The sequence below is a fragment of the Amycolatopsis sp. MJM2582 genome, from assembly GCF_000754115.1.
GTDB lineage: Bacteria > Actinomycetota > Actinomycetes > Mycobacteriales > Pseudonocardiaceae > Amycolatopsis > Amycolatopsis japonica.
Map to the genome: position 1 here is coordinate 1 of NZ_JPLW01000011.1, position 57,153 is coordinate 57,153.

54 protein-coding genes (1 of these 54 only partly in view) are annotated in these 57,153 nt (G+C 69.9%); 32 read left to right on the forward strand and 22 right to left on the reverse strand.

What is annotated here, in order from left to right:
- Nucleotides 1–135 precede the first annotated feature (135 nt).
- From ED92_RS40380 to ED92_RS40415, 8 genes are all read left to right on the forward strand, one after another.
- Complete coding sequence (locus ED92_RS40380; protein WP_037348112.1) at nt 136–1,959, forward strand: hypothetical protein; 1,824 nt, start codon at nt 136–138, stop codon at nt 1,957–1,959.
- Nucleotides 1,952–2,941, forward strand: coding sequence for an HAD-IIA family hydrolase (locus tag ED92_RS40385; RefSeq protein ID WP_037348113.1), 990 nt, complete (start codon nt 1,952–1,954; stop codon nt 2,939–2,941). The genes ED92_RS40380 and ED92_RS40385 overlap by 8 nt, the downstream gene beginning before the upstream one ends.
- Before the next feature lie 76 nt (nt 2,942–3,017).
- Entirely contained in the window at nt 3,018–3,197 is a 180-nt protein-coding gene (locus ED92_RS40390; RefSeq protein ID WP_037348114.1) for a hypothetical protein, read from the forward strand.
- Between the two features lie 4 nt (nt 3,198–3,201).
- A complete protein-coding gene (locus ED92_RS40395; protein ID WP_037348115.1) occupies nt 3,202–4,017 on the forward strand; it encodes a TlyA family RNA methyltransferase in 816 nt (271 codons plus the stop codon).
- Nucleotides 4,014–4,925 (forward strand): NAD kinase, encoded by a 912-nt coding sequence (locus tag ED92_RS40400; protein WP_037303235.1) that lies wholly within the window; start codon nt 4,014–4,016, stop codon nt 4,923–4,925. Before ED92_RS40395 ends, ED92_RS40400 begins: the two co-directional genes overlap by 4 nt.
- A gap of 104 nt (nt 4,926–5,029) precedes the next feature.
- Nucleotides 5,030–6,826 carry a DNA repair protein RecN gene (gene recN / locus ED92_RS40405; RefSeq protein ID WP_037348283.1) on the forward strand — a complete coding sequence of 599 codons (1,797 nt, stop codon included), beginning with the start codon at nt 5,030–5,032 and terminating at the stop codon, nt 6,824–6,826.
- Between the two features lie 103 nt (nt 6,827–6,929).
- Nucleotides 6,930–8,114 carry a putative cytokinetic ring protein SteA gene (gene steA / locus ED92_RS40410; protein ID WP_037348117.1) on the forward strand — a complete coding sequence of 395 codons (1,185 nt, stop codon included), beginning with the start codon at nt 6,930–6,932 and terminating at the stop codon, nt 8,112–8,114.
- Nucleotides 8,111–9,058, forward strand: coding sequence for a copper transporter (locus ED92_RS40415; RefSeq protein ID WP_037348119.1), 948 nt, complete (start codon nt 8,111–8,113; stop codon nt 9,056–9,058). The genes steA and ED92_RS40415 overlap by 4 nt, the downstream gene beginning before the upstream one ends.
- A 63-nt stretch (nt 9,059–9,121) precedes the next feature.
- Here ED92_RS40415 and ED92_RS40420 read toward each other — a convergent pair whose 3' ends face one another.
- The gene (locus ED92_RS40420; RefSeq protein ID WP_037348121.1) at nt 9,122–9,832 is read right to left on the reverse strand and encodes an aspartate/glutamate racemase family protein; all 711 of its coding nucleotides are present in this window, start codon (nt 9,830–9,832) and stop codon (nt 9,122–9,124) included.
- A complete protein-coding gene (locus ED92_RS40425) occupies nt 9,832–11,274 on the reverse strand; it encodes an NCS1 family nucleobase:cation symporter-1 (RefSeq protein ID WP_037348122.1) in 1,443 nt (480 codons plus the stop codon). The genes ED92_RS40420 and ED92_RS40425 overlap by 1 nt, the downstream gene beginning before the upstream one ends.
- 147 nt (nt 11,275–11,421) lie before the next feature.
- Between ED92_RS40425 and ED92_RS40430 the strand changes: the two genes are divergently transcribed.
- Nucleotides 11,422–12,099 (forward strand): GntR family transcriptional regulator, encoded by a 678-nt coding sequence (locus ED92_RS40430; protein WP_037348125.1) that lies wholly within the window; start codon nt 11,422–11,424, stop codon nt 12,097–12,099.
- 24 nt (nt 12,100–12,123) lie between these two features.
- Complete coding sequence (locus ED92_RS40435) at nt 12,124–13,050, forward strand: aminoglycoside phosphotransferase family protein (RefSeq protein ID WP_037348126.1); 927 nt, start codon at nt 12,124–12,126, stop codon at nt 13,048–13,050.
- On the opposite strand, the gene aroA is transcribed toward ED92_RS40435, so the two are convergent.
- Complete coding sequence (gene aroA / locus ED92_RS40440; protein WP_037348127.1) at nt 13,047–14,333, reverse strand: 3-phosphoshikimate 1-carboxyvinyltransferase; 1,287 nt, start codon at nt 14,331–14,333, stop codon at nt 13,047–13,049. The two genes, ED92_RS40435 and aroA, sit on opposite strands and share 4 nt — an antisense overlap.
- An 88-nt stretch (nt 14,334–14,421) precedes the next feature.
- On the opposite strand from aroA, the gene ED92_RS40445 reads away from it, so the two are divergent.
- Entirely contained in the window at nt 14,422–16,122 is a 1,701-nt protein-coding gene (locus ED92_RS40445) for a CTP synthase (protein ID WP_081976085.1), read from the forward strand.
- Nucleotides 16,119–16,745, forward strand: a complete 627-nt coding sequence (locus tag ED92_RS40450) for an NUDIX hydrolase (protein WP_037348129.1) — start codon at nt 16,119–16,121, stop codon at nt 16,743–16,745. Before ED92_RS40445 ends, ED92_RS40450 begins: the two co-directional genes overlap by 4 nt.
- Before the next feature lie 251 nt (nt 16,746–16,996).
- Here ED92_RS40450 and ED92_RS40455 read toward each other — a convergent pair whose 3' ends face one another.
- The gene (locus tag ED92_RS40455; RefSeq protein WP_037348130.1) at nt 16,997–17,482 is read right to left on the reverse strand and encodes a DUF1707 domain-containing protein; all 486 of its coding nucleotides are present in this window, start codon (nt 17,480–17,482) and stop codon (nt 16,997–16,999) included.
- A 119-nt stretch (nt 17,483–17,601) separates the two neighbouring features.
- Between ED92_RS40455 and xerD the strand changes: the two genes are divergently transcribed.
- The 7 genes from xerD to ED92_RS40490 all read left to right on the forward strand — a co-directional run bounded on the left by xerD (nt 17,602) and on the right by ED92_RS40490 (nt 24,348).
- Entirely contained in the window at nt 17,602–18,504 is a 903-nt protein-coding gene (xerD, locus tag ED92_RS40460; protein ID WP_037348132.1) for a site-specific tyrosine recombinase XerD, read from the forward strand.
- Between the two features lie 92 nt (nt 18,505–18,596).
- The gene (locus tag ED92_RS40465; protein WP_037348134.1) at nt 18,597–19,622 is read left to right on the forward strand and encodes a ParA family protein; all 1,026 of its coding nucleotides are present in this window, start codon (nt 18,597–18,599) and stop codon (nt 19,620–19,622) included.
- Entirely contained in the window at nt 19,619–20,044 is a 426-nt protein-coding gene (locus ED92_RS40470; protein WP_037348136.1) for a hypothetical protein, read from the forward strand. Before ED92_RS40465 ends, ED92_RS40470 begins: the two co-directional genes overlap by 4 nt.
- Nucleotides 20,044–20,979 (forward strand): ScpA family protein, encoded by a 936-nt coding sequence (locus tag ED92_RS40475; RefSeq protein WP_037348138.1) that lies wholly within the window; start codon nt 20,044–20,046, stop codon nt 20,977–20,979. Before ED92_RS40470 ends, ED92_RS40475 begins: the two co-directional genes overlap by 1 nt.
- Nucleotides 20,976–21,644 (forward strand): SMC-Scp complex subunit ScpB, encoded by a 669-nt coding sequence (scpB, locus tag ED92_RS40480; protein WP_037348141.1) that lies wholly within the window; start codon nt 20,976–20,978, stop codon nt 21,642–21,644. The genes ED92_RS40475 and scpB overlap by 4 nt, the downstream gene beginning before the upstream one ends.
- On the forward strand, nt 21,634–22,386 hold the full coding sequence (locus ED92_RS40485) for a pseudouridine synthase (protein ID WP_007035528.1): 753 nt from the start codon (nt 21,634–21,636) through the stop codon (nt 22,384–22,386). The genes scpB and ED92_RS40485 overlap by 11 nt, the downstream gene beginning before the upstream one ends.
- Nucleotides 22,387–22,479: 93 nt before the next feature.
- Nucleotides 22,480–24,348 (forward strand): Xaa-Pro dipeptidyl-peptidase, encoded by a 1,869-nt coding sequence (locus ED92_RS40490; RefSeq protein WP_037348142.1) that lies wholly within the window; start codon nt 22,480–22,482, stop codon nt 24,346–24,348.
- A gap of 77 nt (nt 24,349–24,425) precedes the next feature.
- Here ED92_RS40490 and ED92_RS40495 read toward each other — a convergent pair whose 3' ends face one another.
- Genes ED92_RS40495 through ED92_RS40505 form a run of 3 tightly spaced genes read right to left on the reverse strand, consistent with a single transcriptional unit; the run spans nt 24,426 to nt 26,519 of the window.
- Nucleotides 24,426–25,622, reverse strand: a complete 1,197-nt coding sequence (locus ED92_RS40495) for a cation:proton antiporter (protein ID WP_037348144.1) — start codon at nt 25,620–25,622, stop codon at nt 24,426–24,428.
- Between the two features lie 6 nt (nt 25,623–25,628).
- The gene (locus ED92_RS40500; protein ID WP_037348145.1) at nt 25,629–26,111 is read right to left on the reverse strand and encodes a cation:proton antiporter regulatory subunit; all 483 of its coding nucleotides are present in this window, start codon (nt 26,109–26,111) and stop codon (nt 25,629–25,631) included.
- Nucleotides 26,112–26,126: 15 nt separating this feature from the next.
- Nucleotides 26,127–26,519 (reverse strand): DUF4267 domain-containing protein, encoded by a 393-nt coding sequence (locus ED92_RS40505; RefSeq protein WP_037348146.1) that lies wholly within the window; start codon nt 26,517–26,519, stop codon nt 26,127–26,129.
- A 92-nt stretch (nt 26,520–26,611) separates the two neighbouring features.
- Between ED92_RS40505 and ED92_RS40510 the strand changes: the two genes are divergently transcribed.
- From ED92_RS40510 to ED92_RS43615, 7 genes are all read left to right on the forward strand, one after another.
- A complete protein-coding gene (locus tag ED92_RS40510; RefSeq protein ID WP_037348147.1) occupies nt 26,612–27,190 on the forward strand; it encodes a TetR/AcrR family transcriptional regulator in 579 nt (192 codons plus the stop codon).
- A 92-nt stretch (nt 27,191–27,282) separates the two neighbouring features.
- Nucleotides 27,283–27,987 carry a (d)CMP kinase gene (gene cmk / locus ED92_RS40515; RefSeq protein WP_037348148.1) on the forward strand — a complete coding sequence of 235 codons (705 nt, stop codon included), beginning with the start codon at nt 27,283–27,285 and terminating at the stop codon, nt 27,985–27,987.
- A complete protein-coding gene (locus ED92_RS40520) occupies nt 27,984–28,652 on the forward strand; it encodes a 1-acyl-sn-glycerol-3-phosphate acyltransferase (RefSeq protein ID WP_037348151.1) in 669 nt (222 codons plus the stop codon). Before cmk ends, ED92_RS40520 begins: the two co-directional genes overlap by 4 nt.
- Before the next feature lie 4 nt (nt 28,653–28,656).
- Nucleotides 28,657–30,126, forward strand: a complete 1,470-nt coding sequence (gene der, locus ED92_RS40525; RefSeq protein WP_037348153.1) for a ribosome biogenesis GTPase Der — start codon at nt 28,657–28,659, stop codon at nt 30,124–30,126.
- A gap of 247 nt (nt 30,127–30,373) precedes the next feature.
- Nucleotides 30,374–34,276, forward strand: coding sequence for a Pls/PosA family non-ribosomal peptide synthetase (locus ED92_RS40530; RefSeq protein WP_037348156.1), 3,903 nt, complete (start codon nt 30,374–30,376; stop codon nt 34,274–34,276).
- Nucleotides 34,277–34,475: 199 nt separating this feature from the next.
- Complete coding sequence (locus tag ED92_RS40535) at nt 34,476–35,813, forward strand: M1 family metallopeptidase (protein ID WP_037348159.1); 1,338 nt, start codon at nt 34,476–34,478, stop codon at nt 35,811–35,813.
- A gap of 670 nt (nt 35,814–36,483) precedes the next feature.
- Entirely contained in the window at nt 36,484–36,903 is a 420-nt protein-coding gene (locus ED92_RS43615) for a hypothetical protein (protein WP_235213518.1), read from the forward strand.
- Here ED92_RS43615 and ED92_RS40545 read toward each other — a convergent pair.
- Genes ED92_RS40545 through ED92_RS40585 form a run of 9 tightly spaced genes read right to left on the reverse strand, consistent with a single transcriptional unit; the run spans nt 36,900 to nt 45,855 of the window.
- Entirely contained in the window at nt 36,900–38,087 is a 1,188-nt protein-coding gene (locus tag ED92_RS40545) for an acyltransferase domain-containing protein (protein ID WP_037348164.1), read from the reverse strand. The two genes, ED92_RS43615 and ED92_RS40545, sit on opposite strands and share 4 nt — an antisense overlap.
- Before the next feature lie 18 nt (nt 38,088–38,105).
- On the reverse strand, nt 38,106–39,731 hold the full coding sequence (locus ED92_RS40550; protein ID WP_052121322.1) for a (2,3-dihydroxybenzoyl)adenylate synthase: 1,626 nt from the start codon (nt 39,729–39,731) through the stop codon (nt 38,106–38,108).
- Between the two features lie 6 nt (nt 39,732–39,737).
- Nucleotides 39,738–39,995 (reverse strand): acyl carrier protein, encoded by a 258-nt coding sequence (locus ED92_RS40555; RefSeq protein WP_037348165.1) that lies wholly within the window; start codon nt 39,993–39,995, stop codon nt 39,738–39,740.
- A 40-nt stretch (nt 39,996–40,035) separates the two neighbouring features.
- On the reverse strand, nt 40,036–40,962 hold the full coding sequence (locus ED92_RS40560; protein WP_037348166.1) for a beta-ketoacyl synthase N-terminal-like domain-containing protein: 927 nt from the start codon (nt 40,960–40,962) through the stop codon (nt 40,036–40,038).
- Nucleotides 40,959–42,086 (reverse strand): beta-ketoacyl synthase, encoded by a 1,128-nt coding sequence (locus ED92_RS40565; protein WP_037348169.1) that lies wholly within the window; start codon nt 42,084–42,086, stop codon nt 40,959–40,961. Before ED92_RS40565 ends, ED92_RS40560 begins: the two co-directional genes overlap by 4 nt.
- Nucleotides 42,087–42,112: 26 nt before the next feature.
- Nucleotides 42,113–43,264: an N-methyl-L-tryptophan oxidase gene (gene solA / locus ED92_RS40570; protein WP_037348172.1), complete on the reverse strand. Its 1,152-nt coding sequence runs from the start codon at nt 43,262–43,264 to the stop codon at nt 42,113–42,115.
- Nucleotides 43,257–44,318 carry an LLM class flavin-dependent oxidoreductase gene (locus ED92_RS40575; protein WP_037348175.1) on the reverse strand — a complete coding sequence of 354 codons (1,062 nt, stop codon included), beginning with the start codon at nt 44,316–44,318 and terminating at the stop codon, nt 43,257–43,259. Before ED92_RS40575 ends, solA begins: the two co-directional genes overlap by 8 nt.
- 31 nt (nt 44,319–44,349) lie before the next feature.
- Nucleotides 44,350–44,547: a tautomerase family protein gene (locus ED92_RS40580; RefSeq protein ID WP_037348177.1), complete on the reverse strand. Its 198-nt coding sequence runs from the start codon at nt 44,545–44,547 to the stop codon at nt 44,350–44,352.
- Nucleotides 44,548–44,583: 36 nt separating this feature from the next.
- Complete coding sequence (locus ED92_RS40585) at nt 44,584–45,855, reverse strand: DegT/DnrJ/EryC1/StrS family aminotransferase (RefSeq protein WP_369797499.1); 1,272 nt, start codon at nt 45,853–45,855, stop codon at nt 44,584–44,586.
- A 273-nt stretch (nt 45,856–46,128) separates the two neighbouring features.
- Here ED92_RS40585 and ED92_RS40590 point away from each other — a divergent pair, with 273 nt between their 5' ends.
- Nucleotides 46,129–47,124: an iron-siderophore ABC transporter substrate-binding protein gene (locus ED92_RS40590; RefSeq protein ID WP_037348180.1), complete on the forward strand. Its 996-nt coding sequence runs from the start codon at nt 46,129–46,131 to the stop codon at nt 47,122–47,124.
- 8 nt (nt 47,125–47,132) lie between these two features.
- Here the strand turns inward: ED92_RS40590 and ED92_RS40595 are convergent, their stop codons facing one another.
- The 3 genes from ED92_RS40595 to ED92_RS40605 are packed head-to-tail and all read right to left on the reverse strand — an operon-like array spanning nt 47,133 to nt 50,397.
- Nucleotides 47,133–48,797 carry an MFS transporter gene (locus ED92_RS40595; protein WP_063777656.1) on the reverse strand — a complete coding sequence of 555 codons (1,665 nt, stop codon included), beginning with the start codon at nt 48,795–48,797 and terminating at the stop codon, nt 47,133–47,135.
- The gene (locus ED92_RS40600) at nt 48,794–49,000 is read right to left on the reverse strand and encodes a hypothetical protein (RefSeq protein WP_037348181.1); all 207 of its coding nucleotides are present in this window, start codon (nt 48,998–49,000) and stop codon (nt 48,794–48,796) included. The genes ED92_RS40595 and ED92_RS40600 overlap by 4 nt, the downstream gene beginning before the upstream one ends.
- Nucleotides 48,997–50,397 (reverse strand): amidase, encoded by a 1,401-nt coding sequence (locus ED92_RS40605; protein ID WP_037348183.1) that lies wholly within the window; start codon nt 50,395–50,397, stop codon nt 48,997–48,999. Before ED92_RS40605 ends, ED92_RS40600 begins: the two co-directional genes overlap by 4 nt.
- A gap of 330 nt (nt 50,398–50,727) precedes the next feature.
- Here ED92_RS40605 and ED92_RS40610 point away from each other — a divergent pair, with 330 nt between their 5' ends.
- Genes ED92_RS40610 through asnB form a run of 5 tightly spaced genes read left to right on the forward strand, consistent with a single transcriptional unit; the run spans nt 50,728 to nt 55,369 of the window.
- Nucleotides 50,728–51,753 carry a pyridoxal-phosphate dependent enzyme gene (locus ED92_RS40610; RefSeq protein ID WP_052121323.1) on the forward strand — a complete coding sequence of 342 codons (1,026 nt, stop codon included), beginning with the start codon at nt 50,728–50,730 and terminating at the stop codon, nt 51,751–51,753.
- Nucleotide 51,754: 1 nt separating this feature from the next.
- A complete protein-coding gene (gene epsC / locus ED92_RS40615; RefSeq protein WP_052121326.1) occupies nt 51,755–52,333 on the forward strand; it encodes a serine O-acetyltransferase EpsC in 579 nt (192 codons plus the stop codon).
- Entirely contained in the window at nt 52,290–52,868 is a 579-nt protein-coding gene (locus ED92_RS40620) for a cupin domain-containing protein (protein ID WP_125736210.1), read from the forward strand. The genes epsC and ED92_RS40620 overlap by 44 nt, the downstream gene beginning before the upstream one ends.
- Before the next feature lie 24 nt (nt 52,869–52,892).
- Complete coding sequence (locus tag ED92_RS40625; protein ID WP_037348186.1) at nt 52,893–53,504, forward strand: DSBA oxidoreductase; 612 nt, start codon at nt 52,893–52,895, stop codon at nt 53,502–53,504.
- 23 nt (nt 53,505–53,527) lie between these two features.
- Nucleotides 53,528–55,369, forward strand: coding sequence for an asparagine synthase (glutamine-hydrolyzing) (gene asnB, locus ED92_RS40630; protein WP_037348188.1), 1,842 nt, complete (start codon nt 53,528–53,530; stop codon nt 55,367–55,369).
- Between the two features lie 9 nt (nt 55,370–55,378).
- Here asnB and ED92_RS40635 read toward each other — a convergent pair whose 3' ends face one another.
- From ED92_RS40635 to ED92_RS40645, 3 genes are all read right to left on the reverse strand, one after another.
- Nucleotides 55,379–56,110 (reverse strand): FadR/GntR family transcriptional regulator, encoded by a 732-nt coding sequence (locus ED92_RS40635; protein ID WP_052121330.1) that lies wholly within the window; start codon nt 56,108–56,110, stop codon nt 55,379–55,381.
- A gap of 130 nt (nt 56,111–56,240) precedes the next feature.
- Nucleotides 56,241–56,981, reverse strand: coding sequence for a metal-dependent transcriptional regulator (locus ED92_RS40640; protein WP_052121332.1), 741 nt, complete (start codon nt 56,979–56,981; stop codon nt 56,241–56,243).
- A 35-nt stretch (nt 56,982–57,016) separates the two neighbouring features.
- Nucleotides 57,017–57,153 carry the 3' portion of a MerR family transcriptional regulator gene (locus ED92_RS40645; RefSeq protein ID WP_037348190.1) on the reverse strand. It continues 253 nt past the right edge of the window, so only the last 137 of its 390 coding nucleotides appear in the window; its start codon lies beyond the right edge, outside the window; it ends in the stop codon at nt 57,017–57,019.

Below are 57,153 nucleotides of genomic sequence, written 5' to 3' on the forward strand. Positions count from 1 at the left end.
GGGTCGAGAACCCCAACAGGTTCTCCCCGGTCAGGGCCCTGTCTCTTTTCATGTCCAGGCACGGACTAGAATGGTCCGTTGGCCCGCCTCGTGGTGGGCGTATGTCGAAACTTTTCAATAGTGGCAGGAGGCCAGGTGTCCGAGTTCGGTCGACGTGACTCAGATGATGGCGCGTCCGGCCGGTCGGGTCGCCGGGACGACAGTCCCCGCGGAGGCCGGTCTGACGCGCAGCGAGGTGACCGGCGCGGTTCCGCCGGCGGCAGGCAGGACCGGGGCGGCCGCGACGGCGGCTACCAGGGCCGCCCTCGTCGTGACGACCGCGGTGCCCGCGGTTCCGGCAGCTACCCCGCGCGCAGCGGCGACGGCTCCCGTGACCAGCGCTCCGGCGGCCGGTTCGGCGGCCAGGGCCGCGACGACAACCGCCCGCGCTACAACAACGACGACCGTCGTGGCCCCGGTGGCGGCGACCGTCGTGACGACCGGTCGGGTGGCCGGGACAACCGCGGCGGCTACCGCGGCGGTGACAACCGTGGCGGCTACCGCTCGGACAGCCGTGGTGGCAGTGACCGCGGTGGCTACCGATCCGACAGCCGGGACAACCGCGACAGCCGGGACAACCGCGGCGGCGACCGTGGTGGGTACCGGGGCGGCAGCGACCGCGGCGGGTACCGCTCGGACAACCGGGGCGGCGACGATCGCGGCGGCTACCGGTCCGACAACCGGGGTGGCGACCGCGGCGGGTACCGCTCGTCCGACAGCCGTCCCGAGCGTCGCTACGACAACCGTTCGGACAGCCGCTCGGACAACCGTTCCGAGGGCCGCTACGAGAAGCGCTCCGACAGCCGCCCGGCCCGTTCCGGCTACGGCTCGGACAACCGCGGCCGGTCCGACGACCGCCCCTCCGGCAACCGCTACGAAGGACGCCCCCAGGGCAAGTCCTATGGCGACCGCGACAGCCGTGACAGCCGCGGCGACGACCGGCGTCCGTCCTACCGCGACCGTGACGATCGCGGCGGTTCCCGTTCCGGCGGGTACAACGGCGACCGGCGCGGCTCGGGCTCATCCTCGGGCGACCGTCGTCCCAGCGGTGGTGGCTACGAGCGCAAGTCCTACGGCGACCGCGACAACCGCGGAGACCGTCGCCCTTCTGGCGACCGTCCGGAGAAGCGGTACGACGACCGGCGCGGCGACCGTCCCCAGCGTGACCGTTCCGAGGGCCGCAAGGACTTCCGCTCCTCGCCGCGCACCGACGACAGGCCGGTCGACGACGAGACCTTGGCGCGTGAGCTGCTCGAGGCTCCGGAACTGCCCGAGGGCATCGAGTTCTCCGATCTCGACGAAGACGTCCGCCGGGAGCTCCGCACTCTGCCCAAGGCGCTCGCGGAAACCGTCGGCAAGCACCTCGTAGCGGCCGGCGGCCTCGTCGACGAAGACCCCGAAGCCGCCATGGAGCACGCCAAGTACGCGAAGGCCAAGGCGTCGCGGGTCCCGATCGTCCGTGAGGCGCTCGGCCTGGTCGCCTACCACGCGGGCAACTGGTCCGAGGCGCTGTCGGAGCTGCGGGCCGTCCGCCGGATGACCCGGACCGACGACCACATCGCGATCATCGCCGACGCCGAGCGCGCCATCGGCCGCCCGGAGCGGGCGCTCGACCTCGCGAAGGAGGTCGACAAGGAGCGTCTGTCCAAGGCGACCCAGATCGAGCTCGCGATCGTCGCCGCGGGCGCCCGGCGCGACCTCGGTCAGCTGGACGCGGCCGTCGTCTCCCTGCAGAGCGACGACCTCAAGGCGGAGAAGCGCGACCCGTGGAGCGCCCGGCTGTTCTACGCCTACGCCGACAACCTCGCCGCGGCCGACCGCAAGGACGAGGCGATCCGCTGGTTCCTGAACGCGGCGGAGGCCGACGAGGAGGACGAGACCGACGCCGCCGAGCGCGCCGCGGAGCTCACGAATGGCTGACGCCCTGTCGGCCGGGTACGACGCGGTCCTGTTCGACCTCGACGGCACGGTCTATCACGGCAGCAAGGTGGTCCCGGGCGCACCGGAAGCGCTTCGGGCGCTCCGGGACCACGGCACGGCCGTCCGGTGGGTGACCAACAACGCCTCCAAGGCGCCCGCGGAGGTCTCCGCGCACCTGGAGGCACTCGGACTGCCCGCCACCCCCGAAGAGGTCCACACGAGCTCTCAGGCCGCCGCCGCCCTGCTGGGTGAGCGACTGCCTCAGGGCGCGGTGGTCCTCGTCGTGGGCACGGACTCGCTGGCCGCCCAGGTCGAGTCCGTCGGCTTCGAGACGGTCCGGGAAGCCGGTCCGGACGTGGCCGCCGTGGTCCAGGGGCATTCCCCGGAGAACACCTGGGCCGCTCTCGCGGAGGCGTGCCTCGCCATCCGCGCGGGCGCGCTCTGGGTGGCGACCAACGTCGACGCGACCCTGCCGAGCGAACGCGGTCTGCTGCCGGGCAACGGGTCGATGGTGGCCGCGTTGCGCCATGCCACCGGCGCCGAACCGCTGGTGGCGGGCAAGCCGGCACCGGGACTGTTCACGACGGCGGCACGGGACGCGGGCGCGGAACGTGCCCTTGTCGTTGGCGACCGGCTGGACACGGACATCGAGGGCGCGGTCGCGGCCGGGATCGACGCGCTCTGCGTCCTGACCGGCGTCGCCGACGCGGCGTCCCTGATCGCGGCGAGGCCCGAGGAGCGTCCGCGCTACCTCGCGGCGGACCTGTCCGGGCTGAGCAGCCGGGCGGAACTGCTCGAGATCGGGCCCAAGGACGGCTGGCGTGTCACCGCACAGGGTGACGTGCTCGAAGCCGATGGTGAAGGCGACTCCCTCGACCTGTTGCGCGCGCTGTGCGCGGCGGCCTGGGAGTCGGGGATCACCGAGGTCCGTGGTGTGGGCGACACCGCCCGCGCCGCGCTCGGCGAGCTGCGCCTCGGCTGACCAGCGCTGCTAACTTGGTGGGGTGCAAGACCACTTCCACCCCGTTCCGCGACCCCCGGTTCCCGGCCCGCCGCCGGTGCCGGGACCGCCGCCGGACCAGTTCGCGCAGCAGGACACGGATCCCCGGGCCGGGATCGACGAAGCCGTGGCGGGTCTCGACGACCTCGCGGCGCTTCTGCTTTCGGAGCACGTCGACCGTTTCGAGGCCGTGCACACCGAGCTGACGGTGGCGCTGTCCACCATCGACAAGGTCTGACCGCGTGCCCAAACGCGCCCGCCTGGACGCGGAGCTCGTCCGGCGGGGTCTCGCCCGGTCCCGGGAGCAGGCGTCGGCGCTGATCGCCGAGGGCAAGGTCACCGTGCGCGGGATGGTGGCCACCAAACCCGCGACCGGGGTCGAGTCCGGCGCGCCGATCGTGGTGCGCGACAACGACGACCCCGGCTGGGCCTCCCGCGGCGCGCACAAACTGCTCGGTGCGCTCGAAGCCTTCACCCCGCAAGGTCTTTCCACCGAAGGTAAGCGCTGCCTCGACGCGGGCGCGTCGACCGGTGGCTTCACCGACGTCCTGCTGCGCAACGGCGCCGCCACCGTGATCGCGGCTGACGTCGGCCGCGGCCTGCTGGACTGGCGGCTGCGCACCGACGACCGCGTGGTCGTCCTCGACAAGACGAACGTCCGCAACCTAACTCCGGAGGACCTCGGCGGACAGGTCGACCTGGTGGTCGGGGACCTCTCGTTCATCTCGCTCAAACTCGTGTTGCCCGCGCTGGCCGCCTGCGCGCGGGACGGCGCGGATCTGGTGCCGATGGTGAAACCGCAGTTCGAGGTCGGCAAGGACCGGCTCGGCAGCGGCGGCGTCGTCCGTGACCCGGAGCTGCGGGCCGAATCCGTGCTCGGCGTGCTCGCCGAGGCCGAGAAGCTGGACCTGAGCCTGCGCGGCGTCGTCGCGAGCCCGCTTCCCGGGCCGTCGGGGAACGTCGAATACTTCGTCTGGCTTACCCGCGGGGCGGGAGAGACCGCCGGCACCGACGCCGAGCGGCTCGTCCGGACCGCAGTCCTGGAGGGACCCCAATGAGCGATCGCGAGGTGCTGCTCGTCGTGCACCCGGACCGGGACGCGACCCGGGACGCGGCACGCGAGGTGTCGGCCCGGTTCGCCAAGGCCGGTGTGCGGCTGCGGGTACTCGACGAGGACGTCCGCGAGATGCTGGAGGCGGACGGCGGGATCGGCGCGCCCTGCACGGTCATGGCGCCGGAACAGGATCCGGCCGCCGGCACCGAGCTGGTGTTCGTGCTCGGCGGGGACGGCACGCTGCTGCGGGCCGCGGAACTCGCCAGGCCGAACGGCGTCCCGGTGCTCGGCGTGAACCTCGGCCGCGTCGGTTTCCTGGCCGAGGCCGATTCGGACAAGCTCGCCGACACCGTCCAGCGGGCCGTCGACGGCGATTACCAGGTCGAAGAGCGGATGACCGTCGATGTCGTCGTCACCGTCGACGGTGAAGAGACCGTCAACACGTGGGCGCTCAACGAGGCCAGCGTCGAGAAGAGCTCGCGTGAGCGGGTGCTGGACGCGCTCATCGAGGTCGACGGAAGGCCCGTGTCCTCCTTCGGCTGCGACGGCGTCCTGTGCGCCACTCCGACCGGCTCGACGGCGTACGCGTTCTCCGCGGGCGGGCCGATCATCTGGCCGGACGTCCAGGCCCTGCTGGTGGTCCCGAGCAACGCGCACGCGATGTTCTCGCGGCCGCTGGTCGTCTCGCGGGACTCGGAGATCACCGTCGCCATCGATCCCGACGGTTCGCCCGCGGTCCTGACCTGCGACGGATCGCGGACCTTCGATCTTCCCGCCGGCGCGGCCGTGCGGGTCACCTGCGGCCGGGTGCCGGTGCGGTTGATCCGGTTGTGGGAAGGCCCGTTCACCGACCGGCTGGTGCACAAGTTCTCGTTGCCGATCAAGGGCTGGCGGGAGCGACACGCCCGCTGACGGATGTCATGAAAGGGCCGTTCAGGACAATTTCTGTCTTGAACGGCCCTTTCATGACGTGCCGGGTGCGGGAATGGTCGGGGTGGGCCGCTACGGTGGGCGTCGTGCTGGCCGAGATGCGCATCCAGGGCCTCGGAGTCATCGAGGACGCCCTGCTGGAACTGCACGCGGGCTTCACCGTGGTCACCGGTGAGACGGGTGCGGGCAAGACGATGGTCGTCAGCGGGTTGCACCTGCTCTCCGGCGGCCGAGCCGAAGTGTCCAAGGTGCGGACGGGAATGCTGAAGGCCTTCGTGGAAGGCCGATTCGAGCTGGGCGGTGCCGAGGGCGCCACCCGGATCGTCACCGACGCCGGGGCGGAGGTCGACGAGGACGGCAGCGTCATCGCGCTGCGCGCGGTCTCGGTCGACGGCCGGTCCCGTGCCCACCTCGGCGGCCGTTCGGTGCCGGTCGGTGTGCTGGCCGACCTGTCCGAGCAGCTGATCGCCGTCCACGGGCAGAACGATCAGCTGCGGCTGCTGCGGCCCGCCGAGCAGCGCGCGGTGATCGACCGGTTCGCCGGTGAGGCCGTCACCGAGCCGCTCGAGCAGTACCGCGCGGTCCGGGACGAATGGCTCGCCGTCGTCGCCGAACTGACCGAGCGCTCCACCCGCTCCCGCGAGATGGCCCAGCAGGCCGACCTGTTGCGCCACGGGCTCGCCGAGATCGACGCCGTCGCGCCGGAACCCGGCGAGGACACCGAACTCACCGAGCAGATCAAGCGGCTCGCCGCGGTCGACGAACTGCGGTCCGCGGCGAGTGCCGCGCAGGCCGCCGTCTCGGGTTCGCCCGACGGCGACCCGGACGCGCCCGGCGCGGTCGGGCTGATCGGTGAGGCGAGCCGCCACCTGACCGGTTCCGAGGACGCCGTCCTGCGTGAGCTCGGTCCCCGGCTGGACGAGGCCTCGGTGCTGTTGTCCGAAGTGGGCGCCGAGCTGGGCAGCTACCTCGAAACGCTCGACGCCGATCCCGCGTTGCTGGAGAAGGTGCTCGCGCGCCAGGCCGATCTGAAGCGGCTCACCCGCAAATACGCGGCGGACGTGGACGGTGTGCTCGCCTGGGCCGACGACGCCCGTCGCCGGATGTCCACGATGGACACCTCCGAGGAGGCGCTGGCCGAGCTGGCCAAGCGCCGCGACGAACTCGCCGTCACGCTGGCCGAACACGCCCTCACACTGTCGGAGGCGCGGGTCGAGGCCGCCGCCGAGCTCGCCGAGGCGATCACCGCCGAGATGTCCGGGCTCGCCATGGGACAGGCCGAGATCGAGATCACCGTCGAGCGGCGCACCGTCGACGAGAGCGACGCGCACGCCGTGAAGGTCGGCGGCAGGCTCGTGCACGCCGGGCCCGACGGCGTCGACGACGTCGAGTTGCTGCTGCGGGCGCACAACGGTGCCCCGCCGCTCCCGGTGCACAAGGCCGCTTCCGGCGGTGAGCTTTCCCGCGTGATGCTGGCGATCGAGGTCGTCCTCGCCCATGCGGACACCGTGCAGACACTGGTGTTCGACGAGGTCGACGCCGGGGTCGGCGGCCGCGCGGCGGTCGAGATCGGCAGGCGGCTCGCGCGGCTGGCACGCAGTCACCAGGTCCTGGTGGTCACGCACCTGCCGCAGGTGGCCGCGTTCGCCGATCAGCATCTGGTGGTGGACAAGGGCACCAGTGGCGGGGTGACCCGCAGCGGGGTGCGCGTACTCGAACAGTCGGAGCGCGTCGTCGAGCTCGCGCGCATGCTCGCCGGGATGGAAAGCACCGAAACCGGCCGGGCGCACGCGGAGGAACTGCTCGCCGTCGCCGAGGCCGACAAGAGCGCGCCGGACAAGCCCAAAGCCCGTCGCGGTGGGAAGCGGAAGAAGGCGAAGTAGTCCCTGTCACGACCGGGTGGCCCGATCCGGTGTGGGTTAATCGGCGTGTTTCCATCGGCGTGGCGGACACGGAAGCCCGCGCGGATTTGTCACTATCGGTCGCATGAAGCTCACCGGCTTGCTCTCGCGTAACCAAGAGACCCTCCCCGGGATCACCGGCGTCGCCAGGGTCGACAGGCGTACGCGTGAGCTGCTCCGCCGGCTGAGCCCTGGCGACATCGTCGTCCTCGACCAGCTCGACCTCGACCGGTCGACGGCCGATGCCTTGGTGGAGGCCGAAGTCGCGGCGGTGGTGAACGCCTCGCCGTCGATCTCCGGCCGGTTCCCCAACCTGGGCCCGGAGATCCTGCTCGAGGCCGGGATCCCGCTGGTCGATTCGGTCGGCGGCGAACTGCTGCGCAAGGTCAAGGACGGCACGAAACTCCGCCTGCACGAGGGCGTCGTCTACATCGGAGAGCGGCAGCTCGGCTCGGGTGTCCAGCAGACGCGGGAAAGCGTCGCGGACCAGATGATCGAGGCCAAGGCCGGGATGTCCACCCAGCTGGAGGCGTTCTCCGCGAACACGATCGAATTCCTCCGCCGGGAACGCAGTCTCATCCTCGACGGCGTCGGCGTCCCGGAGATCCGTGTCCCGCTGCGGGATCGGCACGCCCTGGTGGTCGCGGGCGGCAACGGGCACGCCGAAGACCTCAAGAAGCTGAAGAAGTACATCTCCGAGCACCGGCCGGTGCTGATCGGGGTCGACGCCGGGGCGGACACCTTGCGCGCGCAGGGTTATCAGCCGGACGTCATCGTCGGCGACCCGCACGGCATCGGCGCCGAGACGCTGCGCAGCGGTGGCGAGGTCGTGGTCCCGGCGCAGCCGGACGGGCACGCGCCCGGTGTCGAGCGCATCCAGGACCTCGGAATCGGCGCGGTCACCTTCCCCGCGACGGGCAACGCCGAGGATCTGGCGCTGCTGCTGGCCGACGCGCACGAGGCGAGCCTGGTGGTCACCGTCGGATTCCAGGCGACACTGCGGGAATTCCTCGACCACGGCCGGTCCGGGTCGAACCCGTCGACATTCCTCACCAGGCTCAAGCTCGGCACGAAACTGGTCGACGGCAAGGCGGTCGCGACCCTGCACCGCAGCCGGGTGTCCATCGGCGCCATCGTCCTGCTGGTCGTCGCGACCTTGGTGGCCGTCGCGGCCGCGCTGCTGGTGTCCGACGTGGGTTCGGTGTACCTCGACTGGATCCGCGACACCTGGAACTCGTTCATCGCCTGGGGCAAGGGACTCTTCACGTGATTTCACTGCGGTACCACATCGTTTCCATCGCCGCCTGCTTCCTGGCGCTCGCCATCGGCGTGGTGCTCGGGTCGACGGCGCTGAACGGTTCCCTGCTTTCGGGTCTCGCCAGCCAGAAGGAGGATCTGGGTTCCCAGGTCGCGGATCTGGAGGCACAGCGCAATTCGCTCAACGCCAGGCTCGGCGACGCGGACGCGTTCGCCGGTGCGATGGGGCCGAAGGTCGTCGCGGGTCAGCTGGACAAGCGTTCGGTGGTGCTGGTGACCACCGAGGACGCGAAGCCCGCGGACCGCGACGCGCTCAAGCAGCTCGTCGGTCAGGCCGGTGCCTCGGTCACCGGTGAGATCCAGCTGACCGAGGCGTTCTCCGACCCGATGCGGTCGGATCAGCTGCGTGACGTGGTGTCGCGTCTGCAGCCGGCCGGTGTCCAGTTCCCGACCGCGGGCGACCCGGGCACCCTCGCGGGCGCGCTGATCGGCTCCGTGGCGTTGCTGAACAAGGACAACGCGCAGCCGCAGTCCACCCCGGTGGAGCTGGCGGCCGCGCTCGGCGGGCTCACCGACGGCGGTTTCCTCAAGACCGGCGGGGACGTGAAGCCCGCGCAGCTCGCGATCGTGCTCACCGGTTCCAAGTACACCGGTGACGGCGCCGGTGACCGCGCCTCGACCGTCGCGCGGTTCGCCGCGCAGCTCGACCGTTCCGGTGCGGGCACCGTCCTGGCGGGCGACGCGGGATCCGCCGACGGCACCGGCGCGATCGGCGTCGTCCGCGCCGACACCTCGTCGACGTCCATCCTGTCCACTGTGGACAACGCGGAGACCGCGGCGGGCCGGGTCACCACGATCATGGCGCTGCGGGAGCAGCTCGAAGGCGGTGCCGGGCGCTACGGCATCGCGGGCAACGCCCAGGCTCCCGCCCCCGGGATCGCCGCCGCCGGCAACTGACCCCCTTCCGCATTTAGTCCTCTGAATGCGGTACTTGCGTGTGCAAGGACCGCATTCAGAGGACTAAATGCGGGGCCAGAGGCGGGTTTTCGGGAGTGGGCGGGCGTAGGAGCCGGCTCGGCTGGTCTTGAGATTCAGGGCCACGAGGGATTCGGCGAGGCGGACGGCGGCGGCGACGCCGTCGATCACCGGGATGTCCAGCATCGCCGAGATGCGACGATCAAGGCCGGTCATCCCGGCGCAGCCGAGGACGAGGACCTCCGCGCCCGCGTCCCTGGCGCGCCGTCCGGCGGTCAGCAGGGCCGATTCCGTCCGGCGCTCGTCGGTCAGTTCGAGGACGCCGAGCCCCGCACCGAGGACGCCGACACAGTTCTGCGCGACGCCCGCGGCGTGCAGGCTGTCCTCGATGAGCCCGCACGTCCGGTCCAATGTGGTCACGACGCCGTAGCGCCTGCCCAGCAGACAGGCCAGATGCGCGGCGGCCTCGGTGATGTCGACGACCGGGACGTCGAGCAGTTCCCTGGCGCCTTCCCGTCCGTGCTCGCCGAAACCGGCCATCACGAGCGCGTCGAAGGGCTCGTCCAGCCCGTTGAGAAGGTCGAGGACGGCCGCGGCGCTCAGGAAGCTGTCCAGCCAGCCCTCGGCGGATTCCGGACCCCACAGCGGTGTTCTGGCCAGGATCTCGGTGCCGGGGCTCGCGGCGGCGCGGGCGCCCGCCTCGATCTCCTTGGTCATCGCCTCGGTGGTGTTGCAGTTGGTGACCAGGATCCGCATCACGCGACTCGCTGCTTGCGTGACACCACGAAATAGAGCGCCGCGGCGGAAGCGGTGCCGATGAACCACGAGTACGGCGCGGCGGGGGCGAAGAACGGCACCAGCGCGATGATCGCGGACAGCGCCGCCGTGGGCAGGAAGGTGACCATCGCCCGCGGGTTGAACCCGCGTTTGTAGTGGTACGGCGAATCGGGTCCGGCCACGAACAGTTTGTCGACGTCGATCCGGCCGCGTTTCACCAGGTAGTAGTCCACGATCATGATGCCGAACAGCGGGCCGAGGAAGGCCCCGAGGCCGCCGAGGAAGTAGTTGACCACCGCGGGCGAGGAGTACAGCTTCCACGGCAGCACGCACAACGCCGCGACCGCGCTGATCATCCCGCCGACGGTGAAGGTGATCCGTTTCGGCCAGATGTTGGCCAGGTCGTAGGCCGGGGAGACGAAGTTCGCGACGATGTTCACGCCCATGGTGGCGATCGCGAAGGTCAGCGCGCCGATGATCAGCACGGGCGTGTTGTCGATACGGGCCAGCAGTTCGGCGGGGTCGGTGATGGCCTCACCGAACACCTGGAGGCTGCCCGCGGTCACCAGCACCGACAGCAGGGCGAACGCCGTCGAGTTGATCGGCAGACCCCAGAAGTTGCCGCGCCGCACCGTTTTCTGGTTCGGGGTGAACCGGGAGAAGTCGCAGAAGTTGAGCATCAGGGTGCCGTAGATGGACAGGATCAGGCCCACGGCGCCGAACCATTGCCGTACTTGCTCCCCTGTGGACAGTGCCTTCGGGTTGCTGGTCAAGGAAATGTTCCAGTCGGCGGCGGCCAGGATCCACACGGCGAGCGCGATCATCACCACCCAGATACCCGGACCGCACCAGTCCTGGAACTTGCGCACGGCCTCCATGCCGCGGGTGAGCACAAGCGCCTGCGCGAGCCACAGCGCGATGAAGCAGATCCAGCCGAGCGCGTGCAGACCGAGGAAACCGACCTCTGTCAACGGTTTCAGTCCCGGATCGATCGCGAGCACGAGCAGTGTGATGGCCACGGAAGCGAGATAGGTCTGGATGCCGTACCAGATGATCGCGATGATCGCGCGGATCAGCGCGGGCAGGTTCGCGCCGAAGGTCCCGAAGCTGATGCGGGCGACGACGGGGAAGGGGACGCCCGTCTTCTGGCCGATCCGGCCCATCAGGTTCATGCCGAAGTAGATGAGCACGAAACCGGTCAGCAGGGCGGTGAACACCTGCCACGCCGAAAGCCCGAGGACGAACAGGCCCGCCGCGAAGGTGTAGTTGCCGAGGTTGTGCACGTCCGACATCCACAGCGCGAAGATGTCGTAGACCTTCCAGCGGCGTTCTTTCGCCGGCGCGAGATCTTCGTTCCAGAGCCGGGGATCGGCGTTCTCGGTGGTAGGCGCTTCGGACCGGGTTGCTGGGGCGGCGGTCATGCGGGCCTCCGATCGACGGGGAGTCCGGTCGATTTGGTATCCCAAAATTTGGCATCCCAAATATCACCCCGCGGTGGCCCGTCGTCAAGGTTTCTGCCGATAAACTCGGGTTACGAGCTGTTACGGCGGTCTTGAAAAGGGGGTCAGGTGGCCGAGGAAGGACAGCGTCAGCCGCTGGCCGCGACCCGGCAGCGGGTCCGCGACGAGCTGCGTGAACGTATCCTCGCCGGACGGCTGAAGCCGGGGGACAGGCTGGTCGAACGCGAACTCGCCGAGGATCTCGGCGTCTCGCGCGTGCCGGTGCGCGAAGCCATCCGCAGCCTGGAGGCCGAAGGATTCCTCGCCGTCCAGTCGCCCCGCCGGATCGTCGTGCGCCAGCTGGCCAGAGCCGACGTCGAGGAGCTCTTCGACGTCCGTGAGGCGCTCGAAGGGCTCGCCGCCGGGCTGGCCGCCGAACGGGCGGGCAAGGCCGAACTCCGCGCGCTCGAACGGCTGCTCACCGACGCCGCCCGCGCGACCGAGAGCGGCGACCCGGCCCGGATCACCCAGCTCAACACCCGCTTCCACGACCAGATCGTCGCGCTCGCGGGCAACGGTCTCCTGCACGAGATCCTCCGCCCGCTCGAGGGCAGGCTGCGCTGGCTGACCAGCCAGAACGAGCACTGGGGCGAACTGCTCGACGAGCACCGCCGCCTCTACGACGCGATCGCTTCGGGTGATTCCGACCGCGCGCGGGCCCATGCTGTCGAGCATGTGCGGGTCAATCGTGAAGTGACGTTGAAGACGCTGTTCCCCGAGGACGACGGAGAACGCTCCGCGGGCTGAAACGGACATGTCAGACTCGCGGACATGATCACCGACGAACAACGGGCCGCCCGCACCGCGCGGGCGGTGGCCGCCGCGGTCTCCGCGGGACGCGACCTGGGTATCACCGTCACCGAACCCGAGGTCCTGTACGACGTTTTCTCCGTCATCGTGCGGCTGGCGCCTTCGCCGGTCGTCGTGCGGGTGCCGACCGTGCTGCCGCGCACGACGACACCGGAGACGCAGCTGACCGATCAGCGGCGCGAACTCGCCGTCGCCACCTGGCTTGGCGAGAAGGGGCTTCCGGTCGTCAAGCCGAGCCCGCTGGTGCCGGCGGAACCGGTTCAGCGCGACGGTTTCTCGATGACCTTCTGGGAGCTGATCGAGTTCGTCGAGGACGCGAACCTCGCCGTGGAGTACTCGGCCAAGCTCGTCGCGAAGCTGCACGCCACGCTCCGCGACTACCCCGGCGAGCTGGCGTTCCTGAACGGCCTCGACCCGTTCATCCCCGACGGTCTCGCCCAGCTCGAAGGCAGGCCGGACCTGCTCGACGCGGGCGACCTCGTCCGCGCCCGCCGCGAATGGGAGGTCCTCCGGCCGCTGCTGGAGTCGGAGGAGGCATTCACCAAGGCGTTCCCGAACGCCACCGTGCAGCCCGTGCACGGTGACGCGCCGGGCTACAACCTGATCGTCACCGCCGAAGGCGAGCTGTACTCCGACTTCGAACTGGTCAACCGCGGCCCGATCGAACGCGATCTCGCCTTCAACGGCCCCGAAGGCATCGCGGCCTACAACGCCGCCGCCGAGGAACTGGGCCTGCGCGAGGTCGACGAAACCGTGCTGAAGACGATCGAGGCCGCGGGACGGCTGCAGATGGTCGCGTGCCTCGCGATGGCGCCCGAGCTGCCGATGCTCGTGGAAGGAATGAAGCCGATGATCGATCTGTGGCGCGCTTCGCCGTTCGAGGGTTAGCCGAGCATCGAGGTCCAGGCCTCGGCGAATCCGGGGAAGGTCTTCCCGACCGTCCCCGGGTTCTCCACCTCGACGCCCTCGACCTTCAGCCCGAGCACCGCGGCCGCCATCACCAGCCGGTGATCGTCGTAGGTGTGGAACTTCCCGCCGTGCAGCGGCGCCGGCGTGATCCGCAGGCCGTCCTCGGTCTCGCGCACGTCGGCGCCGAGCGACGACAGTTCGGTGGCGAGCGCGGTCAGCCGGTCGGTCTCGTGGCCGCGCAGATGCGCCACCCCGGAGATGACCGACGGCCCTTCGGCGAGGCACAGCAGCGCCGCGATCACCGGCGTCAGCTCGCCGACGTCGTGCAGATCCAGTTCGACGCCGGGGATCGTGCCGCCGCCGGTGACCGTCAGGCCGCCCGCGTCGAGCTCGGCGGTGGCGCCCAGAACGGGCGCCAGGCTCCGCAGCCAGTCCCCGGGCTGGGTCGTCCGCTGCGGCCAGCCCGCGATCCGCACCGTGCCGCCGGTCGCGATCGCGGCGGCGACGAACGGCGCCGCCGTCGAAAGGTCCGGCTCGACGATGTACTCGGGGCAGGAGAGCCGTGTCGGCGCGACGTGGAACTCGGTGCCCTCACGGTCCACAGTGGCCCCGAAGCGGCGCAGCATCTCGACCGTCATCGCGATATGCGGTTCGCTCGGCACCTGGCCGCCCACCAGGCGCACGGTGACACCCTGCTGGAACGACGGCCCGGCGAGCAGCAGCGCGGACAGGAACTGGCTCGACGCCGAGGAGTCCAGATCGACCCTGCCGCCCCGCAGGCCGCCTTCGCCGTGCACGGTGAAGGGCGGCGCCTCGCGGCGGTCGTCGTCGATACGGGCGCCGAGGTCGCGCAGCGCCTTCAGCAGCGGCCCGATCGGACGGCGGCGGATGGCCTCGTCGCCGTCGAACAGCGCCGGGCCGGTGCCCAGCGCGGCGAGCGCGGGGGTGAACCGGGCGACCGTGCCCGCGTTGCCGAGTTCCACCCGGACGGTCTCGTCGGGATGGACGCGGCCGGGGCCGAGCGGGTGCACGAGGTAGCCGCCGATGCTGCCCTGCGAGTGGGCGCCGAGGGCGTAGATGGCGCCGAGCATGAGGCGCGCGTCCCGGGAGTCGAGCGGGGTCCGCACCCGCGTCGGCGCGCTGGCGAGCGCGGCGAGGACGTAGGCCCGGTTGGTGATCGACTTCGAACCGGGGACGCGGATGTCCGCGTCGAGCGGGCCTTCCGCGACCGGTGCGGTCCAGGTGTCGTGCGCGTCTGTCACGCCGCGAGGGTAGCGGTTTTCCACTCCATCGGACGCTTGCGGCGTGGCCGATGAGCGCTACGGCGGGCGTGCGATAAGGTGGAAGCCCGTGGGACTTCAGTCGCGGGCTACCAAGTATGTCTTTGTCACCGGAGGCGTTGCCTCCTCTCTGGGTAAGGGACTCACGGCTTCCAGCCTGGGTCAGCTCCTTACCGCACGTGGGCTCCGGGTCACGATGCAGAAGCTGGATCCGTACCTCAACGTCGATCCGGGCACGATGAACCCGTTCCAGCACGGTGAGGTGTTCGTCACCGACGACGGCGCCGAAACCGATCTGGACATCGGGCACTACGAGCGTTTTCTCGACCGGGCTCTCGACGGCAAGGCGAACGTCACCACCGGGCAGGTGTACTCCGAGGTCATCGCCAAGGAGCGCCGCGGTGAGTACCTCGGCGACACCGTGCAGGTCATCCCGCACATCACCGACGAGATCAAGGCGAGGATCACCGCCGCGGCGGGCGCCGACGAGGACGGGAACAGCCCGGACGTCGTGATCACCGAGGTCGGCGGCACCGTGGGCGACATCGAGTCGCTGCCGTTCCTGGAGGCCTGCCGTCAGGTCCGCCACGACGTCGGCCGCGACCAGTGCTTCTTCCTCCACGTCTCGCTGGTCCCGTACCTCGCCCCGTCGGGCGAGCTCAAGACCAAGCCGACCCAGCACTCGGTCGCCGCGCTGCGCAACATCGGCATCCAGCCCGACGCGCTCGTCTGCCGCGCCGACCGCGAGCTGCCGGAGGACCTCAAGCGCAAGATCGGCCTGATGTGCGACGTCGACACCGAGGCCGTCATCGCCTGCCCCGACGCGCCGTCGATCTACGACATCCCGAAGGTGCTCCACCGTGAGGCGCTCGACGCCTACGTGGTGCGCCGCCTCGGGCTGCCGTTCCGCGACGTCGACTGGACCGTGTGGGGCGACCTGCTCGACCGCGTGCACAACCCGTCGGAGACGGTGCGGGTCGCGGTCGTCGGCAAGTACATCGACCTGCCGGACGCGTACCTGTCGGTGACCGAGGCGCTGCGCGCGGGCGGGTTCGCCCACCGCGCCAAGGTCCAGATCGCCTGGGTCCCGTCGGACTCCTGCGAGACCCCGGCCGGTGCCGCGGCCGCGCTGTCCGATGTGGACGGTGTGCTGATCCCCGGCGGGTTCGGCATCCGCGGTATCGAGGGCAAGGTCGGCGCGATCGCCTACGCCCGCACCCACGGGCTGCCGCTGCTGGGCCTGTGTCTCGGCCTGCAGTGCATGGTGATCGACGCGGCGCGGAACCTCGCCGGGATCAAGGACGCGAACTCGGCCGAGTTCGAGGACGGACCGAACCCGGTCATCTCCACGATGGCCGACCAGCGTGACGTCGTCGCGGGTGAGCGCGACATGGGCGGCACGATGCGTCTGGGCGCCTACGTCGCGAAGCTCAAGCCGGGGTCGCAGGTCGCGAAGGCGTACGGCAGCACCGAGGTCTCCGAGCGGCACCGCCACCGCTACGAGGTCAACAACGCCTACCGCAAGCGCCTTTCCGACGCCGGTCTGGTGTTCTCGGGCACCTCGCCCGACGACCACCTGGTCGAGTTCGTGGAGCTGCCCGCCGACAAGCACCCGTTCTTCGTCGGCACCCAGGCGCACCCGGAGCTCAAGAGCCGGCCGACCCGGCCGCACCCGCTGTTCAGCGCGTTCGTGAAGGCCGTCGTGGACCGCAAGGTCGCCGAGCGGCTGCCGGTCGAGCTGCCCGAGGCCCCGCAGACGGTGGCCCGGTGACCGAGCCCGGCAAACACGAGTTCACCGTCGCGTCCACAAGGGACGTCCACATCGGACGCGTCGTGGGGCTGCGGGTCGACGAGGTCGTGATGCCCGGTGGCGGCACGGCCCGCCGTGAGGTCGTCGAGCACCTCGGCGCGGTCGCCGTCGTCGCGCTGGACGCGGACGGCATGGTGACGCTGATCCACCAGTACCGCCACCCGATCGGGCGGCGGCTGTGGGAACTGCCCGCCGGGCTGATCGACAAGGCGGGGGAGGACCCCGTCGGCGCGGCCAAACGCGAACTGGTCGAGGAGGTCGGGCTCAGCGCCGAACGCTGGGAGACCCTGGTCGACGTCGCGGCGTCGCCCGGCTTCACCGACGAGGTCGTCCGCGTCTACCTCGCCCGCGAACTGTCCGAAGTGGACAGGGAGATGCTCGGCGAGGAGGAGGCCGACCTCGTCATGCGGAAGTTCCCGCTCGCCGAGGCGGTCCGGATGGCGCTGGCGGGTGAGCTGGTGAACGGGGCGACCGTCGGTGGCGTGCTCGCCGCGCACGCGGTGCTTTCGGGGGCGGCTTCGTCGCGGCCTTCGGACGCTCCTTGGGAGGACAGGCCGACGAAGTTCGCTTCGCGCGGCCTCTGACGCTCGTGAGTGGCCCTTGTAGTACATGAAGGCCCCCTTCCTTGCGCTAGACGCAAGGAAGGGGGCCTTCATGTACTTGGGAAGGTGTGAAGGTCGAGTTTCCTCGGCTGAGCCGAGGGAAGGGGGCCTTCACGCGCGCTCCTGTGACTGCTGGGACTGGTGGTGTCGCGGGTGGCGATCGCCTAGTCCGTGAAGGCCTCCTTGAGGGACCCAGAGTCCCTCAAGGAGGCCTTCACGGACTAGGCAAGGGGTCAGTCGCGGAGTCGGCGGCCCTGCGCGTCCGTGCCGCCGTTCGCCAGCAGCACGATCCCGTCGACCATCGGCCAGACCACCCCGACGCCGCAGGTGACCAGCACGACCGCCAGCTGGCCGAGGGCGAGACCGATGTGGCCGGTGTAGAACCGCCCGATCCCGAACGGCAGCACGATCTGCAGCACCCCGGCGGCGATCTTCGACTTCGGCGAGTAGGGCAGGACCGCGGCGGGCCGCTGATACACGGGGACGAACGGCGGCGGGTCGAACCGCGGCGCCAGGTACGTCGGGTGCGGCGCGGGCAGGTCCTGGAACAGAGGCCGGAGCTCGCCGAGCGTCACGGCCTCGTACGCGGCGAGGACGCGGCCCTCGTACTCGTCCGGGGTGAGCCTGCCCTGGCTGTAATGGTCGCCGAGCAGCCGCGCGGCCTCTTCGCGCTCGGCCGTGCCGACGCGCATCTCCTCCGGGTCCGGTTGCTGCGACATGCTCCCAAGGTAGCCCGTTTCACACCCGCGGCGCGGCACGCGCGGCGAACCCCCGATCGGGTCGCGAGTGGTCCTAGAGTGTCCGTGTGTCACGGGCCGGCGGTAGCGGAGTCGCCCAGGTGGTCGCCGCGTACCTCGACCATCTGGTGGTCGAGCGCGGAACCGCGAGGAACACCCTCGACAGCTACTCCCGTGACCTGCGCCGGTACACCGCGTACCTCGGCGACGCGGACGTCGAGCGCTTCGCCGACGTCACCTCCGCGCACATCACCTCGTTCGGCGCGGCGCTGCGCGAGGGCGACGAAGAGCATCGCCCGTTGGCCGCGTCCTCGGCGGCCCGCGCGTTGGTCGCGGTGCGGGGGCTGCACAAGTTCGCGCACGCCGACGGCATCACCGAGAACGACCCGGCCCGCGAGGTCCGGCCACCCGCCGCGGCCAAACGGCTGCCCAAGGCGCTGCCGGTCGGCGACGTGCTGAAACTGCTGGAAACCCCACCGCCCGAGGGCGAACGGCCGCTGCGGGACCGGGCGCTGCTGGAACTGCTCTACTCCACCGGCGCGCGGATCTCCGAGGCCGTCGGACTCGACGTCGACGACATCGACGACGCCGAACGGACCGTGCTGCTCGACGGGAAGGGCGGCAAACAGCGCATCGTGCCGATCGGCCGTCCCGCGCTGGAAGCGGTGCACGCCTATCTCGTTCGCGCGCGGCCGGCCCTCGCCACCCACGGCCGGGGGACGCCGGCGATGTTCCTGAACGCCCGCGGCTCCAGGCTTTCCCGGCAGAGCGCGTGGCAGGTTCTCAAGGACACCGCGGAATCCGCCGGGATCACGGCGGGCGTTTCGCCGCACACGTTGCGCCATTCCTTCGCCACGCATCTGCTCGAAGGCGGCGCCGACGTCCGCGTCGTGCAGGAACTGCTCGGCCACGCTTCCGTGACCACCACCCAGGTGTACACGCTGGTCACGGTCAACACGCTCCGCGAGGTTTACGCGACAGCACATCCCCGCGCGCTCGGCTAATCGACCCGGTCAGTCCCGGCGTGCCTCGTTGGCTCGACTCCCGGATCGCGCATAGGCTGCCGAGGATCCTGCCGAAGAGGAGCTTTCGCGTTATGTCGACACCGAACGAGCCGGCGAAGCCGTCCGCGTCCGCCGGTTCGGCTGCCGCGAGCCTCAGCCAGGTGACCATCGCAACCCCCGCCGAACACGACGGCGACGAACCGTCGGAGGACACGATCTCTTCCCGCGGCCGCAAGGCCAAGCGCGCCAAAGAAGCCAAAGAAGCCAAGCAGCAAGAACGCGACAACGACGGCATCGGGCCCACCGGCCGTCCGTATCGCGAGATCCCCGACCCGCCGCCGCTGGACCGGCACGGCCCCGCACTGGTGATGGCCATGTGCAACCAGAAGGGCGGCGTCGGCAAGACCACCTCGACCATCAACCTCGGCGCGGCGCTGGCCGAATGCGGCCGCCGGGTGCTGCTGGTCGACTTCGATCCGCAGGGCGCGCTCTCGGTCGGCCTCGGCATTCAGCCGCACGAGCTGGACCAGACGGTCTACAACGTCATCATGGAGCGCTCGGTCAGCATCACCGACGTCATCCGGAAGACCCGGGTGGACGGCGTCGACCTGCTGCCGAGCAACATCGACCTGTCCGCGGCCGAGGTCCAGTTGGTCGCAGAGGTAGGACGCGAACACACTTTGTTACGGGTCCTTCGTCCGGTCATGAACGACTACGACTATGTTCTTGTCGACTGCCAGCCCTCGCTAGGCCTGCTGACGGTGAACGCACTGACCGCCGCGGACGGTGTGATCATCCCGCTGGAGTGCGAGTTCTTCAGTCTGCGAGGCGTAGCGCTCCTGATCGACACCATCGAGAAGGTGCAGGAACGCCTCAACCCCAAACTGGACATCACCGGGATTCTCGCCACCATGTACGACCCGAGAACCCTGCACTCGAAGGAGGTCATGGCGAGAGTGGTGGAGGCATTCGGCGACACCGTGTTCGACACGGTGATCAACCGCACCGTGCGGTTCCCCGAGACGACGGTCGCGGGCGAGCCGATCACGACCTGGGCTCCCAAATCAGCGGGCGCGGCGGCTTATCGCGCGCTGGCACGCGAGGTGATCGCTCGGTGAGCAGGCGAGCTTCCCTGCCCGGAGCGTCCGAACTCTTCAGGATCACCTCCAGCCCCGCCCTCGATCTCCCGCCCGCGCCCGAACAGCCCGCCCCCGCGAAGGGGAACGGCAACGGGAACGGATCCGGGACCGAGCCGGGGCGCGCGCACAAGGATCAGCTGACCCGTGCCGCGCGCAGCGGTTCCGGGCGGACCAAGCACGACGCGAAGATCACCGTCTACGTCTCCGGCGACGAACTGCTGGCGATGGAGCAGGCCAGGCTGAACCTCCGGGCGAAGCACGGTCTCGTGCTCGATCGCGGCAGGCTGGTCCGCGAGGCGGTGGCCGTGCTGCTGGCCGACTTCGACGCGGCGGGCGAGGACTCGGTCCTCGTCCAACGCCTGCGGGCGGGCAGCGAGGACGGGAAAGAGACCGAGAACTGATGGACGACCCGGCCGCGGCTGCTCCCAGCGGCTCAGAGCCGGTCGAGCGGACAGAGGCAGACGAGACCCCCGTCGTGCACGAGACCGTGCACGGCGGGATGGTCCCCGAAGGACTGGCCAGTGAAGAGCTGAGCACGTCCAAGTTCAAGGTGCACCTGGAGAACTTCGAGGGCCCCTTCGATCTGCTGCTCCAGCTGATCTCGCAGCACCAGCTCGACGTCACCGAAGTCGCGTTGCACCGGGTCACGGACGATTTCATCGCCTACACCCGTGCGCTCGGCACGGAGTGGAACCTCGACGAGACGACCGAGTTCCTGGTCATCGCGGCGACCCTGCTCGACCTCAAAGCGGCGCGCCTGCTGCCCGCCGCCGAGGTGGAGAGCGAAGACGACCTCGCCCTGCTCGAAGCACGGGACCTGCTGTTCGCGCGTGTGCTGCAGTACCGGGCGTACAAGCAGGTCGCGGCGCTGTTCGGCGAGCTGGAGGCCGGCGCGCTGCGGCGGTATCCGCGCTCGGTCGCGCTCGAAGACCGGTTCATGGGGCTGCTGCCCGAGGTGATGCTCGGCGTCGACGTCGGGAAGTTCTCCGAGATCGCGGTCGCGGTCTTCAAACCGAAGCCGCCGCCGACGGTGTCGATCGCGCATATCCACATGGGCCGGGTCTCGGTGCGCGAGCACGCCGCGCTGCTGCGGCTCAAGCTCGCGGAACGAGGCGAAGCGACCTTCGGCGAACTGGTCGAGGACTGCGAGCACACCGTCGAGATCGTGGCGCGGTTCCTCGCGCTGCTGGAGCTGTACCGGGAGTCCTCGGTCCAGTTCGAGCAGCTGGAGGCGCTCGCCGAACTGCACGTGCGCTGGACCGGCGGGTCCGTGGAGGAGGCGTCGGTGGCGGCCGAGCAGGACCGCGCCGCCGTCGAGGACGAGGAGTACGGGTGACCCCGGAGAACACCGAAGAGACAGAGACGACCGAAGACACCCAGGCGGAGACTCCTGCCGCCGAGGAGGAGCCGCCCGCCGACGAAGGTCTCGTCGCGGCCGGCGACGGCGACTATCCCGACGTCACCTCGGACGAGGCGCTCGAAGCGGCGCTGGAGGCGTTGCTCCTGGTCGTCGACTCGCCGATCAGCGAGGAATCGCTCGCCGAGACGGTCGGGCAGCCGGTGTCGCGGGTGACCGTGGCGCTGCGCACGATGGCGCAGAAGTTCACCGAGCGGACCAGCGGAATCGACCTGCGCCGAGTCGGCGAAGGGTGGCGGTTCTACACTAGGGACGTCTATGCCCCGTTCGTGGAGAAGCTTCTGCTCGACGGCCAGCGTTCCAAGCTGACGCGAGCCGCACTGGAGAGCCTCGCCGTGATCGCCTATCGGCAGCCGGTGACCAGGGCCAGGGTCGCCGCCGTCCGAGGGGTGAACGTGGACGGGGTGATCAGGACGCTGCTGGCGCGCGGCCTGATCGAGGAGATGGGGACCGACCCCGAAACCACTGGCACGCTGTACGTGACGACCGAGCTGTTCCTGGAGCGACTGGGCCTGTCGTCCCTGGCCGACCTTCCGCCCATCGCTCCGTTGCTACCCGAAGTGGACACCATCGATGACATCTGACCCGCATCCCGACGGCATTCGGCTGCAGAAGGTCCTTTCGCAGGCGGGCGTGGCCTCGCGGCGCGCGGCCGAGGACCTGATCGTGCGCGGTCGCGTGAGCGTGGACGGCAAGGTGGTCACCGAACTCGGCCGCCGGGTCGATCCGGACAACTCCGTGATCCACGTCGACGGCACCCGCGTCCAGGTCCGCGAGGACCTCGTGTACCTCCTGCTGAACAAGCCCAAGGGCGTGCACAGCACGATGAACGACGACCGCGGCCGTCCGTGCGTCGGCGACTACCTGCGCGGCCGGTACGAGGAGACGCCCGGCATCGTGCACGTCGGCAGGCTCGACGAGAACACCGAAGGCCTGCTGCTCCTCACGAACGACGGCGACCTCGGGCACCGGCTGATGCACCCGTCGTTCCGGGTGCTGAAGACCTACTTCGCCGAGGTCGAGGGCATCGTCCCGCGCGGGCTCGGCAAGGAACTGCGCGCCGGTTTCGAGCTGCCGGACGGCATCGTCAAGGTCGACCAGTTCCGCGTCAAGGACATGCTGGCCGGGCGCACCCAGATCGAGCTGGTCATCCACGAGGGGCGCAAGCACATCGTGCGGCGGCTGATGGCGGCCACCGGGCACCCGGTGCGCAAACTGGTCCGGACCGCGCTGGGCGACGTCCAGCTCGGCGCCCAGCGGTCGGGTTCGATCCGGCGGCTGAACCGCGGCGAGGTCGGTTCGCTGTACCGCGCCGTCGATCTCTAAGACTTTCCGCTCTACTGCACGCGTGATCATCGCGTTTAGCTCTCTCTGACGGGCTTTCAGCCGACGGGGAAGGGCTCAACCGTGAAAACAGTTGTGCTGGCAGGGATCTTGGCGGTGGCCGCGGCCGTGGTCGCGGCACCGCAGGCCGCGGCGAAACCGCGGGCGAGTGAACCGGTCTACGACTTCGCCCAGGCCGTCCGCGAGACGGCTTGGGTGGACATCGGGCTCGACGGGGACGGCGACGGCCGTTCCGACCGGGTCGCCGCCGACATCATCCGCCCGAAGGAACCGGCGGCGCAGGGCAAGAAGGTTCCGGTCATCATGGACGCGAGCCCGTACTACTCGTGCTGCGGACGCGGCAACGAGAGCGAGCTCAAGACCTACGATTCGGCGGGCAGGCCGGTCGGGTTCCCGCTCTACTACGACAACTTCTTCGTCCCTCGCGGGTACGCCGTGGTCCTGGTGGATCTGGCCGGTACCAACAAATCCCGCGGGTGCACCGACATCGGCGGCCCCTCGGACATCGAATCGGCGCGCAAGGTGGTCGACTGGCTGAACGGCCGGGCGAACGGCTACACGACGGCGACCGGTCCGGCGAGGACGAACGCGACGTGGTCGACGGGCGCGGTCGGCATGATCGGGAAGTCCTACGACGGCACGGTGGCCAACGGCGTCGCCGCGACCGGTGTCGAGGGGCTCAAGACCATCGTGCCGATCGGCGCGATCAGTTCCTGGTACGACTACTACCGTTCCGACGGCGCGAACCTGCGCCAGGGCAGCCCGGCCGGGCTCGCGCAGACCGTTTCTCAGCGCAACGGCGGACAGAACTGCAGCGCGGCCAACCGCAAACTCACCGCGGGCGCGACTGCGAACGGTGACTACAACGCGTTCTGGCTCGACCGGGACTACGTGCAGAGCGCATCGAAGGTGAAGGCGAGCGTGCTCGCTTCGCACGGTCTCGGTGACCTCAACGTCAAGACCATCAACTTCGGGCAGTGGTGGGAAGCGCTGAACGTCGAGCGCAAGATCTGGCTGACGCAGGCCGGTCACGTCGACCCGTTCGACTACCGGCGCTCGGCTTGGGTCGACACGCTGCACAAGTGGTTCGACCACTACCTGCTCGGCGTGGACAACGGCATCGAGAAGACCCCGGGCGCGAGTGTGGAACGCGAGCCCGATGTCTGGGTGGATCAGCCGGCGTGGCCCGCGGGCAGCGCCGTCACCCTGCGCCCCGCGTCCGGAAGCACTCCGGGGGTCGGCACGCTCGGCAGCTCTCCTGGCACGGCCACGGTGTCGTTCACGGACTCCTCCGGTCAGTCCTCGAACAGCTGGGCCGCGAAGCCGACGGAGACTTCGAACGGGCGAGTGCTGTTCAGCACGGGCGCGCTGGCGAAGGACCTTCACGTGTCCGGAACCGCGAAGGTGACGGTGACCGCGACGCCGTCGACGTCCACTGCGCGTCTTTCGGCGATCCTGGTGGACTACGGTCCGGCGACCATCCGGAACTACACCGGACCGAAGGAAGGCATCAAGAACGAGCTGACCCAGTCGTGCTGGGGCTCGAGCGCTTCGGGCAACGACGCGTGCTACCTGAACACGAGCACCGACGCGGTTTCCGTGGGACTGAACATCATCAGCCGCGGCTGGGCGGATCTGGCCAACCACAGTTCGCTGAGCCAGGAGTCGCCGCTGACGCCGGGGCAGCCGTACACGATGACGTTCCGGCTGGCGAGCACGGATCACGTCGTCCCGCAGGGACATCAGCTCGCGCTGATCATCGGCGGGACGGACGGCTCGTTCATCTCGGGGCCGGCGCAGTACCCGAAGATCACGGTGGATCTGGGCAAGACGTCGCTGGCGTTGCCCGTCGCGGGTGCGGGCCCGTCGGCGGTGCCGGCGGCGCTTCCGGTGGCTCCGGCGCAGATCGCTCCTGCCACTGTTTCGGGGCTTGAGCGCGGCTAGGCCACTGTCATGAAAGGGCCGTTCAGGACAAGATATGTCCTGAACGGCCCTTTCATGACACTCAGAGCGGGGCGGGGTCAGCCGGTTTGCGAGGCCGGGCTCTTCGAACCGAAGGGCTTCCGCTGCAGAGCGCGGGCGACCGGTTCGACGATCCGCGCGGCCGTCGGGCCGAGGATCGCCATCAGCAGCACGTACGCCGTCGCGAGGGCGGCGAGTTCGCCGGTCACCGCGCCCGCCGCCACCGCCAGCCCGGCGATGACGATCGAGAACTCGCCTCGCGCGACCAGCGCGGCTCCGGCGCGAGCGCGGCCCATCTTCCCGATGCCCTGCCGCCGCGCGGCCCACCAGCCGGTGCCGACCTTCGTGAGCGTGGTCGCGACCGCCAGCACCACCGCCCAGCCGAGCACCGGCGGGATCGAAGCGGGGTTGGTGTTGAGCCCGAACACCACGAAGAACACGGCGGCGAAGAGGTCCCGCAGCGGTTCGAGCATGTGCGTCGCGTTCTCCGCCGTCGAACCCGAGATCGCGATGCCGAGCAGGAACGCGCCGACCGCGGCCGAAACCTGCATCGCCGAAGCGACACCGGCGACCAGCAGCGCCGCGCCGAGGACCTTGAGGAGGAACACCTCGCGATCCGGGCTGTCCACCGCCGCGGAGACGTACCGGCCGAATTTCAGCGCGATCACCAGGACCACGGTGATGACCATCAGGGAGATCCCGACGGCCTTCATCCCGCCGAGGAAGCTGACCCCGCCGAGCACCGCGGTGAGGATCGGCAGGTACAGCGCCATCACCAGGTCCTCGAACACCAGGATCGACAGCACCACCGGGGTTTCCCGGTTACCGAGCCGCCCGAGATCGCCGAGCACCTTCGCGATGATCCCGGACGACGAGATGTAGGTGACGCCTGCCATCACGATCGCGCCGATCGGCCCCCAGCCGAGGATGAGCGCGACGATCGCCCCGGGCGCGGCGTTGAGCACGATGTCCACGAGGCCCGCCACCCACGAGCGTTTCAGCCCGGTGAACAGCTCGGCCGCCGAATACTCCAAGCCCAGCAGGAGCAGCAGCAGGACGACACCGATCTCGCTGGCGAGATGGGTGAAGTCGCCGATGTCGCCGAGCGGGATCAGCCCGCCCTGCCCGAAGCACAGGCCACCGATCAGGTACAGCGGGATCGGGGACATCCCGATCTTCCCGGCGAGGCGTCCCAACGCGCCCAGCCCGAAGAAGACCGCCCCGAGTTCGATCAAGGACAGTGCGGTGTGATCCATCCGCGATCAGCCGTACTTCAAGATCTTGACGGCGGCCTCGAGACCCTCGGAGGTGCCGACCGCGACGAGCACGTCGCCCGCGGTGAGGTTGAAGTCCGGGTTGGGGGAGGGGTGGACCTGACCGGCCCGCATCACCGCGACCACCGAGACGCTCGTCCGCGTGCGCATGGCGGTGTCGCCCAGCGTCCGCCCGTCGAACGGCGACGACGACTTGATCGGCAGCTGCTTGGTGTTGATACCGGGCAGGTCCCGGTGCTCTTCGGTGAGCTGGGCGACCAGCTGGGGCGCGCCGAGCAGGTTCGCCAGCGCGCCCGCCTCGTCGGTGGTGAGCGGAAGCGACGCCAGGCAGGCGTCGGGATCGTCCGTTTTGGACACGATCAGCTCGACGTGTCCATCGCGGTGGGTCACCACCCCGACACGGCGGCCGTTGCGGGTGGCGAAGTCCTTGCGGACGCCTATTCCGGGGAGCGGGGTCACTTCGACGTTCACGTGAACAACAGTAACTCACTGTCCGTTTTGCGCGGGACGGATCAGGAACAACGCCGAGATTACGACCATGAGGGCGCACGTCGCGCCGTGGATGCCGAGCGCGGCGCCCACGGAACCGTTGTGGGTCAACACGATCAGCATGTCGCCGAACGGGATGAACGCCAGCGCGAGCATCGCCCAGCCCAGCGCGCGGGCGTTCCGGAACAGGATCAGCGCTAGCACCACGAGCGCGGTGCCGATGTCACGGACGCCCTTGACCGCGAGGATCGGATCGCCCTCGGACGGCATCACCGGCAGCCCGAAGCCACCCGTCTGGGTCGCCGGGAAGAACACGTAACCACTCCCGAAGTAGAGGACGAAGAGCACGAGGGCGGCGGACAGGACGTAGGCGATCTTGATACGGGTCATGGTCTCCGACTCCAAAAAGCTAGCAACGCTAGGAACGACGCCGACACTAGCGCTAGCAGTGCTAGCTTGTCTAGCGGTGCTAGCATGCCCGTATGGTCACGAACCCCCGGCGTGAGCGGGATCGCTCGCAACGCGAACAGCTGATCGTCACCACCGCCCGCGAGATCGCCGAGGAAGAGGGCTGGGACGCGGTCACCACGCGGCGGCTGGCGGCGAAGATCGAGTACAGCCAGCCCGTGCTCTACAGCCATTTCTCCGGCAAGGGGGCGATCATGGCGGCCGCGGCGCTCGAAGGGTGCACCGAAATGGCCGCCGACATGCGCAGAGGGGCCGGGGCGGCGGAGGGTTCCCGGGACGCGCTGATGCGGCTGGCCGCCAACTACTTCGACTTCGCCGACCGCAAACCGGCGCTCTACGACGCGATCTTCACCCTCGCCAGCGAACTGAGCTTCGCCAGCCCGGACAGCCCGGAGCCGTTGAAGGACGCGTTCGGCGCCTTGCTCGAAGTCGTCGGCCCGGTCGCCGGTGGAGACGACCCCGCCCTCTACACGGAGACCTTCTGGGCCGCCCTGCACGGCCTGGTCACCCTCGAACGCAGCAGGCGGCTCCCGGCGGACGCGCGCGCGGAACGCATCCGCATGCTCGTCGACCGGTTCGCCGTGGGCGGCTGAGGCGTGTCGCGTACCACCAGGCAGAATGAACGTCGATCAGATGAGCGACGGATGAGCTGAGGAGTGTTTCGGTGGCGGGAGCCCTGCGTGGTGTGGTCGCGATGGACGGCCCGTCCGGAACCGGGAAATCCACGGTTTCGCGGAAGCTCGCGACGAAGCTCGGCGCCGGTTACCTCGACACCGGCGCGATGTACCGCATGGTCACCCTCGCCGTCCTGCGCGCCGGGACCGATCTGACCGACCCGGACGCGATCGCCGACGTCGCCCGGAAGGCCGATTTCGGCATCGGGACCAGCCCGGACGAAGCGACCGTGACCCTGGCGGGTGAAGACGTCGCCGCCGAGATCCGCGGCGCGGACGTCACCACCGCGGTGTCGCCGGTTTCGGCCGTTCCCGCCGTCCGCGAACTGCTGGTCGCCCGGCAGCGCGAGATCATCGCCGAGGTGCTCGGCCGCGTCGGCGGCATCGTGGTCGAAGGCCGGGACATCGGCACCGTCGTCTCGCCGGACGCCCCGCTCAAGATCTTCCTCACCGCGTCGGCCGAGGTCCGCGCCGCACGCCGCAGCGCGCAGGACTCCGCCGCCGGCCGGGAGTCCACGGTGGATGTCGCCAAAGCGGCGGTGGAACGGCGCGACCGCCTCGACTCGACGCGGGCGGCTTCGCCCTTGCGCGCGGCCGACGACGCCGTCGAGGTGGACACGTCGGCGCTCAACATCGACCAGGTGATCGTGGCGCTGGCGGAACTCGCGCTGCACCGCGGTCTGCTCGAAGGCTGCCCCGCCGAGGCGTCGAGGTGAGCGCGAAGGGACTTCCCGAAGGCGCGAGCGGCCCGATCCACACGTTCGGCCGGGGGATCTCGAAATTCCTCGTCCGGCCCGCGTTCCGGGTCCGGGTGCACGGTGCCGAGCGGGTACCGGCGTCCGGGCCGGTGGTGTTCATGGCGAACCACAGTTCGATGACGGAACCGGCGCTGCTGTTCGGAATGTTGTCGCGGCGCACGGCGTTCCTGGTCAAGGCGGAGCTCTTCAAGGGCTTCGTCGGCTGGTTCTTCCCGAAACTGGGTCAGATCCCGGTGAAACGGGGCGCGGTGGACCGCAAACCGCTGATGATGGCGGTCAAGGTGCTCGAGGAAGGTGGCGCCGTCGGGATCTTCCCCGAAGGCACCCGCGGCCTCGGTGACGCCGAAAACTTCGAGCGCGGCGTGGCCTTCCTGGTCCGCGCCGGGAACGCGACCGTGGTTCCGGTCGCCACTCGGGGGACGTACAAACCCGCCGGCGCCAAACGGCGTTGGCGGCCACGCGTCGACATCATGGTCGGCGAACCTTTCACTCCCGAGATCGGGAAGGGAAGGACAGGGCTGGAGGAGGGAACCGAGCGGCTTCGCATCGCGCTCGCGGACCTCGTGAAGGCACTGGACGAATGGCGCTTGGAGCACGGGCTCCAAGACACGCGACAGGATTGAGAAAATGACAGAGCTTGACGGAGTCGGCGAGATCGACGGCTCCTGGTCCGACGAGTCCGAATTCACCGCGCTCGACGCGCAGATCGCCGCGGGCGAGGCCGAGGAGGAGGCGCAGCTTGCGCAGCCGGTCCTCGCCGTCGTCGGCAGGCCGAACGTCGGCAAGTCGACCCTGGTCAACCGCATCCTCGGCCGCCGGGAGGCGGTCGTGCAGGACGTGCCCGGCGTGACCAGGGACCGCGTCGCCTACGACGCGTTCTGGGCGGGCCGCCGGTTCACGCTGGTGGACACGGGCGGCTGGGAGCCGGACGCGACCGGGCTGCAGGCCTCTGTCGCCGCACAGGCCGAGATGGCGATGGCCACCGCCGACGCGGTCCTGCTGGTCATCGACGCCAGTGTCGGCGCGACGGCCACCGACGAGGCCGTCTCCAAGGTGCTGCGCCGCTCGAAGAAGCCGGTGCTGCTCGCCGCCAACAAGGTCGACGACGACCGCCTGCTCGCCGACACCGCGTCACTGTGGTCGCTCGGCCTCGGCGAGCCGTACCCGGTCAGCGCGCTGCACGGGCGCAGCTCCGGCGACCTGCTCGACGCCATCGTCAAGGCGCTGCCGTCGATGCCGCGTGACGGCGACCGCGCCACCACCGGCCCGCGCCGGGTCGCGCTGGTCGGCAAGCCGAACGTGGGCAAGTCCAGCCTGCTGAACAAGCTCTCCGGCGAGGAGCGGTCCGTCGTGGACTCGGTCGCCGGTACCACCGTCGACCCGGTCGACTCGCTGGTCGAGCTCGACGGCGAGACCTGGCGGTTCGTCGACACGGCCGGTCTGCGCAAGCGGGTCAACTCGGCCAACGGGGCGGAGTACTACGCGTCGCTGCGGACCAAGACCGCGATCGACGCGGCCGAGGTCGCGATCGTGCTCTTGGACGCGGCCGAGCCGCTTTCGGAGCAGGACCTGCGGGTGCTGACCATGGTCGTCGAGGCGGGCCGGGCCTGCGTGCTCGCCTTCAACAAGTGGGACCTCGTCGACGAGGACCGCCGTCACGCCATGGTCCGTGAGCTGGACCGCGGCCTGGTGCGAGTGCCGTGGGCGGACAAGGTCAACATCTCCGCGCTCACGGGCCGGTCGGTGCGCAAGCTCGCGCCCGCGCTGCGGACCGCGTTGAAGTCCTGGGACCAGCGGGTGCCAACGGGTCAGCTGAACGGCTGGCTGGCCGACCTCATCGCCGCGACCCCGCCGCCGGTGCGCGGCGGCAAGCAGCCGAAGGTGCTGTTCGCGACCCAGGCGGGTATCCGGCCGCCGACGCTGGTCCTGTTCACCACCGGCTTCCTCGAGGCGGGCTACCGGCGGTTCATCGAACGGAAGTTCCGTGAGCGTTTCGGTTTCGAAGGCAGCCCCGTTCGGGTGAATGTCCGGGTGCGGGAAAAGAAGCAAAAGCCCAAGGCCGGTGGTAAAGCGGCGGGAAAACCGAAGACCCGCTGATTTTCTCACGATGTAGGTGAATATTTCACTGGGTGGACACGCCGATGACCTCGGGTTTCGGCGTGTCCACCGGTGAGTTTCGACACTCTGCCGAGACCCTCCCGAGATATGTCGTTCACCTGCGGTAAAGTCGATGGTCTGCTAGCGGGCGCCTCATTCGGAGAGCGAGCCCGAATGACGCACTTCGCGAAAGGTGTGTGATGGGCTTGCGCGCCCATGGTTCTGCCGTGCCCGTGGTGATCTCCCGATGACCCTGACCGCTGACTCACGACCGATCGCCTGCGTCGCGGACGTCACCGTCGCGCCGTCGCCCGCCCCGGTCGCCGACCGCGCCCTGTTCTGGTCGGGTCTCGGCGCGGGCGAGCGCACCCTGATCGACATCCTCGCCGAGACCGCCGCCCGCCACCCCAACGCGGGCGCGATCGACGACGGCGAGACCACCCTGTCCTACCGCAAGCTCGTCGAGGAGATCGACGCCTACGGCCGCAAGCTGACCGCCAACGGCGTCGGCGTCGGTGACCGGGTCGGCGTCCGGATCTCCTCCGGCACCGCTGAGCTCTACGTCGCCATCCTCGCGATCCTGTCCGTCGGCGCCGCCTATGTGCCGGTCGACGCGGACGACCCCGAGGAGCGCGCCGAACTGGTCTTCGGCGAGGCCGACGTCGCCGCGGTGGTCACCGATGGCGGCGCGATCACCGTCCTCGGCTCGCCGAGCGGCGTCGAGGGCTCGCCCGCGCCGACCGACGACGCCTGGATCATCTTCACCTCCGGTTCGACCGGGAAGCCGAAGGGCGTCGCGGTCTCGCACGCCTCGGCCGCCGCGTTCGTGGACGCCGAAGCGCAGCTGTTCCTCACCGAGGAGCCGATCGGTCCCGGAGACCGCGTGCTCGCCGGGCTGTCCGTCGCGTTCGACGCGTCCTGCGAAGAGATGTGGCTCGCCTGGCGCCACGGCGCCTGCCTGGTCCCGGCGCCGCGTTCCCTCGTGCGCACCGGCGTCGACCTCGGCCCGTGGCTGGTCGCGCAGGGCATCACCGTCGTCTCCACCGTGCCGACGCTGGCCGCGCTGTGGCCCGCCGACGCGCTCGAAGACGTCCGCCTGCTGATCTTCGGTGGCGAAGCGTGCCCGCCGGAGCTGGCCGAACGCGTCGCCGTCGAAGGCCGCGAAGTCTGGAACACCTACGGACCGACCGAGGCCACCGTCGTCGCCTGCGCCGCGCAGATGACCGGCGAAGGTCCGGTCCGCATCGGCCTGCCGCTTGTGGGCTGGCAGCTCGCCGTCGTCAACGAGGCGGGCGAACCGGTCGCGATGGGGGAGACCGGCGAACTGGTCATCGGCGGCGTCGGCCTGGCCCGCTACCTGGACCCCGAGAAGGACGCCGAGAAGTTCGCGCCGCTGCCTTCGCTGGGCTGGCGCCGCGCGTACCGCAGCGGCGACATGGTCCGCGCGGAGGCCGAGGGCCTGCTGTTCCTCGGGCGCCTCGACGAGCAGGTGAAACTCGGCGGCCGCCGGATCGAACTCGGCGAGGTCGACGCCGCACTGCAGGCGCTGCCCGGCGTGCAGGGTGCCGCCGCCGCGGTCCGCCGCACCAAGGCGGGCAACCAGGTGCTCGTCGGATACGTCGTGCCGGCCGAGGGGGTCGAGTTCGACCACGACGAGGCCGCGACCCGGTTGCGCGAGCAGTTGCCCGCCGCGCTTGTCCCGCTGCTTGCCCTGATCGAAGACCTGCCCACGCGCACTTCCGGCAAGGTCGACCGCAACGCGCTGCCCTGGCCGCTGTCCACTGTGGACGCGGCGAAATCCGGTCTGTCGCCGACGGAGAGCTGGCTCGCCGAAGGCTGGGCGGAGATCCTGGGTGTCTCGGTCGACAACCCGAAGGCCGACTTCTTCACCAACGGCGGTGGCAGCCTGACGGCCGCGCAGCTGATCGCGCGGATCCGCACCCGTCACCCGCAGGTGTCGGTGAGTGACATCTACGCGAACCCGAAGCTCGGCGCGCTCGCGTCGATGCTGGACGCGTTGAGCGGCGAGAAGACCGAACGCCGCGACATCGCGCCCACTCCGCGCAAGGCCGGGATCATCCAGTCGCTGCTGATGATCCCGCTGATGGGTCTCGTCGGCCTGCGCTGGACGACGATCGCCGCGACGCTGTCGAACGTGCTTTCGCTGGCCGGGTTCGCCTGGGCGCCGACGCTGAACTGGGTGTGGATCGCCGTCGCGTGGATCGCGCTGTTCAGCCCGGCCGGGCGGATCGCGATCTCCGCGACCGGCTCGCGGTTGCTGCTGCGCGGGGTCCGTCCCGGCAGCTACCCGCGCGGCGGGAGTGTCCACCTGCGACTGTGGACCGCCGAGAAACTCGCCGAGTTCAGCGGCGCGGACAGCGTCGCGGGCGCTTCCTGGATGACGACGTACGCCAAGGCCCTCGGCGCGCGGATCGCCAAGGACGTCGACCTGCACTCCCCGCCGCCGGTCACCGGCATGCTGAAACTCGGCCGCGGTGCCGCCGTCGAACCCGAGGTCGACCTGTCCGGGCACTGGGTGGACGGCGATCTCGTGCACATCGGCAAGATCCGCATCGGTGCCGACGCGCGGATCGGCGCGCGCAGCACGCTGTTCCCCGGCGCCCGGATCGGCAAGGGCGCGGAGATCGCGGCCGGGTCCACCGTCCGTGGCAATGTGCCCGCCGGGCAGCGTTGGGCCGGTGCGCCCGCCGCGCGTGCCAGCAAGGACGCGCTGAAGTGGCCGTCGAGCCGCCCGCCGCGCTCGCGGTTCTGGGCTTCGGTCTACGGCGCGACTTCGGTCGCCTTGGGCCTGCTGCCCGCCGTCGCCGCCCTGCCCGCTGTCGCGGTGCTGGGTTACGCGATCGCAGGCGCGCCGTCGCTGGGCGCCGCGCTCGGCCAGGCGCTGCTGTTCACGCCGCTCGCGACCGTCGCGTATTTCCTGACGTACGCGCTGCTGGTGCTCGTCGGCGTCCGTTCGCTGAGCATCGGCATGGTCGAGGGCTATCACCCGGTGCACGGGCGCGTCGCGTGGCAGGTCTGGGCGACCGAGCGGCTGATGGGCATGGCGCGTGAAGGGCTGTTCCCGTTGTACGCCAGCCTGTTCACCCCGGTGTGGCTCCGGATGCTCGGCGCGAAGGTCGGCCGCAACGTCGAGGCGTCCACCGTGCTCGCGCTGCCGAAGATGACCCAGGTGGACAGTGGCGCGTTCCTCGCGGACGACACCATGGTCGCCACCTACGAACTCGGCCACGGTTGGCTGCACGTCGCCCCGGCGCGGATCGGCAAGCAGGCGTTCCTCGGCAACTCGGGGATGGCGGCGCCGGGACGTTCGGTGCCGAAACGCGGTCTGGTCGGGGTGCTGTCGTCGGCCCCGCTCAAGGCGAAGAAGGGCTCGTCGTACCTCGGGATGCCGCCGCTGCCGGTCCGCCGGTCGGTCGGCGAGGCCGACACGAGCCGTACCTTCACGCCGCCGCTGCGGCTGAAGGCGGCCCGCGCGCTCGTCGAACTCTGCCGCATCGTGCCGGTGATGTGCGGTGTCGCGCTGACCGTGCTGGTGGCCGCCGGGATCTTCGCGCTCGCGTCGTCGTTCGGCTTCCTGGTCGCGGTGCTGCTCGGCGGGCCGCTGCTGCTCGCCGCCGGCGCCGTCGCCGCGCTGACCGCCACCGCGATGAAGTGGCTGCTGGTCGGCCGGTTCCGCGCGGTCGACCATCCCTTGTGGAGCTCGTTCGTCTGGCGCAACGAGCTCGCCGACACCTTCGTCGAGGCGCTCGCCGTGCCGTGGCTGATCGGTTCGCTCGGCGGCACGCCGCTGCTGCCGGCGTGGCTGCGGACCATGGGCGTCAAGATCGGGCGCGGCGTGTGGCTGGAGACGTACTGGCTGCCCGAGTCGGACCTGGTGAGCCTCGGCGACGGCGCGACGATCAACCGCGGCTGTGTCGTGCAGACGCACCTGTTCCACGACCGGATCATGACGATGTCGCCGGTGACCCTGGACGAGGGAGCGACGCTCGGGCCGCACGGTATCGTGCTGCCTGGCGCGAGCATCGGCGCGCGGACGACCGTCGGACCTGGCTCCCTGGTGACCCGGGGCGACGCGGTTCCCGCCGACTCGCGCTGGCTGGGTAATCCCATCTCGGCCTGGACGAAGTAGGAACGGCTGGCGGAGCTGAGGTGCGTTCGGGAATGGTGACCACGGGGGTGAACCCGCCCTGGCCGAAGGCCCCGCTATCGCGGTGGCAGGGCGCCGTGTCCACGCACCGTGACGGTCTTCTGTCAACCAGCGCCCTGCCGACGTCGATCGCGGCCGCGGGTTCACAGACAGACACAATGGAAAGCGGGGTCTTTCGCGGGTGATTTCGAAGGCCTCCGCGCAGCCCTCGCCCGGCGCGGAAACCTCCGGCGACTCCTATCTGCCCCGTCACGGTAACGGTGGTTACCGGGTCCGGCACTACGATCTGGAGCTGGACTACAAGATCGGTCCCAACCGGTTGTCGGCCGCCGCGGCCATCACCGCGGAGGCGACGCAGGCGCTGTCACGGTTCACGCTCGACTTCGGCGAGTTCCGGATCAACCGGGTGCTGGTCAACGGGAAACCGGCCAAGTACACGCGCCGCGCGCACAAACTGCAGGTGAAGCCGGCGAAGTCGTTGGCGCTCGGCAGTGAGTTCTTGGTGGAGGTCCACTACGTCGGGAATCCGCGGCCGCTTCCGGGGCTGTGGGGCGACATCGGCTGGGACGAACTGACCGACGGCTCGCTCGTCGCGAGTCAGCCGGTCGGGGCGCCGTCGTGGTTCCCGTGCAACGACCATCCGGCGGACAAGGCGACGTACCGTGTCGCACTCACGACTTCGTCGCCGTATCTCGTGGCCGTGACCGGGAATCTCGTCTCCCGGTACACGCGCGCGAGCACCACTCAGTGGGTCTTCGAACGGCCCGAGCCGACGCCGACGTATCTGATGAGCGTCCAAATCGGACGGTACGACGACATCGTGCTGGCCTCCGGTGGTGTCCCGCAGCGGGCTGCCGTTCCGCCGCGCCTGCGCCGGGCCTTCTCGCGTGATTTCGGGCGGCAGGGCCAGATCATGGAGTCGCTGCAGCGGCTGTTCGGGCCGTACCCCTTCGGCGAGTACGTCATCGTCGTCACCGACGACGACCTCGACGACCCGATCGAAGCGCAGGGTATGTCGATCTTCGGCGCCAACCATGTGGACGGACGGCGCACGCACGAACGGCTCGTCGTCCACGAGCTGGCGCATCAGTGGTTCGGCAACAGCCTGACCGTCGCCGACTGGCGGCACATCTGGCTGAACGAAGGCTTCGCGACGTACGCGGAATGGCTCTGGTCCGAGGAATCCGGCGGACAGAGCGCGCACGCGTGGGCGAAGACGTGGCACGCGCGGGTGAAGGCGAAGCCCGCGGACCTGCGTCTCGCCGACCCCGGGGTGGCGCGGATGTTCGACGAGCGGGTGTACAAACGCGGCGGGCTTTTGTTGCACGCCTTGCGTTGTACCGTCGGCGACGAGGTCTTCTTCCCGCTGGTGAAGGCTTGGGCGGTGGAGAACCGGCACGGTCTGGTGACCACCGACGGTTTCGTGGCGCTCGCCGAACGCTTTGCCGGGCGTTCGCTTGCTTCTTTCTTCGATGCTTGGCTGGATGGGTTGGCGTTGCCTCCGCTTCCTTCTGCCTGACGCGCCGCGGTGCGCCCAATGTGGCATTGGGGACGTTGAGTGTCCCCAATGCCACATTGGGCGCTTGGCTGAGTTATCCACAGTGGGGCTGATGTGGCGAGTTGTCCACAGCGGGCGGGTTCGGTGCTGGCGAGGTCGGCCTACGTCGGCTGATGATCTCGGTGTGCGATCAGCTGAGTGGGCTCGGGATCACGAAGCCCTTTACAAACAGAGCCGTGGTGGGGTGATCACCGTCGGGCGGCTCGTGGCGTTCGGTGTCTCGAAGAGGACTTGTCACCGGCGTTGCGTGCCGGGCGGGCCATGGCAGAGGTTGCTCCCCGGGGTGGTGCTGCTCGGTTCAGGGCGGCCCACTCCTCGGCAAGCGATCGAAGGGGCACTGCTCTATGGCGGGCCGGAGGCGATCCTCACCGGGCTTCAGGCTTGTCGCCTGCACGGGATCAGGGGGCTGAAAGGTGACACTGATCGAGTCCACCTGCTGGTGCCCTCGTCTCGTCAGGTCAGCAGCTCCGGGTTCGTGATCGTGGAGCGGACGACGCGGATGCCTCGACCAGTCGCCGTGAACGGCATACTCGTGGCGCCGCTCGTACGTGCGGTCCTCGATGAATGCAGGAGATCCACTACGCGAGACCCGGTCCGGGCCTTGCTGACGGAGGCTGTTCAGCGGGCGCGGTTGAAACCAGACCTCCTCATCCGTGAGCTCGAAGCCGGCAGTGATCGTGGTAGCGCTTTGCCACGCCAGGTGCTGCGCGACGTCCTCAAAGGGGCCCGGTCGGTCGCCGAAATCGACGCGATGCGCGTCTGGCGGCTCTCCGGTCTGCCCGAACCGCTCTGGAACCACCAGCTCCGAGACGAAAACGGCGAGTACATCGCGACACCCGACGGCTACTTCAAGGAAGCCGCGCTCGCTTGGGAGATCGACTCCTACGACTTCCACTTCGCGAAGAAGGACTACGCGAAGACCTTGGACCGGAACGCCAGATACGCCGCGGCGGGGATCGCCGTCCTGCAAACCCTGCCCAGCCGTCTCAGGTCGGAGCCCGAGGCTGTCGCTCGAGAGCTTCGCCAGGCGTATGAGGCTCGATGCCGCTAGAACCGCACCGGAGCACCCGCGCAGTGCAGAGCCCCGACCTGCGTCCGGAAACGCAACAGCGCGTCACCTCCCCGCCGGATGCTGGAGAGCACCGCCACCTTCCCGTCGCCCGCGTTCTCCCGCAGCGCGTGCGCGAGCAGCGGATGGGGCGAGATCTCGACGAACGCGCGGTGTCCGTCGTCGAGGGCCGCCCGGACGGCGGCGCTGAAGCGGACCGGGCGGCGCAGGTTCGCGGTCCAGTAGGCGGCGTCGAAAGCGGCCGGGGCTTTCGGATCGGGGAGCACGGTCGTGTAGACGGGGACGCGGGCGCGTCCGGGGCGCAGTCCGGACAGCTCGGCACCGAGCTCGGCCAGGATGGGTTCGACCTGCGGCGAATGCGACGCGACCTCGACGGGGACCAGTTTGGCCATCAGCTCTCTCGCGGCCCAGCGGTCCACCAAGGATCGCACCCGGTCGCGCCCACCGGCGACGACCGTCGACGTCGGGCCCGAGTGCGCGGCGACGGTCACCTCGGGCACGTCGGCGAGTTCCGTTTCGACGGTGTCCCACGGCAGGGCGACCATCGCCATCGCACCGGTGCCCGCGACGCGCCGCATCAACCGGGACCGGCGGCAGATCACGGCGACACCGTCCGCTGTGGACAGTGCGCCCGCGACCACCGCCGCGGCCGTCTCGCCCATGGAGTGCCCGATCACGGCGGCCGGTTCGGCGCCGTGTGCCCGCCAGGCCGCCGCCAGGCCCAGCTGCATGGCGAACAGCGACGGCTGGACCTGCTCGATGCCGTCCGCCGTCCCGGAAAGCGCGTCGTACAGGGAAAATCCGGCTTCGGCGCTGATCAGCGGTGCCAGGTGGTCGATCTCTTCGGCGAAAGCGCGCTCGCCGTCGAGCAGCGCCTTGCCCATCCCCGGCCACTGCGAACCGTGGCCGGAGAACACCCAGACCGCGTTCCCGGCCGAGACCGCCTCGCCGACGGCGGTACCGCTGGAGGATTCCCCGGCGGCGACCGCGCGGAGGCGGCCGGTCACCGAGTCCCGGTCCTCGCCGACGACGACGGCACGCCACGGGCCGTGCCGCCGTCCGGTGAGTTCGGCGGCGAGGGCAGGCAGACGGTCGGGCCGGCCCGCGAGTACGGCGGCCTCGGCCGCCAGCTGCTCGGACGACTCGGCCGAGAACGGGAAGAACATCGTTTCCTCCTACCGGGATCAGCCGAGGTACCGGCGGGCGAGTGCCTTCTTGTCGATCTTGCCGACCGCGGTCGACGGCAGTTCTTCCACCACCGCGACCCGGTCCGGCACCTTGTAGGCGGCGACGCCGCGGTCTCGGAAGAAGGTCTGGAGCGTGCTCGTGGACGGCGGCTCGCCCGAGCAGACCAGGAACGCCACCGATCGTTCGCCGAGTACGGTGTCCGCTTCGGGCAGCAGGGCGGCGGAGAGCACGCCCGGGCAGGCGAGGAGATGCCCTTCGACCTCGGTCGCGTCGATCTTCTGACCGCCGCGGTTGATCTGGTCCTTCGCCCGGCCGACCACGTTGAGATGACCCGTCGGGAGCTGCTGGACCAGGTCTCCGGTGCGGTAGAACCCGTCGGCCGTGAAGGCCCGCGCGTTGTGTTCGGCCGCGCGGAAGTAGCCGCGCAGGGTGTACGGCCCGCGGGTGAGGAGTTCGCCGGTCTCACCGGGAGCGACCTCGACGTCGTCCGGACCGACCACCCGGACCTCGTCGTCCGCGGAGATCGGCCTGCCCTGCGTGGTGTGCACGAGCTCGTCCGGATCGTCGAGCCTGGTCAGGCACAGCAGTCCCTCGGCCATGCCGAACACCTGCTGCAGACGGCAAGCGAAGGTCTTGGTGACCGCCGCCGCCAGGTCGTCGGCGAGCCGGGCGCTGCCGACCTGCAGGACGCGAAGGCTCGAAAGGTCCGTGTCGCCCTGTTCGAATTCGGCGAGCCAGTGCGGCACCAGCGGCGGGTTGATGGCCGCGATGGTGACACCCTCGCGTTCGATCAGGTCGAACGCCGTCCGTGCCCCGGGGGACGGGGCGAGCACGACCCGTCCGCCCGCCTGCAGGACGCCGAGCAGGCCAGGACAGCTCATCGTGTAGTTGAAGGCGATGGGCAGCACGGCGAGGTACACCGAGTCCTCGGTCAGCTCGCAGAGTTCCGCCGCCCGCCGGGAGTTGTAGGCGAAGTCGTCGTGCGTCCGCGGCACCAGTTTCGGCATGCCGGTGGTACCGCCGGAAAGCAGCAGCAGGGCGAGATCACCCGCCTGCGGCGGATCGGCGGGATCGGGCGCGGGTTCGTTGTCGAGCAGATCCGCCATCGCGAGGAAGCCGTCGTGCCCGCCGGGATCGCCGGCGACGATCACGTGGCGGATCCCGGCTTCGGCGCGCACGCGGGCGGCGAGTTCGCGATAGTCGAACCGCGCGTGCCTGTCCGGGATGACGTACGCGACGGCCTCGGCCATCGCCGTGAGGTGGGCGATCTCGTTGCGCCGGTGGGCGGGCATCGCGTGGATCGGCACGATCCCGAGCCGCGTGAGCGCGAACCACAGCAGCACGAACTCCGCGCGGTTCGGCAGTTGCACGATCACCTTGTCGCCGCGTTTCATCCCGAGCCCGATGAGTCCGGTCATGAGGCGCCGGACGGCGGTGTCGAGCGCGGCGTAGGTCCACCGGCGGTCGCCGTCCACGAGCGCGACGCGGTGGGCGTACCGGACGGCCCAGCCGGAGAGCTGTTCGCCGAAGGTCGTTCCCTGCCAGTGGCCGACGGCCCGGTATCGGCGGGCGGCCTCGTCCGGCCAGCCGGGCCAGTCGGGCCGGTCGATGTCCTGCGTCATCCCCGGTCAGCCCTTCTGCCCGGCGAGGACCAGCTGATGGATCTCGTCGAGCGTCTCCACCTCGCTGATCGCCGCGTCGCCGACCCGGATGCCGTAGCGCTGCAGGATCCGCGCCGCTACTTCGAGCAGCAGCAGCGAGTCGACACCGAGGTCTTCGACGAGGTTCGCCTCGTCGGTCACCTCCGCGGCTTCGACCTCCAGCACGCGGGCCACCAGGGTCCGCAGGTCTTCCAGCTCCGGCTCGATCAGCTTGTTCCCGGTCATGAAGGCCCCTTCCTTCGTCGTTGTCCCCGATTTCGGTCGTTCACGTCTGTCCGGCGCCCGGCCCGGCGAACGCCATCGCGGCCGCCGCCGCACCCGGGAGGCCGCAGGACACGGCGAGGGCGGTGCCTGCGCCGCCGTCGATCCGTGCGCTCGCGGCGGCGCACTGCAGGACGCCGAGCGCCCCAGACTGACGTCCCGCCCAAGCCGAAAGGTCGAGTACGTCGCCTGGCCGGACTCCTGGTTCGGCCAAGGTCGCCGCGGCTTCGTCCGGGACGGCGGAGGCCGCCGCCCGCGCACTGGCCGCCCGCCGGTACCCGCCGAGCACGAGCCGGACACGGGCGCCTCGGCGCCGGGCCACGTCAGCGGATTCGAGGACGACCGACGCGGCGGCGTCGGGCCAGTGCGTCTCACCGTTGTCGTCGAGAAGCTTGCGCACATAGCGGTTGTCGGGCTCGACCCCGGTGACGACGACGGCGTCCGCCCGGCCGTACCGGATCAGCCGCCGCGCCCAGTGCAAGGCGTCGAGACCGCTGGTCGGACCGTTCGAGAGGGTCAGGTTGGGCGCCCGCAGGCCGTGATCGATGGCGACCCAGCCCGCCGACACGTTGCTGGAGGTGTTGGGCAGCCCGGTCGGCGGCAGCAGGCTCGCGGACTCTTCGGCGATCGTGTCCAGGAACGAGCAGATGCTGTCCAGGTTCCCGGTGTTCGTGCTGACCACGGTCGCCGTCCGGAGTGAGTCGCCGCGGTAGGAACCGTCCTCGGCGAGCAGGCCCGCGTCACGCAGTGCCGCGGTGGCCGCGTGGGAAGCCAGCCGCGATGCCCGGTCACGGTGCCGGAGCCACCTGCCGCGCAATCCGGTCTCCGGGTCGAAGCCGTCCTCGCGGCGCCGGTACGGCTCCAGCAGGTCGGCCGGTCCGCGCAGCCCGTCGACGGTGATCCCCGCCCCGGTCACGACGACGGCGGTCACGACGCCGCCTCCAGGATCGCCACGGCGTTGATACCGCTGAGCCCGAAGGCGTCCACCTGGGCGATCCGGAACTCGCCGTCCCGCGGTTCGTCGCGGACGAGATCCAGCCCTTCCGCCTCGTCCATCGGTTCGGCGAGGCCGAGGATCGGTGGTGCCAGCCGTTCGCGGAGCGAGATCGCGGCGACGATCAGGCTCAGCAGACCGGAGCCGCCGAGCGTGTGCCCGGTCGACGCCTTGATCGCGGTGAGCGCCGGTTTCGCGCCGGCGAACACGTCGTGCAGCATCCCGGTCTCCACCAGGTCGTTGCGGACGGTTCCGGTGCCGTGCAACACGATCAGGTCGATCTGCCCGGCGTCGATCCCGGCGCGGTCGTGCGCCTGCCGCACCACTCGGGCGACACTGCCCGGCTCCGGCACCGTCGGATGGTCGGCATCGCAGTTGAGCGCGACGGACCGGAGCCTGGCCGCGACCGGCCCGCCGTGTCCGGGCCGGCGGAGTACGACCGCCGAAGCGCCTTCGCCCATCATCATCCCGTGCCGCTCCTTCGCGAAGGGGCGCACTTCGCCCGGCACACCGCTCTGGACCCGGTCGAAGATGCCGAAGGTGGCTTCGGTCAGGCCGTCGGTCCCGGCCACGACGACGGTGTCGCATTCGCCGTCCGCGATCAGGTCGGCGGCCAGGCCGAGCACGGTCAACGATGCCGCGCAGGCGTTCGCGAAGGTGTGCGTCTCCACTGTGCCGAACCGGTCGCGGATCGCCGTGCCGAAATGCAGATCGGCGAAATCCGCCGCCGCTTCACCGCGCCACCACAGTTCCATCGAGCGCTGCTCGCGGTGGGTCGTGCCGACCAGCACCGGGCAGTTCTCCGGCAACTCGGCGAGTCCGGCGTCACCGATCGCCTGCGCGATCGCGTCGATCAGCCATTTCGTCGATCGGCCGGGTTCGTCCTTGCCCGGGGCCGCCCGGTCGTCGATCTCGTAGGCCGTGCCCGATCGGAACTTTGTCGTGTCATAGACGCGCAGTGGTCCGAGACCGCTTTTCCCGGCGCACAACGCGTCGTGGATCGTTTCGGGGTCACCGCCGATACTCGAGACGGCGCCGAGCCCGCAGATGTCGAGGTCCACGGCTTTCCCTCCAGAAGATGCTCACGTCAACGGAAGCGCTTGACGTCCATGAACGAGAAATCGATCCGCGGTTCGCGGCCGGTGGCCAGATCCGCGAGCAGTTCGCCGATCCCGGTGGCGTGTTTGAACCCGTGCGCGTTGTCGCCACCCGCGACGATGACGTTCGGCGCTTCGGGCAGCGAGCCGAGCACGAACTGCCCGTCCGGCGTGAGCGTGAGCATGCAGACCGCCACCCGCGAGGGTTCCGGACGCAGGCCGGGCAGATGCTCGGCGAGCACTTCGCGCAACGGTGCCCAGTCGGCCGGGGTCACCGAACGGTCGGTGTCGAGCGGATCGAACGGGATCGCGGTGGCGCCGAACTGCTCCAGGCCGAGTTTGACGTCGTGGGGCGGATCCGCACCGCAGCCCCACAGCACCGTGCCGCCGTCGAGTTCCCGCATGAACACCGGGAAATCCGCCAGCCGGAAGCGATCCGTGCCGTCTTCGGGCTCGAACCAGGTGACCGGCATCCGCACCACCCGGAGCCCGGGCAGCGGTGTCAGCGTCGGCATCGACGGGAGCCACGACCCGGTCGCCACCACCACGCGCCGCGCTTGCCAGGTTCTCGCCGGGCTGTGCACGAGGACACCGTCGTCGGTCGGCTGGATCCCGGTGACCTCGGTGCCGGTGAAGATCCGCGCCCCCGCGGTCTCCGCCGCGCCGAGCGCGGCCCGGATCGACGCCTCGGGCCGGAGCAGCCCGGCCGACGGTTCCCAGACGCCGATGTCGTCCGGGGCCAGCGCGGTGTGCTGGGGGAACCGTTCGGCGAGCCGGGCGCGGCCGAGCGGTTCGACGTCGATGCCGTGCTCCCTGGCCGCGGCCAGCGTTCCGCCCGCGACCGCGGAATCCGGCGCGCCGATCAGGAGACCGCCGTACCGGTGCAGCAACGGTTTCCCGGTCAGGCGGCCGAGCAGATCCCACAGCTCGGCGGATCTGCGCGCCAGCGGTACCAGGCCGGGATGTTCCAGGCAGGTGACCCGGAACATCCGGCTGCCGCCGTGCGACGCGCCGAGCGAGTGGCCGCGGCCGTGGCGTTCGACACCGATCACCCGAACACCACGGGCCGCGAGCTGCCACAGGGCCATCGAGCCCCAGGCGCCCAGCCCGACCACGACGACGTCGGTGTCCGGCTCAGGCATCGAAGCGGGGCACCACGTCGGTGGCGAACAGCTCGAGTGCGCGGACGGCGTGCTCGTGGTCGAGATAGCCGGGGCTCAACTGGACACTGACCGAGAGGTCACTGCCGAAGTTCTCGGCGATCCAGCCGATCTGCCCGGCGACGTCGTCGGGCGTCCCGGCGAGAACCTTGTTCTGTGTCAACGACTTCTCGAAGTCGTACGCGCGGACCTTCTCGATGAGCTTCTCGTAGCCCTGGTACGCGCCCGACGTGGTCGACGCCCACGAGGCGATCGCGCCGCTCATCTGCTCGATGTAGTTGTTCTCGAATTTCTCGCCCCAGGCCAGCGCCGTCGCCCGGTCCTCGGCGAGATAACAGGTGTACTTGATCTGGATGCGGCCGTCCTCGGGCCGTCGTCCCGAGGACGCCCACGCCGTGCGGTAGCCCTGGATCATGTCGGTCAGCGTTTCCTGACTGACGATCGACGGGACCACCTGGAGATGATGGCCGGCGGCGCCCGCGGCGGCGCACGACTCGGGATTCGAGGCCGAAGCGACGAAGAACGGCGGGTACGGCCGCTGCACCGGCCGGGGCAACAGCGTCACCGGGCCGAAACTGTGGAACTCGCCCTCGATCTTCACGTCCACTTCGGACAGAAGACGACGGCAGGCATCGACGCCTTCGTCGAAGCGACGCCGGCTTTCGTCCATCGGGACGCCGAACCAGTCGAACTCGTCCGGGAGGAAGCCGCGGCCGAAACCGGCGTCCAGCCGTCCGCCGGAAAGGTTGTCCAGCATGGCGAGTTTGCCCGCCAGTTTGAGCGGATGGGTGAAGGCGGGGATCACCGCGCCGGTCGTGATCCGGATCCGCTCGGTCCTGGCGGCGATCGCGGCGAGCAGGGTCACCGGGTCGGGACTGTAGCCACCGTAAGGAGATCCGTAGTGTTCGACGGTCTGGACGTGTTCGAGTCCCGCGCGATCGGCCCGCTCGGCCAGATCGATGACTTCGCGGTAGTAGTCGCCCGCCGTTTTGCGGTCGGGGGAGAAGACGGGGAAGAAGTTCAAGCCGAATTTCACCAGTACTCCCAGCTGTTCGGAAGGGTGCCGGTCAGGAAGGCCGGGGTGCGACGGGTTTTCCGCCGAGCCCCCAGCGGTGCGCGGGTACCGGGTCCAGTACCACCCACACGTGTTCACGGATTTCTTCGCCGTAGGTGCCGACCACCGCGTCGGTGATCGCGGCGATCAGTTTCGGCTCGGTTTCTTCGGTGATCCGGTTTTCCAGGATCTGGACATGGATATAGGGCATGACGGAGCACGCTCCGATCTTTCGCGCGGGATCAGGTCAGCTGTGGCTCAGAACGGCCCGCCTGCCGAAGACCTCGTTGAGGCTGCTTCGGAGCGCGGAGCACAGGAGCGCGACCTGGGTGTCGGTCAGACTCGGGTGGCACGGGAGGTTCATATGCTCGGAGAACCAGATTCGTTCCGCCACAGGACATTCTCCGGGACCGTGCCCGCGGGACTGCCATTCCGGCGTGAGGTGCAAGGGAAAATAGCGCAACTGGATCTCGACGCCGCGACGATCGAGCGCCCGGACGAGCGCGTGCCGGGCTTCGTCGCCTCCGGTGACGAAGAAAGTGTAGAGATGGTACGAATGTTCGTTGCCGGGATCGACGAGCGGCAGCCGGATCTGCGGATGCCCGCCGAGTACCTCGTCGAGTTTGGCCGCGATCTCTTGCCGTCGCCGGACCAGTGCCGGCAGCTTCCGCATCTGCACGGTGCCGACGGCGCAGGCGGCCTCGGACAGGGTCGCGTTCGTCCCGGCGCCGTGGATCCCGGTGACCGATTCCCGGTACACCGCTTCGGAGAACTTCATCCAGGGCAGTGTTTCCGGTGGTGAGCCGAGGATCCCGCTGACCGGTCCGGCGACCATGTCGACCTCGTTCGACCGGATCCGGTCCACCCGGACGGCCCAGTCGTCGCGGTCGAAGGTGATCATGCCGCCCTCGCCGAGGGTGGTGATGTTCTTCGAGGAATGGAAACTGAACGTGCCGATGTCGCCGAGGGAACCGGGCCGCCGTCCGCGATAGCCCGAGCCCAGTGCGTGGGCGCAGTCTTCGAGCACCAGCACGTCGTGCCGGGCCGCGATGGCGCAGATTTCCGCCATGTCGGCCGGATTCCCGCCGTAGTGCACCAGGATGATCGCCCTGGTCCGCGACGTCATCAGCGCTTCGAGCTTACGTGGGTCGAGATTGAGCGTTTCGGGATCCACGTCACAGAATCGGACGCTCGCCGGGGAGTCCAGCAGCGGCTGGATCGATGCTTGGAACGTTTGCGTGGTCGCGATCACTTCGTCGCCGGGCCGGAGGTCGAGCAGCCGGATGGCGATTTCCAGCGCGACGGTGCCGCTGGTGACGGACAACGCGTACCGGGAACCGGTGTAGGCGGCGAACTGGGCTTCGAACCGGTCCCGCCACGGACCCGCCGTCAACGCGAGATCGTTCTGCAGAACCGTTCTGAGCACGGCGAAATCCTCGTCGTCGACGACGGATCCGCGTCGAGCGGAAGGAATCTGATAGCGGGGCTTGGTACTTTCGGCGGCCTCGTTCACTTGCACCCCCAAGTGCGTGGATGACGAACGTCGAAAACATGCAGCCGCCGAAGCCCGGAACCCGACCGTCGCTGCATCGGCTCGAACAGTGAGCCTTTCGCAAGGGAAGCACGCCCGATTGCGGGCAGGATTCAACCTAACAGCAGACGTATGACTGGCGCAACAACCGATGTTTTGGCAGCCTTACCTAAGTAGGTCGCGCCTGCCGTCACCTCGATGTCGCGCCGGGGTGATCCGGGAGCACCTCCGTTTCCGTGTCCGACTTCGTGGAGTGCGTAGATGCAGCAGATGGACCTACCCGGCCGACCGAGCCGGCGTGCCTTCCTGGTGGGAACGGCGGGTTTCGCGCTCGCCGGTTGTGCGCCCGGAAAGACGGACGACTCCGCCCCATCGGGCGGGTTTTCGGTGCAGCTGGAAGGAAAACTCGGATCCACGACGTTGGATCGCTTGCCGGCCAGGGTGATCGCGCTCGGCTTCGGACAGGACGCCGACGCCGCCGTCGCGCTCGGCGTCATCCCGGTGGCCATGCAGGAGGGAACGTCGACCCCGGAGCGGATCCAGCCGTGGGTCGCGCCGTTGCTCGGAGCCGCCCGTCCCGAGCTGATCCGCGCGGGACCGGACCGTCCACTGGAACGCTTCGCCGCCCTGCGGCCGGATCTGTTCCTCGCCGTCGGCGACTACTACCTCGAAACCGGGTACCAGCGGCTCACCGGGATCGCGCCCGTGCTGGGCTACGTCACCGGCCCGAACCTCGATCCGTGGCAGGACACCACCCGGCGGATCGGCCGGGCGCTCGGAAAAGAGTCCCGAGCCGAACAGCTGATCACCGGAACGCTCGCCAAGATCGCCGCGGCCAGGGACACCGCCGGACTCACCGGGAAGACGTTCAGCTGCAGTTCGGTGAGTAGCGGGGGACAGGTGTACACCAAGAACACACCCGAGGACGTGCTCGCGGTTTCGTTGGCGCAGTTCGGTTTGCGTCTTTCGGAGAAGGTCACCCGGCTGCGGTCCACGACGACGAAGGGGGTCGCGGCGGTCGGCCCCGAGCGGCTCGACCTGCTCGACGCGGACATCGTGCTGATCAGTTACGAATCGGTTCAGCAGAGGCGGGCCTTCGAGGCCGAACCGTTGTTCACGCGGCTCCCGGCCGTGCGCCGGGGTGCCTACCTCGCGATCGACAAGGCCGAGGCACAGGCGCTCGCGTTCCCTTCCGCCCTCGCGCTCGCCCACACCGCGGAGCGGATCGTGCCGCGGCTCGCGGAGGCCGCACGATGACGCGCGGCTCACGACCCCGCCTGCCCGACGACGACGTCGTGCCGCACGGGCGTGTCGTCGGCCATGATCCGCCCGACGGACGGCTGGTGGCTGGGCGCGGTGCAGATGACCAGATGGGGCCCCGGTGCGGTCGGGGCCGCGTGGTACCAGCCGGTCTCGTCGGTGACCGTGCGGACGACGCGGCCGCCGTCCGGATTCACCAGCAGTACCACCGCGCCGGGCACGGGATCGCCGTCGAGTCCGCGGACCCGTCCGGTGGCGGCCGCGAGCCGTTCCGCGGTCCGCGGTGGCAGGACGACCACGCCGACCGCGGCGGCGGCCGCCACGCAGACCGCCGAGACGGCGAACGCGACGGCGTATCCGTGCGCGAGTCCTGGCGCCGCCGGAGAACGGCCGGCGGCCGCGGCGGCGATCGTGGTCAGCACGGCCAGCCCGATGGCGCCGCTGGTCTGCCGCACCGTGTTGAGCACGGCCGCGGCCACCCCGCCCGAGGTGGTGGGCACGCCGCTGGTCGCCGCCACCGTCAGCGGGGTGAACGCCGAGGCGGTCCCGAAACCGAACACCACGCTCGGCAGCACGATCATCGCCGCGGACGAACCGCCGGTGGCGAGTGAAGCGGCCACCCCGGCGAGCCCGGCCGCCCCGAGCGCGCACCCCAGCGCCGCCGCGCGCCGGGCGCCGAGGCGGATGGTGAGCGGGCCTGCCGCCTTGGCACCGGCGAACATCGCCAGCCCCGCGGGCAGGAAGCCGAGTCCGGCGCCGAGCGGGCCCGCGCCGTGCACGTACTGGAGAGCGAACGAGATCAGCACCGGCGCACCGAAGAAACCCAGGCCCAGCAGGAACATCACCAGATTCGCGCCGCGGACCGCGCGGTGCCGGAACAGGCTGAGCGGGACCAGCGGGGCCGCCGCCCAGTGTGCCTGGTGCAGCAGGAACAGCCCGCACAGCAGGATTCCCGCGATCAGCGGGCCGATCACCTCCGACGAGCCCCAGCCCACGGCTTCCGACTCCATGACCGCGTACACCACGCCGGTCAGCCCGGTCGTCGCCAGTACCGCGCCGACGACGTCCAGCCGGTGCGCCGGTCCGGACCGGGATCGGCCGGGCAGCAGGACCACCGTGCCGGCGACGGCGACCAGCCCCAGCGGCACGTTGACGAAGAACACCCAGCGCCAGCCCAGGAACTGGGTCAGCAGACCACCCGCCAGCGGACCGGACGCGGCACCGACGGCACCGATCGCGCTCCACGTGCTCAACGCGCGGGCGCGCCTCGGCCCGGCCGGAAAGGTGTCGGTCAGCAGGGACAACGTCGCCGGCATCAGCAGCGCGCCGCCGACCCCCTGCCCGGCCCGTGCCGCCAGCAGGAGCGCCGGATCCGCGGCCAGTCCGGCGAGGAGGCTCGCCCCCGCGAACAGGCCCATCCCGGCCAGCAGTATCCGGCGTCGTCCGAAGACGTCCGCACACCGGCCGCCGAGCAGCAGGCAGCCCGCGAAAGCGAGGGTGTACGCGTTCACCACCCACGGCAGCGTCGCGGCGGAGAACCCGAGATCGGCGCGGATCCGGGGCAGGGCGACGGAAACGATCGTGGCGTCCAGCACCACCACGAACGAGCCGAGACAGGCCAGCGCGAGCACCAGATGGTCGCGGCGGCGGGCGGGGGAGGACGTGCTCATGAAACCTTTCCTGTTCCTACTGCGTCTTCTTCGCCCGTCCGGAAACCGAGGACGGGTAGCGCGTGGCGGGCCGCGGGGACGTCGTACAGCGCGTCGATCGCCGCCCGCTGCCACGAATAGCGTGCGGCCAGCCCGGCGATCTCGGGTTCGGTGGCGGGCAGGGTCGCGGCCCCGAGCAGGACGCGGATCTCCGGTTCGCTCATGACGGCTCCGGCGGGGTCATGAGATGCCAGCCGGTGGCCGTTTGGAAGGCGTCGCCCGCCTCCAGCAGTTCCGGTTCGCCGTGCACCGGCCCGGCCAGCTGCAGCGAGAGCGGCAGTCCGTCGGCGGTGAACCCCATGGGCAGCGCCAGCACCGGATTGGCGAGCCCGTTCCAGTACGGGGTGTTGATCACGCCGAAGAGTTCCTCGTTCTCAGGTAGCCCGGCGGGGGACAGCAGTGACGCGAACGGGGGCGCGCCGACGGACGCCGTCGGGCAGACGACGAGATCCACCTCGGTGAACAGTGCGCCGACCGCTCGCTGCGCGACCTGTCGCACGCGCTGGGCCTGGACGTAGTCGGCGCCGGTGACCAGCGCGCCGGTGGCCAGGAGCCCGCGGGTACCCCGGCCGAAGTCGAGCCATCGGTGGCAGAGGTCCGCGCGGTGGTGGGCGAGCGCTTCGCTGGCCACGGTCACCAGGACGGCGGTCACCAGTTCCGCCTGATACGGCAGCGTGATCGAGCTCAGCCGCGCGCCGAGCCCGGCGAGGACCGCGAGCGCCTCGGCGAAGACACCGTCCAGCGCGGGATCGCGGCCGGGAGGGAAATGGCGGTCGCGGACGACCCCGACTCTCAGCCCGGTGAGGTCGCCGCGGAATTCGGGACGGGGCATCGGCCCGGCCGCGGAATCGGGGTCGGCCGGATCCGGTCCGGCGAGGACCTCCAGCACGGCCGCGCAGTCCCGGACGGACCGGGCCAGCGGGCCGATCCGGTCGAGGCTGTAGCCCAGCGGAACGCAGCCGGTCCTCGGCACCCGGCCGTAGCCGGGCATGAGACCGGTGACGCCGCAGAACGCCGCGGGCACCCGGATGCTGCCCGCGGTGTCCGACCCGATCCCGGCGAGGAACATGCCGGTCGCGACGCCGATCCCGGCGCCCGAACTCGATCCGCCCGCCCAGCGTCCGGTCCGCCAGGGATTGCGGGGGATCGGGAAGGGATGCTCCTGTTCCGGCATCCCGCAGGCGAACTCCATGGTGGTCGTCTTGCCGGTCAGTACCGCTCCCGCCGCTCTGAGCCGGGCGGCGACCGTCGCGTCCGTCCCCGCCAGCCAGCCGCGGTCGTGCACGAGACTCTGCGCCGTCGTCGCCGCTTCGGCGGTGGCGATGATGTCCTTGACGCCGATCGGGATCCCGTGCAGCGGCCCGCGGTCCAGCCCGGCCGCGAGTTCCGTGTCCGCCCGTCTCGCCGCGGCGAGGGCGGTCTCGTCGAGACGGGTCAGGTAGGCGCCGTAGACCGCGTCACCGCGATCCGCGGCGGCCATCGCCGCCTCGGTCAGGCCGACGCTCGTGACCGTGCCGTCCCGCAGGGCCGCCGCCGTGGCGGTGAGGGTGCGCGGGCGCAAGGACGTGGTGCCGATGTCCGCCTCCGATCCATCAGGTGTGGTTAGCCTAACCTTGGACCCTCAACCCGGGTTGAGGTCAACTCGGGCGGACCGGACCACCCGATCGTGCTGTCCATCGGGCAAGCGGATGACTGAACGTCTGATGTTCGACAGAGCAGGTGTTTACTTGCTAGCCTGAACCCGGTTCCGCGCGCGGCCCTGCCCCCGCGGACCACCGGTACGAGCGTTTTCCGCCACCGGAGAATCCGGATCCGCCGAGGGGATCCACACCCGAACACCACGCCGCGCTGATCGTCGCGCTGCTCTAGTGGCGCCTGGGGAAGGACTCGCATGACCGACACCGTTCAGCCAGAGATCGCTCTCACCGTGGAGCAACCGCTCGCCGAGGCACCGGATCAGGCGATCGCACTGGACCGGCATCCCGGGCTGCGGGAGTTCGCCGGGAGGCTCGGCGACACCCCGCTGGTCGAGGTTCCCGGCCCGCCGGACGGGGCGAAAGTGCTGGCGAAGTACGAATTCGCCAATCCGTTCGGTTCGGTGAAGGACCGGACCGCGTTCGCGCTGGTCTGCCGGGCGATCGCCGCGCACACCGGCCCGGAACCGCTGAAACTGCTCGACGCGTCGGCCGGGAACATGGCCCGCGCGCTGGCCGGACTCGGCGAACTGGCGGGGATCCCGACCCGGCTCGTGATCCCGTCCGTCATCCCGCCGAGCCTGCTGACCGCGATGGAGAAGACGGGTGCCGAGATCGAACTCGCCGACGCGGCGGGTGGTCTGCTCGGGATGATCAAGGTGTGCGAGAAGATCGCCGCCGACGATCCCGGGCTCACCCCGCTCGTGCAGCACCGGAACATGGCCAACGTAGCGGCCCACGAATTCGGTACCGGCAAAGAGATCCTGGAGCAGCTCGGGGAGCATCGGCCCGCCGCCTGGGTCAGCGCGATCGGGACCGGCGGCACCCTGGCCGGCGTCCACCGGGCACTGCGCACGCGGTGGCCGGATCTGGTGGTCGCCGGGGTCACGCCGTCGGAAATGCCGTACGGCACCGAGCGGGCTCCGCATTCCGAGCCCCGGTTCGCCGGTGCCGGCGGATTCGGCAACGGACTGCGTCAGCCGTTCATCGACACCCAGCTTCCGGGCGCGGAACAGCTGCACGTCACCTACGCCGAATCGCTGCGGGGAATGGTGGAGTACCGGAAGCTCACCGGTACGTCGATCGGCGCCTCCGCCGCGGCCGCGTGGCTCAGCGCGAAGAAGGTCGCCGAACGGTTCGGCCCCGGCGAGGTCGTCGTGACCCTGTTCGCCGACGCCGGCCCCGAGGAGGATTGGGTCAAGGCCGAGCAGACGGCGGGCTGACATGCGACGGCCCTTCAACCGGTTGCGTGAAGATCTCGTGACCACAATGGACAAAGATCCGTCGGTGACCTCCTTGCTGGAGGCGCTCTGTCATCCCGCGTTGCCCGCGGTCTGGAGCCACCGGATCGCGCACCGGCTGCATCGCGGCGGCCATCGGATCCTCGCCCGTCTGCTGTCGAACGTGGCGAAGATCCTGACCGGGGTGGAAATCCATCCCGGGGCCCGGATCGGCAGGCGGTTCTTCATCGACCACGGGCACGGCGTCGTGATCGGTGAGACCGCCGTCATCGGCGACGACGTGACCCTCTATCAGCAGGTGACGCTGGGCGCCATCGGCTTCTGGCGGGACAACGCCAGGGCCGAAGGCGAGGCCCGGCATCCGCGTATCGGCGACCGGGTGGTCGTCGGCGCCAAGGCGACGGTGCTCGGCCCCGTGACCATCGGGGACGGCGTCGTGGTTCCCGCACACAGCCTCGTGCTCACCACCATCGAATCCGGCGGCAACGGGAAGACCCCAGTGAAGATCGGAGACGGGAATGTCCAACGACCTCATGGCCAGTATCCGGTTCAGCGAGAATGACCTTCGTACCAGGGTCGCCAGGTTCACCGACCTGGTCGGAACGGACGGCGGTGCCCCGGACACGGTGCTCGCGGGCTGCGCGCGGGTGATGTTCAACGTCATCGGCTTCCGCCCGCCGGAGCGGAACGGCGCCGCGGACGACCAGGTGATCTCCCCGATCGGCGCTAAGAGCTCGGGCAACGCGCCGATCGACATCGCCGAGGGCTTCAACCTCGCCTACATCAAGGCCACGCCGGGGAACGGCACGATCCTGCACAACCACGACACGAACGAGACGTTCATCCCGCTGAGCGGCACGTGGCGTTTCCGCTGCAACGACGACGACGATCTGTACGTCGACCTCGGCCCGTTCGACGTGATCTCCCTCCCCGCCGGGCTCCAGCGCCGGTTCACGAACCTGGAGGCCGCTCCCGGCACGGAGGAGAGCCTGATGATCGTCATCGTGGCGGGGGACCGCCCGAAATCGGTCATCTACCCGGAAGTGCTCCAGGCCGCGCGTACCGAAGGCGCGTACACGCCGGCTTCCTTCGCCTGAGTGCCACCAGAAACGAGGACAACGATGACCGAGACCACCGTCCGCGCCGACCTGTGGTTCGACCCGATCTGCCCGTGGGCGTGGCAGACCTCGCGTTGGCTGCTCGAGGCCGCCGAAGTGCGCGAGATCGACCTGCGTTTCCACCTGATGAGCCTCGCCGTGCTGAACGAAGGCCATCAACTGCCCGAAAAGTACGAAGTGATGATGCGTGAGGGCTGGTATCTCTCGCGGGTCGTCGCGGCCGCCGCCCGTGACCACGGCGAGAAGATCGTCGAACCGTTGTACACGGAGATGGGCACGCGCATCCATCCCGGCGGGAACGAGGACTACCGCGAGGTCACCGGTCTCGCTCTCGAAGCGGCCGGACTGCCGTCCGAACTGGCCGGCGCGGGAACGGACACGACACTCGACGCCACGATCCGCGCGAGCCACGACGAGGCGATCGCCGCGGTCGGTCCCGACCTCGGAACGCCGGTCGTGCGCATCGACGGCAGTGCCTGCTTCGGGCCGGTACTCGCCCAGGTGCCGCGTGGCGAGGCGGCGGGCCGGGTCTTCGACGGCGTCCGGGCGCTCACCGGGTTCGAGTATTTCTTCGAGCTGAAGCGGACGCGGACCGCGGAACCCGTTTTCGGCTGACACCACAGGTACTGGGAGGCGAAATGTGCGGAATCACCGGTTGGGTGTCGTTCGAGGACGACCTGCGGAACCGGCGGCCGGTCCTCGACGCGATGACGGCCACGATGTCCTGCCGCGGTCCGGACGCCGGGGGTGCCTGGCTCGACCGGCACGCCGCGCTCGGGCATCGCAGGCTCGCGGTGATCGACCTGCCCGGCGGTGTGCAGCCGATGTCGGCGGCGACCCCGGCCGGTGAGGTGGCGCTGGTCTACAGCGGCGAGGTCTACAACTACACCGAGCTCCGCGAGGAGCTGCGGGGCAAGGGACACCGGTTCCACACCGACAGTGACACCGAGGTGGTGCTGCGCGGTTATCTGGAATGGGAGGCGGGAGTCGCGGAACGGCTGAACGGTATGTACGCCTTCGCCGTCTGGGACTCCCGCACCGCGAAACTGGTGCTGATCCGGGATCGCATGGGCGTGAAACCCCTTTACTACCAGGCGACCTCCGACGGTGTGCTGTTCGGTTCCGAGCCGAAGGCGATCCTGGCGAACCCGCGCGCGCCACGTGTCGTCGACGCGGACGGTCTGCGGGAACTGGTCGCGTTCACCAAGAAACCCGGCTGGTCGCTGTGGAAGGACATGCACGAGGTCGAGCCGGGGTCGATCGTCACCGTCGACGACAGGGGGATCCGTTCGCGCACCTACTGGCGCCTGCGGACCGCTCCGCACACCGACGACCAGGACACGACGGTCGCCAGGGTCGGCGAGCTGATGACCGACATCGTGCACCGCCAGCTGGTCTCGGACGTGCCGAGGTGCGTGCTGCTCTCGGGTGGGCTGGATTCGAGCGCGGTCACCGGGATAGCGGCGGCGCGGCTCGCGGAGACGGGGGAGCCGCTGCGCACGTTTTCGGTCGACTACGCGGGGCAGGAAGAGAACTTCCGCCCGGACGAGATGCGGGATGCCCCGGATTCGCCGTTCATCCGGGACGTCGTCGATCTCGTCGGCTCGGTGCACGAGAACGTGGTGCTGGACCCCGCCGAACTCACGGATCCCGACGTGCGCCGGGCGTGCGTCGCCGCGCGGGACATGCCGTCCGGGCTCGGCGACGTCGACCTCTCGCTCTATCTGCTGTTCAAGGCCATCCGGCGGCAGTCCACAGTGGCCTTGTCGGGCGAGGCCGCGGACGAGGTGTTCGGCGGCTACCGCTGGTTCTTCGAAGAGGAGTCCCGTACCACCGACATGTTCCCGTGGCTGGTGTTCCGCAACGCGGTCACCAGCGACCGGGAGAACCTGCTCCGCCGTGACGTCCGCGAGGCGCTCGACGTGCCGGCCTACGCCGCCGACGAATACGCCTCGGCGGTCGCGGAGGTCGAGCAGGTGCCCGGTGACGACGCCTTCGAGCAGCGGATGCGCGTGATCTGTCACCAGAACCTCACCCGCTGGGTCCGGGTGCTGCTCGACCGCAAGGACCGGATGTCGATGGCGGTGGGGCTCGAAGTACGGGTCCCGTTCTGCGACCACCGGCTCGTCGAGTACGTCTACAACACCCCGTGGGCGTTCAAGAACTTCGACGGCCGGGAGAAGAGCCTGTTGCGGCAGGCGACGAAGCATCTTCTGCCTGCCTCGGTCACCGAACGGCTCAAGAGCCCGTATCCGTCCACACAGGACATCGGATACGCGGTCGCGCTTCAGTCACAGGCGAAGGAGGTGCTGGCGGACATCGATTCACCGATTTTCGAGCTGGTGAACCGGGATTGGGTGTACGACGCCGTCCAAGCCGACGCGGCGACGTTGACCGGCCAGACGCGGCACGGGCTCGACCGGGTACTGGACCTGCATCATTGGTTCGACCTCTACCGGCCGTCCGTACGCCTCGGCTGAGCACCGCTCTCAACGGCGTTTCGGCGTGCTTTTCCTTTTACGCGGCGCGGATTTCTTCTGCGACTTGGTCAGCACCGCGACGGCGGCGTCGATGATGACCGCGACGGCCCGTTCGGCCCGATCGGCGTCGCCGTCGGTGATGGCCTCGGCGAGGGTGTCGTGATCCGGGAAGTCGATGTGCTCACGGCGCAGCTCGGCCATCACCGTCGCCACCCCGCTGCTGAGCGCGTAGCTGAGGCCTTCCCACAGCTCGATCAGTACCGCGTTGTGGGTGGCGGCGATGATCGCGGCGTGGAATTCGTTGTCGGCGGCGAGGAAAGCGTCCTCGTCACCGGCGTCGCGTGCTTCGTGCTGGGCGGCGAGTGCCTCGGTGATCCTGGTGACGTCCTCGGGGCTTCGCCGTTCGGCCGCCGTCCTGGCGGCTTGGCGCTCTATGCTGTTGCGGACTTCCAGTACTTCGAGCACGTTCGCGGCGCGGGTGCGCCGCAGCAGGGCCGCGGACAGGCCGTGCCGCGCCCGCACGTAGGTTCCGTCGCCACGGCGCGGCTCCAGCAGACCGGCGTGTTCAAGGGCGCGGACGGCTTCGCGGACCGTGCTGCGCCCGACCCCGAGCTGCTCGACCAGCTCCTGTTCCGGCGGGATGCGGGAGCCGACCGGCCATTCGCCGGTCTCGATCAGTTCCTCGAACTGTTCGACCACAGTGGACGAGAGTCTCGCTGTGCTGGCCGCTCGAAGTGGCATGGCGGTCTCCCTCCTTCGTCCCCCGGATACGGACATCAGATCGGCAGATCATATGACATCTTACTGCCTGGCCAGGACAAGACGGGCGCGCCCGGTCGAAAAACGATATGTGGCGCGCGAAAGAGCGATCTCAGCGACCGGCCACGCACCGGGTGCGGGTGTTCACGGCGGAATTCGCCGTGGCGGCGTCACAGACGATCATCATGGACGCCTGGCGCCGCTCGAGGAGCACGGTCGCCGTCGCCGTACGTGCTTCGAACCGCCGCCCGTCGGCGGGAACGAGCGTCATTCGCGCACCGGGGGTGAGGCCCGCGGTCAGAAGCGTTTCGAGGAACGTGGAATCCTCCTGGAGGCGCTCGCTGATCCGGTGCAGCCGGACCTCCTGCCGCCCGGCGTGCGTGGCAGGGCGCATCCCCGGCGGGGCCGGCACCGGGGAAAGCCCCGGCAGGCCGAGGAAGGCGAGCCCGGGGATCGGCGCGCCGTAGGGGCTGAAGCGCGGGGCGCCGCACAGTTCGAAGATCCGGCGCGCGGCGGCGTCGGACATCACGTGCTCCCAGCGGCAGGCCTCCTCGTGCAGCCGGGCCCAGTCGAGGCCGATCACCCGGTAGAGAAGTGTTTCCGCGAGCCGGTGCTTGCCCATGACCCGCACCGCGATCCGCCGTCCCTCCGGCGAAAGCTCCAGTCGCCGGTCTTCGGCGACCAGGAGGAGGCCGTCACGCTGGAGCCGGGCCACGGTCTGGCTGACCGTCGGGGCGCTCTGGTCGAGCCGGTCCGCGATCCTGGCGCGCAACGGAACGACACCGTCCTCTTCCAGCTCGTAGGCTGCTTTGAGGTACATCTCGGTGGTGTCGATCAGGCCACGGGCGGTCATGCTCCGGTAGCCTGCCCCCTCAACCCGGCTTGAGGTCAAGCGCCCGGAAGCTCCACTGTGGACCGGAACTCCGGACAGCGTTCCAGCGTGTTTTCGGGACAGCGGAGCAGATGCCGCAGATAGGTCCGCGCGGTGGCGAGTTTTTCGAGCTGCGACTCCAAGGCTTCGATCC

Excerpts from the sequence above, each read along its gene's own strand:
- ED92_RS40635 (WP_052121330.1), bottom strand. The coding sequence starts at position 56,110 with ATGCCACTTCGAGCGGCCAGCACAGCGAGACTCTCGTCCACTGTGGTC.
- ED92_RS40640 (WP_052121332.1), bottom strand. The coding sequence starts at position 56,981 with ATGACCGCCCGTGGCCTGATCGACACCACCGAGATGTACCTCAAAGCA.
- ED92_RS40550 (WP_052121322.1), bottom strand. The coding sequence starts at position 39,731 with ATGACGCAGGACATCGACCGGCCCGACTGGCCCGGCTGGCCGGACGAG.
- ED92_RS40530 (WP_037348156.1), top strand. The coding sequence starts at position 30,374 with ATGACCCTGACCGCTGACTCACGACCGATCGCCTGCGTCGCGGACGTC.
- ED92_RS40510 (WP_037348147.1), top strand. The coding sequence starts at position 26,612 with ATGGTCACGAACCCCCGGCGTGAGCGGGATCGCTCGCAACGCGAACAG.
- ED92_RS40495 (WP_037348144.1), bottom strand. The coding sequence starts at position 25,622 with ATGGATCACACCGCACTGTCCTTGATCGAACTCGGGGCGGTCTTCTTC.
- ED92_RS40425 (WP_037348122.1), bottom strand. The coding sequence starts at position 11,274 with ATGACCGCCGCCCCAGCAACCCGGTCCGAAGCGCCTACCACCGAGAAC.
- ED92_RS40400 (WP_037303235.1), top strand. The coding sequence starts at position 4,014 with ATGAGCGATCGCGAGGTGCTGCTCGTCGTGCACCCGGACCGGGACGCG.
- solA (WP_037348172.1), bottom strand. The coding sequence starts at position 43,264 with ATGCCTGAGCCGGACACCGACGTCGTCGTGGTCGGGCTGGGCGCCTGG.
- ED92_RS40545 (WP_037348164.1), bottom strand. The coding sequence starts at position 38,087 with ATGTTCTTCCCGTTCTCGGCCGAGTCGTCCGAGCAGCTGGCGGCCGAG.
- ED92_RS40465 (WP_037348134.1), top strand. The coding sequence starts at position 18,597 with ATGTCGACACCGAACGAGCCGGCGAAGCCGTCCGCGTCCGCCGGTTCG.
- ED92_RS40455 (WP_037348130.1), bottom strand. The coding sequence starts at position 17,482 with ATGTCGCAGCAACCGGACCCGGAGGAGATGCGCGTCGGCACGGCCGAG.
- ED92_RS40485 (WP_007035528.1), top strand. The coding sequence starts at position 21,634 with ATGACATCTGACCCGCATCCCGACGGCATTCGGCTGCAGAAGGTCCTT.
- ED92_RS40435 (WP_037348126.1), top strand. The coding sequence starts at position 12,124 with ATGATCACCGACGAACAACGGGCCGCCCGCACCGCGCGGGCGGTGGCC.
- der (WP_037348153.1), top strand. The coding sequence starts at position 28,657 with ATGACAGAGCTTGACGGAGTCGGCGAGATCGACGGCTCCTGGTCCGAC.
- ED92_RS40505 (WP_037348146.1), bottom strand. The coding sequence starts at position 26,519 with ATGACCCGTATCAAGATCGCCTACGTCCTGTCCGCCGCCCTCGTGCTC.
- ED92_RS40475 (WP_037348138.1), top strand. The coding sequence starts at position 20,044 with ATGGACGACCCGGCCGCGGCTGCTCCCAGCGGCTCAGAGCCGGTCGAG.
- ED92_RS40590 (WP_037348180.1), top strand. The coding sequence starts at position 46,129 with ATGCAGCAGATGGACCTACCCGGCCGACCGAGCCGGCGTGCCTTCCTG.
- asnB (WP_037348188.1), top strand. The coding sequence starts at position 53,528 with ATGTGCGGAATCACCGGTTGGGTGTCGTTCGAGGACGACCTGCGGAAC.
- ED92_RS40580 (WP_037348177.1), bottom strand. The coding sequence starts at position 44,547 with ATGCCCTATATCCATGTCCAGATCCTGGAAAACCGGATCACCGAAGAA.
- steA (WP_037348117.1), top strand. The coding sequence starts at position 6,930 with ATGAAGCTCACCGGCTTGCTCTCGCGTAACCAAGAGACCCTCCCCGGG.
- ED92_RS40555 (WP_037348165.1), bottom strand. The coding sequence starts at position 39,995 with ATGACCGGGAACAAGCTGATCGAGCCGGAGCTGGAAGACCTGCGGACC.
- ED92_RS40600 (WP_037348181.1), bottom strand. The coding sequence starts at position 49,000 with ATGAGCGAACCGGAGATCCGCGTCCTGCTCGGGGCCGCGACCCTGCCC.
- ED92_RS40385 (WP_037348113.1), top strand. The coding sequence starts at position 1,952 with ATGGCTGACGCCCTGTCGGCCGGGTACGACGCGGTCCTGTTCGACCTC.
- ED92_RS40595 (WP_063777656.1), bottom strand. The coding sequence starts at position 48,797 with ATGAGCACGTCCTCCCCCGCCCGCCGCCGCGACCATCTGGTGCTCGCG.
- epsC (WP_052121326.1), top strand. The coding sequence starts at position 51,755 with ATGCGACGGCCCTTCAACCGGTTGCGTGAAGATCTCGTGACCACAATG.
- ED92_RS40620 (WP_125736210.1), top strand. The coding sequence starts at position 52,290 with ATGTCCAACGACCTCATGGCCAGTATCCGGTTCAGCGAGAATGACCTT.
- ED92_RS40420 (WP_037348121.1), bottom strand. The coding sequence starts at position 9,832 with ATGCGGATCCTGGTCACCAACTGCAACACCACCGAGGCGATGACCAAG.
- ED92_RS40625 (WP_037348186.1), top strand. The coding sequence starts at position 52,893 with ATGACCGAGACCACCGTCCGCGCCGACCTGTGGTTCGACCCGATCTGC.
- ED92_RS40610 (WP_052121323.1), top strand. The coding sequence starts at position 50,728 with ATGACCGACACCGTTCAGCCAGAGATCGCTCTCACCGTGGAGCAACCG.